Raw genomic sequence first — 57671 nt, 5'->3', positions numbered from 1 at the left:
CCAGAGAAGAGATCATCCCCGTGAGTCCGCTCCGCCCGCAGAGCCTGTCGCCCCGGCCGGGACTGCGCATCAAGAGCCCCAACCAGCTGGTCGCCGAATCCGGCGCCGACCTGGAGGGGCACGGCCTCAAGCGCACCATGGGGCTGTTCCAGCTCGTGTGCTTCGGCATCGGCGCCATCGTGGGAACCGGCATCTTCGTCGGCCTCTCCGACAGCGTCGCCGAGGCCGGTCCCGCCGTCGTCGTCTCCTTCGTCCTCGCCGCGATCACCTGCATCTTCACCGCGTTCTCCTTCGCCGAGCTGGGCGGCGCCATCCCGGTCTCCGGCAGCTCCTACTCCTTCGCCTACGCCACCCTCGGCGAACGCACCGCGTTCCTCGTCGGCTGGTGCCTGCTCCTGGAGTACGGCGTCTCGGTCTCCGCGGTCGCGGTCGGCTGGAGCCAGTACGTCAACGAGCTGCTGAACAGCCTCGTCGGCTGGCACCTGCCCGCCGCCCTGTCCGCCGGGCCCGGCGACGGCGGCGTGATCAACCTCCCCGCCGTCGTGGTGATCATGATGGCCGCCACCCTGCTGGTGCGCGGCGTCCGCGAGAGCGCGGGCGCCACGGCCGCGATGGCCGTCCTCAAGATCGGCATCCTGATCGCCTTCTGCGCCATCGCATTCACCGCGTTCGAGGCGGGCCACCTCTCGCCGTTCGCCACCCACGGTGTGGCCGGGATCACCTCCGGCGCCTCGCTGGCGTTCTTCTCGTACATCGGCTTCGACGCCATCACCACCGCCGGTGAAGAGGTCAAGAACCCCCGCCGGAACATCCCGATCGCGATCATGATCTGCATCGGCGTCGCCACCCTGCTCTACTGCGTGGTCGCCCTGACCGCCATCGGGGCACTCGGCGCGGACGCCGTCTCCAACAAGCCGGCCGCGCTCTCGCTGATCGTCAACCAGGTCACCGACTCGACCGTGGGCGGCGGCATCGTCGCCTTCGGTGCGGTCGTCGCCATCGCGTCCGTCGTGCTCGCGGTGATGTACGGGCAGACCCGCATCCTGATGTCGATGTCCCGCGACGGCCTGGTCCCGCGGGTCTTCGAACGCGTCTCGCCGCGGACCGCGACGCCCGTCGCCAACACCTGGATCGTCGCCGTCGTCTTTGCCGTTCCGGCGGCCTTCGCGTCCCTCGACGCGGTGGTGAACCTGACCACCATCGGCACGCTCGCCACCATGGTGGCGGTCAATGTCGCGGTGATCGCGCTGCGCCGCAGCCACCCCGGGCTGAAGCGTTCCTTCCGGGTGCCGCTCTATCCGGCCAGCCCGATCCTGGGCGTCGGCTTCTGTCTCTATCTGATGTATGGGACGGGCTGGGCGACCTGGGTGCAGTTCGCGGTCTTCCTGCTGGTCGGCGCGGCGGTGTACGCCTGCTACGGGCGACGCCGGTCGCGGCTGGCCGGTGTGGAGCGGGCCTGAGAGCGCCCGCCGGACACCCTGGGGCGTGTTTCAAAGTCCCGCCTGCCAGGCGGGACTTTGAAACACGCCCTAGTGCTGGGGCTGGTGCGACGGCAGGGTGAACCAGACCGCCTTGCCGTGCTCCGTCGTGCGATGGCCGCAGGACGAACTGAGGGTGCGGATCAGCAGCAGGCCCCGGCCGTGCTCCTGCCAGGGGTCCGGTTCGCTGCCCGGACCGGGCCGGGAGAGATCGCCCGGCGGAGCCGGGTCGCGGTCGTGGACCTCCACCTGCCAGCCGGTCTCCAGAATCTCCACCACCACCAGCTCGAGCGGATCGTCGCCGGCGGTGTGTTCCACGGCGTTGGCGACCAGTTCGGCGGTGAGGAGCTCCGCGATGTCGAGGGAGTCGTTGGAGGCGCCGATGTCCGTCAGCGCCGTACGGATCAGGGCGCGGGCGATCGGCACTGCCGCCGTCGAGTGCGGCAGTGGGATACGCCAGGAGGCGGGGATCGGTCCATCGGCGGGCACAGCAGGTTTCCGTTCCGGAGGTCACGACTTTCTGGAGCTCAAGACTTCGCGGTTTCAACCATACGAAGTGCAACGACGCAGACAAGGGGCGAGCGACCGGTACGAATGGGACTTTCGCCACGTCGCCCTCACCTCAGCCTTATTGCGTACTCGTGACGGGAGTCACGGATGAGTGATAAATTCGAGAGCAGGTAGCAGCCCGACGGCTGAAGGGGACCACCGCCCATGAGCCCGTTTCCCAGCTCCGCGCCACGCACGAAGCACTGGCGTCATCTGCGGCTGACGACGGACGACGGCGTCGCGACCGTCACCCTGGCCCGCCCCGAGAAACTCAATGCGCTCACCTTCGGCGCCTATGCCGATCTGCGCGATCTCCTTGCCGAGCTGTCCCGCGAACGCTCCGTGCGCGCCCTGGTGCTGGCCGGCGAGGGGCGGGGCTTCTGCTCCGGCGGCGACGTCGACGAGATCATCGGCGCCACCCTGGCGATGGACACCGCGCAGCTGCTCGACTTCAACCGCATGACCGGACAGGTCGTACGGGCGCTGCGCGAGTGCCCCTTCCCCGTCGTCGCAGCCGTCCACGGGGTCGCCGCGGGCGCCGGTGCCGTTCTCGCGCTGGCCGCCGACTTCCGCGTCGCAGACCCGTCCGCCCGGTTCGCCTTCCTCTTCACCCGGGTCGGACTCTCCGGCGGGGACATGGGGGCGGCGTATCTGCTGCCGCGCGTCGTCGGTCTCGGCCATGCCACCCGGCTGCTGATGCTCGGCGAGCAGGTCCGCGCCCCCGAGGCGGAACGGATCGGGCTGATCAGCGAGCTGACCGAGGAGGGGCAGGCCGACGCGCGCGCCGCGGCGCTCGCACACCGCCTCGCCGAAGGACCCGCCCTCGCCCTCGCCCAGACCAAGGCGCTGCTCACCGCCGAACTCGACATGCCGCTCGCCGCCGCCGTCGAGATGGACGCCGCCACCCAGGCGCTGCTGATGCACGGCGACGACTACGCCGAGTTCCACGCCGCGTTCACGGAGAAGCGGCCGCCGAAATGGCAGGGCAGGTAACGCGATGCGGTGCGACACGAGGCGGATCGCGGTCATCGGCGGCGGCCCCGGCGGACTCTACGCCGCGGCGCTCCTGGGGCGCCTGGACCCGGAGCGCTCCATCACCGTCTGGGAGCGCAACGCCCCGGACGACACGTTCGGTTTCGGTGTCGTCCTCTCCGACGAGACGCTCGGCGGTATCGAGCACGCCGACCCCGTGGTGTACCGGGCGCTCCAGGCCGAGTTCGTGCGGTGGGACGACATCGACATCGTCCACCGCGGCCGGACCCAGACATCCGGCGGCCACGGCTTCGCGGCGCTGGGCCGCCGACGGCTCCTGGAGATCCTGCACGAGCGCTGCCGGTCGCTGGGGGTACGGCTGCGCTTCCGCGAAGAGGCCCCGCCCGCCGCCGAACTCGCCGCGACGCACGATCTGGTGATCGCCGCCGACGGGGTGCACAGCGCCACCCGCGAGGCGTACGCCGACACCTTCCGGCCCACCCTCACCACCCACCGCAACCGCTACATCTGGCTCGCCGCCGACTTCGCCCTCGACGCCTTCCGCTTCGAGATCGCCGAGACCGAACACGGCGTGATGCAGCTGCATGCCTACCCCTTCTCGGCCGGTGCCTCCACCGTCATCGTCGAGATGCGCGAGGAGGTCTGGCGCGCGGCCGGGTTCGACACCATGGACGCCGCTGCCTCGACGGAACGCTGCGCCAAGATCTTCGCCGATGTCCTCGGCGGCCGCCCGCTGCGTTCCAACAACTCCTCCTGGCTCACCTTCCGTACCGTCGTCAACGCCCGCTGGTCGCACGCCAACACGGTCCTCATCGGCGACGCCGCCCACACCGCCCACTTCTCCATCGGCTCCGGCACGAAACTCGCCGTCGAGGACGCCCTCGCGCTCGCCGCCTGCATCGAGGAACAGCCCGACCTGCCCGCCGCCCTCTCCGCGTACGAGACCGAGCGCCGCCCCGTCGTCGAATCGACCCAGCGCGCCGCCGCGGCCAGCCTGCGCTGGTTCGAGGAGCTCGGTACCTACGTCGACCAGGCGCCCCGTCAGTTCGCCTTCAACCTCCTCACCCGCAGCCGCCGCGTCACCCACGACAACCTGCGGCTGCGTGACGCAGGCTTCACCGCGGCCGTCGAGGAGGAGTTCGGCTGCGCCCCGGACACCCCGCCGATGTTCACCCCGCTGCGGCTGCGCGGTCTCGAACTCCGCAACCGTGTCGTCGTCTCGCCGATGGACATGTACTCGGCGGTCGACGGCGTCCCCGGCGACTTCCACCTCGTCCACCTGGGCGCCCGCGCACTCGGCGGCGCCGGGCTCGTCATGACCGAGATGGTGTGCGTCAGCGCCGAAGGCCGCATCACCCCCGGCTGCGCCGGCCTCTACACCCCCGCACAGGCGGCCGCCTGGACCCGGATCACCGACTTCGTCCATACCTCGGCGCCGGGCACAGCGATCGGCATCCAGCTCGGCCACTCCGGCCGCAAGGGGTCCACCAAGCTGATGTGGGACGGCATCGACCAGCCGCTCGACGCGGGCAACTGGCCCCTGTCCGCCGCCTCCCCGATCCCGTACGCGGAAGGAGTCAACCAGGTCCCGCACGCCCTGGACCGGGCCGGACTCGAGGTCATCCGCGCCCAGTTCGCCGCAGCCGCCCGGCACGCCGTCACCTGCGACTTCGACCTGCTCGAACTCCACTGCGCGCACGGCTACCTGCTCTCCGGCTTCCTCTCGCCGCTCACCAACCGACGCACCGACGCCTACGGCGGACCGCTGTCGAACCGACTCCGCTTCCCCCTCGAAGTCTTCGACGCGGTCCGCGCCGAGTGGCCCGACGACCGGCCCATGACCGTCCGGATCTCCGCCACCGACTGGGCCGACGGCGGCACGACGGCCGAGGACGCCGTCGAGATCGCCCGCGCGTTCGTCGCGCACGGCGCCGACGCCATCGACGTCTCCACCGGCCAGGTCGTCCCCGACGAACGCCCCGAGTACGGCCGCTCGTACCAGACCCCGTACGCCGACCGGATCCGCAACACCCTGGTCGTGCCGGTCATCGCGGTCGGCGCGATCTCCTCCTGGGACGACGTCAACTCCCTGCTGCTGGCGGGCCGCGCCGACCTGTGCGCCCTGGCCCGCCCGCACCTCTACGACCCGCACTGGACCCTGCACGCGGCGGCCGACCAGGGCTATGCGGGACCGGGCGCACCCTGGCCGCTCCCGTACCGCGCGGGCAGCCGCACACCCCCGACCGGCCGCACGGACGCACCGAAGCCGCGGCTCACCCTGAGCTGAGCGCGAGATACTCCGACGTGGTGCCCGGCCGCAGTTCCCGACCGCCCTCCCCGTACTGCCGCACGCGCACCACATGCGCGGCGATCAGCCAGAGCGGCCCCCGGACCTCACCGGACTCGGTCATCTCTCCTCCGCGCCGGCGTCCTGCGCACTGATCAGCAGCCGGTCCGAGACGGGCCGGAAGCCGATCCGCTGATACACGCCGTTGCTGGTCGGATTGGCAAGGTCCGTGAACAGCAGGATCTCGGCCGCGCCCGCCTCCCGTGCCGCCCGGCTGACGTCTGCCGTCACAGCTGCCGCATAGCCGTGACCCCGGTACTCCGGCGGTGTGTACACGGTCGTGACCCGTACCGTGCCCGCGACCCGGGGTGAGACGCCCGCCATCGAGACCGGGACATCACCGACCTCCCAGAGTGTCAGCCCGCCGGACGCCGTCCGCTCGTCCACCAGCCGCTCGGCGTGGGTGCCGGGCTCGCCGACTTCTTCGGCGAAGGCGAGATGCCAGGCCAGGAGCAGTTCGCGGTCGGCGGTCGTGGCGGTCCTCGGGGCGCCCTCGGGGGCGGGGGACGGTGGGATCAGCTCGCCGAGCCGGTAGAGCCGTTGTTCCTGCTCGACGCGGTGGCCGGGCCAGCCGGCGGCCAGCGCCTCGGCGGTGGGGCGGTCCGCGTTGACGCTGGTCAGGGGGAGTGCCGCGGTCAGTGGGGCAAGGGCCTCGGGGGCGACCGTGCCCAGCAGTGGGGGGTAGGGCGGAGTCTGCACCAGGGTTCCCGCGACCTCGCCGTCCGGCCCGCGCCACCAGCCCAGCAACGGCGCGGCGTCGCCGTACGCGTGCGGGCCGCTGCGCCGCAGGGTTGCGGTGACGGTCAGTACCAGGGTGTTTTCGGCAGGGCGGGCCGCCAGCGAGGCGCCTGCCACGTCCAGGAATGCTTCGACATCATCCGTAAAGGTCCAGGTCATGGTTCATCCTGCAGGGCGCGGGGCATCGGGAGCACCTGCATTTCGGCGCCCGCGGCAGGTCATGGCCGTACGAACTGTTCTCCCGCGTCCCGCAGCCGGGCGTGCAGGAGCCCGAACACCTCCGCCGACCGCCCCCCGGGCCACTCCTTCGGCAACAACTCCTCCGGCAGGCCCGGATCGGCGTACGGCAGTTGCCGCCACGAGTCCAGGGCCGCCAGATAGTCCCGGTAGGCGGTCTCGGGATCGGGGGCGCCGGTGCGTGACTCCCAGGCCCGCAGCACCGGTTCGTGCTGCTCCAGGAAGTCCACGTGGAGCCGGGCGATCGCGTCGAGGTCCCACCAGCGCGCCACGGACTCCCGCGTCGCGGCGAAGCCGAGGTGTTCCCCGCGGAACAGGTCCACATACGGGGCGAGTTCCAGCCGCTCGAGCGTGTGCCGGGTCTCGTCGTACAGCGCGGCGGGCGCGATCCACACCCCCGGCGCCGCCGTGCCGAAGCCGAGCCGGGCCAGCCGCGAGCGCAGCAGGTGCCGCTTGTGCCGTTCCGCTTCCGGTACGGAGAAGACGGCGAGCACCCAGCCGTCCTGGAGCGGCGGCGACGGGTGGGCGTAGATCCGCCGGTCGCCGTCGTCCAGCAGTTGGCGGGCGTCGGACGACAGCGCGTACCCGGCTGCGCCACTCACCGTCCGCGCAGGGACGAGCAGCCCGCGCCGCTTCAGCCGGGAGACGGAGGAGCGTACGGACGGGGCGTCGACACCGAGGACGGACAGCAGTCGGATCAGTTCGGCCACCGGCAGCGGTGCATTGCCGGGGGCGCGACCGTACGCGCCGTAGAGGGTGACGATCAGGGATCTGGGGGTGTGCTGGTCGGCCACGTGATCACTCTAGGTCCCGTGCGCCGGTCCGGTCCCCGTTGCTTCGCAGCCGGAACCGCTGCAGCTTGCCGGTGGCGGTCCGGGGAAGCGCCGGCACGAATTCGATGACACGCGGGCATTTGTGGGGGGCGAGCTCGTTCTTCATGTGGGTGCGCAACTCGTCGGCCGACGCTCCGCCGCCCTCGCGCAGCACCACGTACGCCACCACGATCTGCCCGCGCAGCTCGTCCGGATGCCCGACCACCGCCACCTCGGCGACCTCCGGATGGCGCAGCAGGGCGTCCTCGACCTCGGGACCCGCGATGTTGTACCCGGAGGAGATGATCATGTCGTCGGCGCGCGCGACGTAGTGGAAGTAGCCGTCGCTGTCACGTGTGTACGTGTCGCCGGTGAGGTTCCAGCCGTGCTGTACGTACTCCGACTGGCGGATGTCGGCGAGATAGCGGCAGCCGACCGGGCCGCGGACGGCGAGCAGTCCCGGCTCCCCGTCGGGCACCGCGCGGCCGTCCCGGTCCTGCACGCGCGCCTCCCAGCCGGGCACGGGAACCCCGGTGGTGCCGGGGCGGATCACGTCGTCGGCGGCGGAGATGAAGATGTGCAGCAGTTCGGTGGCGCCTATGCCGTTGATGATGCGCAGGCCGGTCCGCTCGTACCAGGACTGCCAGGTCGCCAGGGGCAGGTTCTCGCCCGCCGACACGCAGCGCCGCAGCGCGGCGAGATCGTGTGTGTCGAGGTGGTCGAGCATCACACGGTAGGCGGTCGGTGCGGTGAACAGGACCGAGACGCGGTGGGAGGCCAGCGCGGGCAGCAGCTGCCGCGGACCGGCCTGTTCCAGCAGCAGGGCCGACCCTCCGGCCCGCAGCGGGAAGACCACCAGACCGCCGAGCCCGAAGGTGAAGCCGAGCGGTGGACTGCCCGCGAACACGTCGTCGGGACGGGGCTGCAGGACGTGATGGGAGAAGGTGTCGGCGATGGCGAGCACATCGCGGTGGAAGTGCATGCAGCCCTTGGGCCGTCCGGTGGTGCCCGAGGTGAACGCGATCAGCGCGACATCGTCCGCGGCCGTGTCCACGGCGCGATAGGGCCCCGGCCGCCCCTCGGCCAGGTGCAGCAGATCGTCGGGGCCGTCACCTCCGTACACCGTGATCCGCAGCCCTGGTACCCCCGCCTTCACCAGGTCGTCGACCGACCGGACGTCGCACAGCGCATGACCGACCTGGGCCATTGAGCAGATGGTGGCGAGCTCCTGGGCCCGCTGCTGGGCCAGTACGGTCACCGCGATCGCGCCCGCCTTCAGCACGGCCAGCCAGCAGGCGGCGAGGTGGGGCGTGGTGGGGCCGCGGAGCAGAACCCGGTTGCCGGGGACGATCCCCAGATCGGAGGTCAGGACATGGGCGATCCGGTCGACCCGGTCCTGGAGATTCCCGTAGCTCCAGATCTCGCCCTGGGGCGTATGGAAGGCGGGGCGGTCGGGACCGAGGCGGGCGACCGTGCCGTCGAGGAGCTCGGCGGCGCAGTTCAGCCGGTCCGGATAGTTCAGCTCGGGAAGGCCGAAGACCAGTTCCGGCCACTGGTCCGTGGGTGGCAGATGCTCCCGGGCAAAGGTGTCGAGGTGCGCTGAGGTCTTCGGGTCCATAGCGGATCGCCCCCTTGTCGCCCATGGAGCGTATCGTTTGAATGACGGTAGTCAACAGTTCGCGATAGGGGACAGGAGAGGCGCCGGTATGACGGCATTCTCACTCGATCCGGCACAGACCGCCTGGTGCGAAGAGCTGCGCACCCTGGCCGAACAGGAGCTGCGCCCCCTCGCCGAGAAGGGCGAACCGGGGCACGTCAACCGCCCGCTGATCGCCGCCCTGGGCGAACTCGGCCTGCTCGACCGCCTTTTCTCCTCCGGCGCCCTCGACCTCTGCCTGCTGCGGGAGTCCCTCGCCCGCGGCTGCACGGAGGCCGAGACCGCGCTGGCCCTCCAGGGACTCGGCACATACCCGTTGGTCCAGGCGGGTACCCCGGCCCACCGGGCACGCTGGCTTCCCGAGGTGCGGGCCGGCCGTGCCGTCGCCGCCTTCGCACTGAGCGAGCCCGGCGCCGGCTCCGACGCCGCGGCGCTCGCCCTGGCGGCCGAGCACGCCCCGGACGGCTGGCGGCTGACCGGTGAGAAGTGCTGGATCTCCAACGCCCCCGAGGCGGACTTCTACACCGTCTTCGCCCGTACGACACCGGGCGCCGGAGCCCGCGGGGTCACCGCGTTCCTGGTCCCTGCCGACCGCCCGGGACTGACCGGCAGCGCCCTCGACATGCTCTGCCGGCACCCGATCGGGGCCCTCGCCTTCGACGGGGTCCCGGTCACGCCCGACGATGTGCTCGGCGAACCGGACCGCGGCTTCGGGGTTGCCATGAACACCCTCAATCTGTTCCGCCCCAGCGTCGGCGCGTTCGCCGTCGGAATGGCCCGCGCCGCCCTCGATGCGACCCTCCACCACACCGCGCAACGCACCGCGTTCGGTGGCCCGCTGAAGGAACTGCAGGCCGTCTCCCACCAGGTCGCCGAGATGGCCACCCGTACGGAGGCCGCGCGGCTTCTCGTGTACGCGGCCGCGGCGGCGTACGACGCGGGGGAGCCCGGCGTACCGGGCCGGGCGGCAATGGCGAAGCTGTACGCCACCGAGGCGGCGCAGTACGTCGTCGACGCAGCCGTCCAGCTGCACGGCGCCCGCGCGCTGCGCCGGGGGCATCTGCTCGAACATCTCTACCGGGAGGTGCGTGCCCCGCGGATCTACGAGGGCGCCACCGAGGTCCAGCGCACGATCATCGCCAAGGAGCTGTACGCGACGGCGACGGTGACAGCGACGGAGACAGCGACGGGGACCGCGCATCGGACGCCGGCCTCACATCGGACGCCGACCGTGAATCAGGAGCCGCCCGTATGAGCCCGATCCACCGGATCAATCCCGCCGAACTGTCCCCGCCCACGGGTTTCTCGCACGCCGTCGCGGCGACCGGCAGCCGCCTGGTCCTCCTGGCCGGGCAGACCGCCCTCGACCGGGACGGCAAGGTCATCGGCGCCACGCTGCCCGAGCAGTTCGCGACGGCCCTGACCAATCTGCTCACCGCGCTGCGTGCGGCCGGGGGCTCCCCGGCCGACCTGGCGCGGGTGACCGTCTACGCCACGGATGTTGCCGGCTACCGCGCACACGCCCCCGAACTCGGGCGGATCTGGCAACGGCTGGCCGGCCGCGACTACCCGGCGATGGCGGTCATCGGGACGGCCAGGCTCTGGGACGAACAGGCACTCGTCGAGCTCGACGGCATCGCCGTACTGCCGTGAAAACACCGTGCGGGTGTGACGTGGCGCCACGCCAGCACGGCAAGCGCATCCCTGTACCTGCGGCTGAGGGGCACTGTCACCCGCCAGTTGGCGAATCCGGTGTGCTCGGGGGCGTAGCGGTCGCCGTGCAGCCGCGTCCGCAGCGGCGAGCCGATCCCGTCGAAGCCGACCACCAGGTCCCAGCGGCCGGTGGAGGACGCGGCCCGCGCCGGGACCGTGCGCCCCGCACGCCCAGGATCCGGCCGTCAGTAGGGGGAGCGTCGCACCGAGCTGCGGCCGGCGGCGGACAGCAGGGTACCGATCACGATCCCGATGGCGAGACAGATGGCCGCCGCGCCGATCCTGGCGTTGACCGGGACCGATGTGGTGAAGGGCAGCAGCACCATGACGGCAGTGGCGAGGGCGACGATGCAGACGAAGAACGGGCCCGGCTGCCGCGTCGTGAGGATCAGCAGATGCACCAACGCTGTGGCCGCCAGCGCTGCCAGCCCGGCCCCGGTGGCCAGCAGTCCCGTCGAGGCGTCGCCCAGCGCTCCGTCGCTCTCCGGCGCGAAGAGGGGCACGTCCAGGACCCCACGGAAGAGGAGCACCCCGGCGACGGCGGTGAGCGCGGCGACGACGACGGTCATGGCGCCGCCCGCCCACAGCCGCGCCGCGTCGACACGGAGCCGGGGCGGTTTCGGGCGGAGGTATCCGGTCCGCTGCTGCGGCTGCCCGTAGCTGTCCTGCGAGTCCCATGTGTCCACGATCGGTCTTCTCCCCTCGGTACCCGGACCCCGATCGTGGACCGGGCGACCGGAACCGGCGAACGCACACGGTCCGTGCGGGTGACGCACCTGAGGGTCCCGCTGACGACGACGGGGCGCGGACCGGTCGACAGGGGTGTAAGCAGTAGACATGCGCGTCCGGCACAGCGACCACCGCCGCACCCCGTCCTGGCGGCTGAGCCGGGTGCTGTTGGCTGTGCCGTTCGCCCTCATCGCGACCGTCGCGCTGATCGACATCAGCACCCCGGAGTCCATCCACCTCGGCCCGTTCCTCGTCGCCGCGCCCGCGCTCACCGCCTCCTTCGCCGGCCCCGGCCCCACGGCCGCCGTCGGAGCGCTGGCCGTCGCGGCCCAGGTCGTCATCGGCGTCCTGCACGGCGGCGTCGGGACACCGAACCACGAGGCCCAGATCGGCGCCGTCGCGGTGATCTCCGCGTTCCTGGTGGTGTTCCGCTATGCCCTCGACCGGCACGAGCGGCAACTGGACCGGGTGCGCTCGGTGGCTGTGATGGCGCAACAGGTCCTGTTGCACCCATTGCCCCACCAGATCGGCCCATTGAGCATCGCGTCCGTGTACATCGCGGCCGAGGAGGAAGCCCAGATCGGCGGTGACCTGTACGCCGCGGTGCCCGCCCCGGGCGGGACCCGCCTCGTGGTCGGCGACGTCCGCGGCAGCGGCCTGCCCGCCGTCGACGACGCCGCGGTGGTGGTGGGGGCGTTCCGCGGGGCGGCGTACGAGAACCTCTCGCTGCCCGGCGCCGTGGCACACATCGCCAATGCCTCGTACTGGAACATGGCCCAGCTCGCCGAGACGGATCCGGAGTACGACGAATCGTTCGTGACCGCGCTGGTCCTGGACGTCTGCGCGGAGGACCACAGCGTCCGACTGGTGAACTGCGGACATCCCCCTCCGCTGCTGCTGCGCAGCGACGGCCGTGTCGAGGCACTGGAGGTCAGGGAACCCGCGCTCCCGCTGGGGTTCGGCATGGTGTCGGAGAACCAGTACGAGGTCGAGACCTTCGGCTTCCACCCCGGCGATCTGCTGCTCCTCTACACCGACGGAGTCATCGAGGCACGCGACCGCAGAGGCACCTTCTACCCGCTCGCCGACCGGCTCGCCACCTGGAACGGCACCGGCCCCGACGCCCTTGTCGAGCATCTCCACACCGACCTGCTGCGGCACGCCGGCGGGCACCTGGGCGACGACGCCGTCATGATCGCGATCACGAAGGCGTCCGGCGCGGTCAGGGGAGCTTCAGCGAGTAGGTGATCCGCTCCAGGTGGTAGTAGTCGGCGACGCATGTGGCCGGCCAGACCTTCCGCCCGTGATGACGGAACGGTTCCACCATGCCGCTGACCGACAACGGCTTGTACGGGAGAACCCGGTCGCCGTCCGCCGCACGTGCGCGCAACCACTGGTCCTGGCGGTCCCACTTCACCGCCCGTACGCGCATGTCATGTTCGAGCCGGCCCAGCGGGACGGCGAGCGCGAGGCACACGACGGCGCACACTCCCGCACCGGCCGCCTGCACCGCACCGGTGCGGTGCAGGCGCAGACCCAGGGCGATTCCCACCACCGCGCCGGCTCCGACGAGCACCGCGACGTACAGCAGGAGGTAGTCGTTCCAGATCCGTGAGGAGGTCGTCACGCTCTCGCCGAAGGCGGAATACGCGACGACCGTGCAGAGATATCCGGAGACCAGGAACGTGAGGACACCGGCGCAGGACAGCAGCGGCCAGCGCTCCGGCAGGGCCACGCGCCGCCCACCGGGCCCTCTGATGAGCAGCCCCAGCAGGATCCCCGCCGCGACCGCCCCCAGATAGGCCCACGTCGTGAGGAGCGTTCCCAGGATGTGTCCGAAGCCTCGCAGGGATCCGAGGAGCGAGTCGGGTGCGAGGAAGGACACCCCGTCCGTGCCGAATCGCTTCCGCCGGCTACTCGCGCCCGGCGACGTGTAGAGCACGAGAGTCCCGGCCACCGTCCCCGCCATGCCCGCCAGGCACCAGCCCCGCACATGGGCACGGCGCTGCCCGACGAGGAGCAGCAGAACAGCCGACAGGACAACGAGCACGACGACGGACGCCTCCTCCGAAAGCGTCCCCAGGCAGAGACCCGTCACGAGAGCGGTGACCAGCGCGCAGCGCCTGCCCCCGCGCGACCGGGCCCGGAGCAGCGGAACGGCCGCGGCACAGGCGAGCACCGGCGCCATGGTGTGCGAGACGGACGACGCGGGCCAGTAGAACGTCTTGTACGTGTTGGGCGTCGCGAACAGAAAGACGGCCGTCACCATCGACGCCACGAGCAAGGGGACTCCCCGTGGCGCCGTCAGACTGCCCCGGCGCAGCGCCGATACGGTCACGGCCCACACGATCCCCAGTGTGACCACACAGCTGACCAGCCCGAACCACTGTTGCCCCGCGACGCCGAACCTCCCGTACGCCCAGACCAGAACGGCGTTCGCGATCCGCCCGTTGTCCTTGAGATAGAACTTCCCGACCATCCCGGGGAGTCCCTCGTCCCGCACGACGGGCAGAAAGCACCACTCGTCCGCACCGGGCCGGACCCACCGTCCGTACCACGCCGCCGCCCCGAGAAGACCGAGTGGCAGGAGACAGAGCGCAGTCGGCCAGAGCGTCCTCCACGCCGGTAAGGGACGGGCGTTCGCCGTCCTGCCGGGCACCGTCCGCTTCCGTTCGCGCGGCTGCTCCGGAAGGACTGTCCGTGAGGCACCGGGGGCCGCCTCCCGCGCCGGGCCGGGGGCCGTCATCGTGCTTCTCGAACTGTGGTCATCGCCGCTATCTGATACGGGGAGGCGGGCAGCCCGGTCTCCGCACACGCAGGGGCGACCGCAGCTTCATCCGAATGGCGGACGCTGAAATCCGTTGCGGTGCCGGGCCTCTGCCGGCGCACGGACGGCACGCCGCGGTGGGAACGCGGAGTTCTGGGCAACTGTGGCAATGACGTCGTCCCGCTGCGGTGCGAACGGGGTGAACCGAGCGGCGCGCTCGGACCTCGAGTCCCATGGGGGGCTCAGCGGGCGGGGCGGTCGGTGATCCATCGGGCGGCGAGCAGGCCGGAGGCTGCGGTGAGGGCGGCGGCGGCGATGACAGTGGCGTTGAGGCCGAGGGCGTCGGCGAGGACACCGGCGACGAGGGCGCCTGCGGCGTAGCCGATGTCGCGCCAGAAGCGGTAGGTGCCGAGCGCGTTCGCCCGCCAGGTGGGGTGTGCGTGGTCGGAGACGGAGGCGATGAGGGCCGGGTAGACCATGGCGGTGCCCAGACCGAGCGCGACGGCGGAGAGGACGCCGGCGAGCAGGGGCCGGTCGAGCAGGGCCAGGGCGAGGACGAATCCGGCTGCCTGGACGAACATGCCGGTGACGATCAAGGGTTTGCGGCCGATGCGGTCGGCGAGGTGGCCGGTGGGGATCTGGCCGATGCCCCACAGCAGCGGGTAAAGGCCCTTGACCAGGCCGACAGCGGCAAGTCCCAGGCCATGGTCGGTGAACAGCAGAGGGAAGACGCCCCAGGTGAGGCCGTCGTTGAGGTTGTTGACGAGTCCTGCCTGGCTGGCGCCGCGCAAGGAGCGGTTGTGCCAGGAGGTACGAGCGAAGGTCTTTGCCAGCCCGGTGGACTGCTCCGCGCGGGCCGGTCGGGGATGCCGGGCGAGTTCGAGGGCCACGTGGGCCGCGGTGTCCCGGACGGACAGGGACAGAGCGATGCCTGCGGCAACGAAGACGATGCCGATCAGTTCGGGTGCGGGGCGCAGGCCGTATGTGGTGGCCAGGTAACCGGTCAGCAGGGCGGAGGCGCCGACGGCGACGTATCCGGCGGCCTCGTTCAGGCCGGTGGCGAGACCGCGGCGGGCAGGGCCGACGAGGTCGATCTTCATGTTCACGGTCATCGACCAGGTCAGGCCCTGGTTCATGCCGAGCAGGACGTTCGCGGCGACGATCCAGCCCCAGGACGGCGCCCATGCGAGGGCGAACGGGACGGGTATCCCGATGAGCCAGCCCGCCATGAGGAGTTGCTTGCGGCGGAAGCGGGCGGTCAGCTCGCCGGCGGCCAGGTTGGTCAGTGCCTTGGTGACGCCGAAGGCGATGATGAAGGAGAAGACGGCCAGATCGCTGGTCAGCCCGAAGACGTCCGTGCCGATGAGGGGAACGGTCGTGCGTTCCAGTCCGACCAGGGCGCCGACGCAGACGTTGACGATGACGAGCAGGGTGAACTGCGCCCAGTTCTCACGCAGTCCCAGGCGCACTGGGGTGTCGGCGGGTGCGACCGCGGCGGGGCTGGTGCTCACCGACTGCAGCCTTCCGCACTGTCGGCGGGCTGTGCGCCGTGGGCGGTTGTCTGTTCGTTTTCCATGATCACCTTCAGTCGTGTCCACATACCCCCATGGGTATGAAAGCAATGGAGGAAGGCTTTCGTTCTCGGCTCCTCCTTGAGGGCAGAATACCCCCCCGGGTATGTTGTGCCGACGCGGTCCGCTCTGTGGCATCCGCCTCCGGCGGTCGGCCGGCTCCTTCGTTCGCGGACCGCCGCACCTCCTCGAATTTATACCCCCCTGGGTATTTGACATCTGAGTCGGGGCGTGCCTACTGTCGTCATACAAGAAATACCCAGGGGGGTATGTTGAAGCGAGGGAATCGCGGTGCGTGAAGTGGATCTGGATGTGTTCGCGGCAGCGTGGGCCGAGGGGGCGCTCGTCCTGGACGTGCGGGAGCCGGACGAGTACCGGGCCGGTCATGTGCCCGGAGCGCGACTCGCCCCGCTGTCCGTCCTCGCCGCCGCGGCGGGCGAGGTGCCCAGGGGTCGGCCGGTCTACGTGATCTGCGCCAGCGGTAACCGTAGTCAGTGGGCTGCCGAGCGCCTGGCTGCCGTCGGCGCGGGTGCCGTCTCGGTCGCCGGTGGCACCAGTGGCTGGGCCCGCACGGGCCACCCGCTCGTCACCGGGCCGGTGCCCGGAGCCGCGTGAACGAAGCGCCCCGCCGTCCGGGCGGGCGTTCCGGCGGTCTTCTTTTGAGCATACATACCCCTAGGGGTATGTATGCATCCTCACGGAGGGTTCCTGTGTTCTTCACCCAGTACTACCTCGACTGCCTCTCCCAGGCGTCGTACATGATCGCGGACGAGACCAGCGGCCAGGCCGTGGTCGTCGACCCGCGCCGGGACATCTCGGAGTACATGGCCGATGCCGAGACCCGCGGCTTCACTGTCGTCGGCGTCATCAACACCCACTTCCACGCCGACTTCGTCGCAGGACACCTGGAGATGGCGGCCCGCACCGGCGCCTGGATCGGCTACGGCCATCGCGCCGAGACCGAGTACTCCATCCGCAAGTTCACCGAGGGCGAGCGTGTCGGCCTCGGCGACGTCACCCTTGAAATCATGGAGACCCCCGGGCACACCCCGGAGTCGATCAGCGTCCTGGTCTACGAGCACGCCACCGACACCGTCCCGTACGGGGTGCTGACCGGCGACGCGCTGTTCATCGGTGACGTGGGCCGGCCCGACCTGCTCGCCTCGGTGGGGGTGACCGCCGAGGAGCTCGGCGCGATGCTCCACGACAGCGTCCAGAACAAGCTGATGGGCCTGCCGGACGAGGTCCGGGTCTTCCCCGCCCATGGTGCGGGCTCCGCCTGCGGCAAGAATCTCTCCACCGAGAAGCAGTCCACCATCGGCGAGCAGCGTGCCACCAACTACGCCTGTGCGCCCATGAGTCGAGAGGACTTCGTGGCCCTCGTCGCCGCGGGCCAGTCCGCGGCGCCGGGCTACTTCTCCTACGACGCCGAACTCAACCGCAAGGATCGGGAGCTGTACAACCCGGCCGCGGCGCCCCGGCCGCTGACCGTTGAGGAGTTCTCGGCGCTGCGCCGGGCCGGGGCCGTGGTGGTCGACGCCCGCGGCCCGCAGGAGTTCGGTGCCGGGCACCTGCGCGGATCGGTCAACGTGCCGGCCGACGGCCGGTTCGCCGAGCAGGCCGGAACCGTGCTCACCCCCGACGCGCAACTGCTGGTCATCGCGCCGGAGAACCGCGAGGAGGAGGTGGTCACCCGACTCGCCCGGATCGGTTTCGACCGGGTGGCCGGCTATCTGCGCAATCCCGAGGACGCCCTCGCGGCCCTGGCGGACGAGGCCGGCCCCGCCAGCCGGCTGACCGCCGCCCAGCTCCGTACCGCTCTGGAGAGCGGAGAGCCCCCGCTCGTGGTCGACGTTCGCACCTGCGGAGAACGCGCGGCGGGATTCATCGACGGCTCGCTGCACATCTCCCTCGGCGAGCTGCCCCGCCGCCTGGGGGAGATCCCGCGCGACCGTGCGTTGGTCCTGCACTGCGCGGGCGGTCACCGTTCCTCCATCGCCGCAAGCCTGCTGCGCCATCACGGCTTCTCCGACGTCTCCGACATCCTCGGCGGCTACGCCGCCTGGGCGCTGCTGACCGAACCTGCCGACGCCTGACCCCGGTCGTCACGAAGACCACCGGCATGCCCGCGAGGGGCAGCCCATGCCCTGGCGGGCTGCCGGTGTCCACCCCTACTCGCCTGCATACCCCCTGGGTATGTGTCCGCTCACCTATGGAGCCCCCATGACCAGCAACGCCTCCCGCGCCGCCGCAATCGACTCCGCCGCCCTGCAGCGGCTGATCCGGGAAGGCCGTGGACCCCGCCTTCTGGATGTCCGTACTCCCGGCGAGTTCCGCAGCGTCCACATACCCGGTGCCTACAACGTGCCCATGGCCACCCTGCGCGAGCATCGCGCCGAACTCCTCACCCACCTCGACGAAGACGTCGTCCTCGTCTGCCGCTCCGGCACCCGCGCGGCACAGGCGGAAGCCGCCCTCGCCGAGGCCGGACTGCCGAACCTGCGTGTCCTGGACGGCGGCATGATCGCCTGGGAGGCAGCGGGCGGTTCCGTCAACTATGGCTCCGACCGCTGGGACATGGAACGCCAGGTCCGGCTCGTCGCCGGATCCATCGTGCTGACCACCGGGCTCGCCGGCTTGCTGGTGCCCGGCATCCACCTGATCGGCACCGCCGTCGGCGCAGGCCTGACCTACGCGGCCCTCAGCAACAGCTGTGCCATGGGCATGCTGCTGGCCAAGCTGCCCTACAACCGCGGCCCGCGCACCGACATCCGCACCGTCATCGCAGCCCTGCGGGACAAGCCGTGATCGTGGTCTGAAGTCGTTCGCCGGCCTGGCCGGTCATCTCTCGGGCCGGAACAAGGAGGAGCCCGGTGAAAGTGGAAGAAGAAGCCATGGGCGCGGTCCTGAACCGGCTGCGCCGGGCGCAGGGCCAGCTCGCCGGTGTCATCGCCATGATCGAGGCCGGGCGCGACTGCAAGGACGTCGTCACCCAGCTTGCCGCTGTCTCCCGGGCCCTGGACAGGGCCGGCTTCAAGATCGTGGCCGGCGGGATGCGTCAGTGCCTCGCCCGGAGCGAAGCCGACGCCCCGCCCATGACCGAAGAGGAACTCGAGAAGCTGTTCCTCGCGCTCGCCTGACCTCGCCGGCGGCCGGGCCGATGCCCAGTCGCTCGGCCGGCGTGGGGCCTCGGAGTCACGCAGCCGCGCACCTGTGTCGCCACCCGCGCCAGGGGCCGACCGGCCCCGTCGAGAGGGGCCGGTCAGCGCGGCAACGGGTTCCCGCAGGCCCTGCCCCGGGCAGCGATGACAGACAAGCATCGGCAGCGCAGCCGCCCACGGGATCCTCTGTGAGCGGTGTCGCGAACGATGCGGAGGCAGTGATGACCGTGGCAACCCGCGCAGACGTGGATGCTCCCGCCGAGGCCTGGCGCGGTTTCGCCGGACGGGGCTGGCGCGGACTGGTCGACGTGCGTGACTTCATCCAGGCCAACTACACGCCGTACGAAGGCGGTCCCGAGTTCCTGGCCGGCCCGACCGAGCGCACACTCGCCGTCTGGCGGAAGGTCAGCGCCCTGTTCCCCGAGGAGCGGCGCAAGGGCATCCTCGACGTCGATGCCGCGACCCCTTCCACGATCACCTCGCACGCCCCCGGGTACATCGACAAAGGCCGCGAGCTGATCGTCGGGCTGCAGACCGACGCCCCGCTGAAGCGGGCGATCATGCCGGACGGCGGCCTGCGCATGGTGGAGAACGGCCTGAAGGCGTACGGCTACGAGCCCGACCCCTTCGTCACCAAGGTCTTCGGCACCTACCGCAAAACTCACAACGACGGCGTTTTCGACGCTTACACCCCCGCGATGCGGGCCGCGCGCAAGGTCGGCATCATCACCGGGCTGCCCGACGCCTACGGCCGCGGCCGGATCATCGGCGACTACCGGCGCGTCGCCCTGTACGGCACCGACCAGCTGATCCAGGTCAAGCGGGCCGAGCGGGCCCTGCTGGACGACCAGCCCTCCACCCAGGACGTCATCCGTGACCGGGAAGAGCTGGCCGAACAGATCAGGGCGCTGGGTGAACTGACGCGGATGGCCGCGTCGTACGGCTGCGACGTCTCCCGTCCCGCCGCCACCGCACACGAGGCCGTGCAGTGGCTCTACCTCGGCTTCCTGGCCGCCGTGAAGGAGCAGAACGGCGCCGCGATGTCGCTGGGCCGCACGTCGACGTTCCTTGACGTCTACCTCCAGCGCGACCTGGAGAAGGGGACCATCGACGAGCCCCGGGCCCAGGAGCTGATCGACGACTTCGTGATCAAGCTGCGGATCGTGCGGTTCCTGCGCACTCCCGAATACGACGCGCTGTTCTCCGGCGATCCGACCTGGGTGACGGAGTCGATCGGCGGCATCGGCACTGACGGCCGCCCGCTGGTCACCCGCACGTCCTTCCGCTTCCTGCAGACCCTGTACAACCTCGGGCCCGCGCCGGAGCCGAACCTCACGGTGCTGTGGTCGCCGCAACTGCCGGAGGGGTTCAAGCGGTTCTGCGCCCAGGTCTCCATCGACACCAGCTCCATCCAGTACGAGTCCGACGACCTCGTGCGCCCCTGCACGGGGGACGACTCCGCGATCGCCTGCTGCGTGTCCGCCATGGCCGTCGGCAAGCAGATGCAGTTCTTCGGCGCCCGGGTCAACCTCGCCAAGGCCTTGCTGTATGCGATCAACGGCGGCCGGGACGAGATGACCGGCGAGCAGGTCGCCCCCGAGATGCCCGCACTGACCGGCGAGTACCTGGACTACGACGAGCTGTCGGCGGCGTACGACCGGATGCTGGACTGGCTGGCGCAGACGTACGTCGACGCGCTCAACGTCATCCACTACATGCACGACAAGTACGCCTACGAGCGCATCGAGATGGCGCTGCACGACTACCCTGTGCACCGCTTCATGGCGTGCGGGATCGCGGGGCTTTCGGTGGCCGTCGACAGCCTGTCCGCCATCAAGTACGGCCGGGTGAAGGTGATCCGGGACGAGACCGGGCTCGCCGTGGACTACGAGACCGAGGGTGAGTTCCCGGCGTACGGCAACAACGACGACCGCGCCGACGGGTTCGCCGTCGACCTGGTGGAGTCCTTCATGGCCAAGGTGCGCAAGCACCCCGCCTACCGGGGTGCCGAGCACACCCAGTCGGTGCTGACGATCACCTCGAACGTGGTCTACGGCAAGCACACCGGCAACACGCCCGACGGCCGGCGCGCCGGACAGCCCTTCGCGCCCGGCGCCAACCCGATGAACGGTCGGGACCGGCACGGGGTGGTCGCATCGGCGCTGTCGGTGGCGAAGCTGCCGTACGGGGAGGCGCGCGACGGGATCTCGCTGACCACGACCATCACCCCCGAGGGGCTCGGCCACAATCCCACGGAGCGGGCCGGCAACCTGGTCGGCATCCTCGACGGGTACATGACCTTCGGCGGTTTCCACATGAACGTCAACGTCCTGAACCGGGCGACGCTCGAGGACGCCATGGAACACCCGGAGAAGTACCCGGAGCTGACCATCAGGGTCTCCGGGTACGCCGTCAACTTCGTCCGCCTGACCCGCGAGCAGCAACTCGACGTGATCAGCCGCACCTTCCACGGATCGCTGTGAACACCGCGGCGAAGCCGGTGACGAGCCACGCGGACCCGGCGGCGGGGCAGCTCACCGGCCGGGTGCACTCGTGGGACCTGTCCACCGGTGTGGACGGTCCCGGGACCCGGTTCGTGCTGTTCGTCAACGGCTGCCCGCTGCGCTGCCTGTACTGCGCCAACCCCGACACCTGGCATATGCGGGACGGGCGGGAGACCACCGTCGACGAGGTGATGGCGGAGATCGCGAAGTACCGGGCCTTCGTCACCACAGCGGGCGGGGGAGTGACCGTCACGGGTGGCGAGCCGCTGCTCCAGCCCGGCTTCACCGGCGACGTGCTCCGCCGTTGCAAGGAGCTGGGTCTGCACACAGCCCTGGACACCTCCGGCTTCCTGGGAGCCCGTGCCGACGACGGGCTGCTCGCCGACACCGACCTGGTGCTGCTCGACATCAAGTCCTTCGACATCGGCACCTACCGACGGCTGACCGGCGGCGCCCTCGCCCCCACGCTCAGTTTCGCGACTCGCCTGGACCGGCTGGGCATCCCCGTGTACATCCGCTACGTCCTCGTTCCCGGCTGGACCGACGACCCATCCGCCGTGGACGGCCTCGGCGCCTTCCTGGCCGGCCTGGGCAATGTCGACCGGGTGGACGTCCTGCCGTTCCACAAACTCGGCGCCCACAAATACGACGCCCTGGGCATCGGCTTCCCGCTCCGCGACACCCCTGTTCCCGATCCGGAGCTGACGGAACGGGTGCGCGAACAGTTCCGAGAGCACGGTCTACGGGCCTTGTGAGCCGACCGATCGGGGCAGGCGTCAGCGTGTGCAGCTCACACGGCGTGCAACTGTGGTCCGTCGCCCTCGCGGCCGTCCCGGGCAGCCGACGGCCCATCGTCCCCGTGCGAGACGGCCAGCATTCTGAGGACGAACACCGGCCGGGCGCCTTCGGTGACGCGTCCGGGGCCAGTTCGTTCCGTGACGTCGTCCTCGGTATCGACGAGGCATTTCTCCCGGATGTACTTGCGGCGGACTCGGCCATACCGGGCGGTCGAGTTCGGCGAGTTCTGGGAGGAATGCCGACGACCGTGTGGTCGCCGATGCGCTGGCCCGATGCCTACGCGGTGAGGCTCCACACGGCTGATCTCGGCGGCTCGTGGACCGTGATCAGGCGTTCGCGGCGGTGAGTCGGATGCCGGTGATCAAGTCCGGGCGGATACGGACCGCATAGTCCATGGTCTGGTTCACCCAGGGGTTGAGCAGTGCGCGGTAGCGGGCCAGTTCACCCGGCTCGGTCACCAGGTGGGCGTAACCGGTGACCGTCACGCTCCAACCGAGGTGCATGTCCGGGTCGATGGCGTCGGCCTCGTAGGCGACGACCACGCCCTGGCCGTCGGCCTGCCGCGCGCGCGAGGTCAGCGCCGCGCCTTCGTGAGTGCGGATGACGATGTCGCCGTTGTCCAGGACGTGGTTCACCGGGCGGATGGTCGGCAGCGCATGCCGAGTGAAGACGATCCTCCCGAAGGACACGCTGCCCAGCAGCCGCAAGGCTTCGTCACTGTTGAGCTCGACGCTCCGGCGCGGTCCGGCAGGAAGGGGCTGGGCGTGGTCGATGGTCATGGCAGGCTTCCGTACGGTTTCGTTGCTCACTGTGGCTTGTCCTCGGCCGACGCGCGGATGCTGTCGCGTGGCCGGTCGCCGTGGTGACGGCCGGGGCGCGCCGCTACGGCATGTAAGACCGACCGCCTGTCCGTGGCACCCGGGTGAAGTGGGCCCCACGGGCAGGCTCGATCCGGTCATTGGAACCGCACCGGAACTCCTCGTACCAGGGCCGTTCGGCCCTCGTCCGCGTCCGGCCGGCCCTGCCCACCCCAGGAAGTAGGCGGTGTGGACCGGTGCCGCTCACGTCTTCACTCTTGCCCTGCCTTGCCCCCACTCCCAGGTGCCGATGGTCCCTTCCGGGGGCTGACCGGTGTCGCTTCGGACAGGCTGGGGGCGTTCGGACAAGGGGGCAGGGTTCATCGCGGCGTGACCTGCGCCGCTCGGGTGGCGGGTCAGGATGATTCAGTGCGCGGCCGGCTGCGCGGGCGGCAGTCGTCGATGTCAAACCCGAGCCTGCTGACCACACCGACGACGCCTTCCACACGCCAGGTCGACCGAACGGCCAGAGGGACGTCACTACGGTGGTGGAGGCGTCCCTCCAGCATGACCATGCCGTCCCGGACGGAAACGGCGACGGCGCCGGGTGGCAGGCCCAGCGCGCTGACCAGGACCTCCTCCACCACCCGCTGACGGATCTCCTCGTCCGTACGCAAGAAGACCCGCAGCAGGTCGCGGCGGGTGGCGATACCGATGAGGCGGTCCTCCTCATCCACCACGGGCAGACGGTCGACCTTCTGACGTTCCATCAGCCGTGCGGCATCCGAAACACGTTGCTCCGGATGGATGGTGACCGCCGGGGTCGTCATCAGCTCTCCCGCGGTCGTGGCCACAGAGCCGTGCGCGAGATCGGCGCCGGAGACCACCCCGACCACCTTGTCATCGTGGTCGACGACCGGCAGTGCGCGGATACGGTGCCGGTCCAGCAACCGCACCACGTCATCCAACGGAGTCCGCCGGCTTGCGCAGACGACCTCGCTGGTCATGACTTCGCCGACGGTGCGCGTCTTCATGGCGCTTCCCTCCTTCACGGTGCGAGCGGGAGGCGGGCAGGCCTTGCTCCCCGCTGGGTGACAGTGCCTCTACCTCGAGGCACCTACCGGCCGCCTCGCCGCCCCTTCAGCCTCGCAGCCCCCCTGCGCCGCGGCGCAGGGCCCAGACGTACCTGGTGGAGGACCGATCCGCCTCGCACCGGAGGGCCGGGAGACTCTAAGACCGACCGGCACTTGGGGGGCGGCGTCACGGGGCTGGGGCACGCACCTCGCGGCGTTGTCGTCCATCACCATGTTCCCCAAGCTCTCGGCTTCGCTCGAGCAGGGGAGGCCCCATTCGCCATGGCTCAATCCTCCGCCTTGCGATGCACGCACCCCAGCCCCGCTCCTTCACCCACCCCTCAATTGCCGGTCGGTCTAATCCCGCCCGCTGATGGCCTGGCCACCACGCCACGGTGGGGGAGTGGCCGACCTGCGGGCCGCCGCCTCGCGGTGCAGGACCCGAGTCAGCTGGCTGCGGAGGCGGTCCTGCAACCGGTCCGCCAGTTCATGTGCCGTCGCCTCCTGGGCGTGCACGACCACAAGAGTGTTCCCCACGACGAGCTCGGCCCCGGCGGACCAGGGCTCCTCGACGTGGTGCGCCGCTGCCTTCGCGATCCTCACCTTGCCGCTGACGTCTGGAACTCCGGGCCGGTTGAGGGCTGTGTCGACCTTGGCCCGGACGTACGCGAGTGCCTCTTCGTCCACATCGCCGTCCGAGCGCACCTGTACTGCGACGGTGGAGGTGACGTGGGTGCCGGTGTTCTTCGCAGTCATCTGCTCCGCTCCTTCGATCGTTGGGCAGCGGCTTCAGACTTCTGCGCGGACCGGCGTGGGTCCAGGGCTGTCAGACCCCCGGGAACGGGGCCATAGGGCCTCTCCCTACAGGGCCGCCGGACTCGCCCTTCGGCCGTGTGGGTCCGACCGGCTGCCGGAAGCTGCCAGGGGGCGTGGTCCTCGACGTGGACGCGTCCGGCCCGCCACGGCACCACTGCCTCTGGCTGCGGGAGACCCTGTGGAAACAGGGCCGACCGGCCCTGGCCCCTCGGCCCGGATCCGGGAAAGATCCCGGTACGGAGACCGGTACGGTCCAAGTGGACATCGACGAGTAACGCGGAACCAGGGAGCAAATGATGGCGGACAGCAAGCAGCCCGGCCACGAGAGTCCGATCCGGGTCTTCCTGCTGGACGACCACGAGGTGGTACGACGTGGAGTGCGCGACCTGCTGAACGACGAGCCGGACATCGATGTGATCGGCGAGGCCGGCACCGTGGAGCAGGCCCTGGTGCGCGTCCCCGCACTGCGCCCGCAGGTGGCGGTCCTGGACGTCCGGCTGCCCGACGGCGACGGCGTGACCGTGTGCCGGGAGCTGCGCTCGCGCATGCCGGAGCTGGCCTGCCTGATGCTGACCTCCTTCGACGACGAGGAGGCGCTGCTGGACTCGATCATGGCGGGCGCGTCCGGATACGTTCTGAAGCAGATCCAAGGATCAGACCTGGTGTCCGCAGTACGCACCGTGGCCCGCGGCCAGTCCCTGCTGGATCCGAGCGCCACCACCAGGCTGATGGCCCGCCTTCGGGACGGGCAGCAGCAGGAAGAAGAGCCGGACGCCCTGCCCGGTCTGACCGTGCGGGAGCGGGAGATCCTCGCCCTGATCGGCGAGGGTCTCACCAACCGTCAGATCGGCCAGCGGCTGTACCTCGCCGAGAAGACGGTGAAGAACCACATCTCCCGCCTGCTCGCCAAGCTCGGCGTGGAGCGCCGTATCCAGGCCGCGGTCATAGCCACGCAGGTCCAGGGCCGGCAGAGGCAGGAAGGGCGCTGAAGTCCTGGGGCCGGAAGGGCCCGTCATCGCTGCTGCCCGCGCCGCCTGGCATGTCTTCCTCCCCCGGCAGTGAGTCTGATCTCACACCGCCGTCTGCCGCGGGCCGATGGCGTGGCCCCGACGAGGATGACCAGCCGTCGGCAGGACGAGGGGCTTGGCAAGAATCGCCGGCGAGAGGCCCCGAGGGGCCCGGGTCCGGCTGCCGCAGTTGCGGCTGGATGAGCTGCTGGAGGAGCTGCAGGCCCGCCTGGGGGTCGCGCCGGTGCTGGGCTTCGCCCCGAGCGTGCGCATGGAGGGCCTGCTCGACACGGGCGTGCCGAAGGAGATCGCCGACCACGTGGTGGTTGTCCTCTCCGAGTCCCTGACCGACATCGCCCGGCACGCGCGCGCCGATCGGGCCGATGTCGGACTCGAGACCCACGGGCGCGAGGTGCGGCTCACGGTGTCCGGCAACGGCGTGGGCATCCCGCCCGGCGGCCGACGCAGCGGTCTGCGCAACATGGCCGGACGGGCCCAACAGCTGGACGGAACACGGGAGTTGTCCAACCCGGCCGACGGCGGCGGCACCACGCCGGCCTGGCAGGTGCCCGTGGAGGAAGGCGAGCGTGCGTGCCAGACGCCGCCTGGCAGATGGGGCTTTCGAAACACGCCCTGGGGGCGCGCTCCGCGGATCCGCTCTCCGCTTGGGCTGGGCGGGCCTCCAGCTCCGGGACCATCGGGCCGCCAACGGGACGTGTGGCCACTGCCCGTGCCCGGTGCCGACGCAGAAAGATCGTTCACGGATCGACCCACCCGTGTAGCGACCTGCGCAAGGAGTACGACCATGCCCGGAACCCCAAGAGACGGAAAGGGAAAGGCGCCCACAGTGGCGCTCGGCCTTCCCGCCGCCTCCGCGCTCGTGATCGGCAGCATCATCGGCACAGGAGTCTTTGCGCTCCCCTCCGCCCTCGCCCCGTACGGGCCGATCTCCCTCGTCGCGTTCGTCGCCGTGACCCTCGGCGCGCTCGCGCTGGCCCTCACCTTCGGGGCGCTGTCGAAGCGTTTTCCCGCGAGCGGCGGGCCCTACGTCTACGCCCGCGAGGCCTTCGGCGAGTTCGCCGGGTTCCTCAACGCCTGGTCCTACTGGATCACCGCGTGGGCCGGTAACGCCGCGATCGCGGTGGCGTGGGTCGGCTACGTCGAGGTGTTCGTCAACACCGGGCACAGGACCGGGGGCTCGGTGCTGATCGCGCTGATCGGGCTCTGGATTCCCGCCGCGATCAACCTCACCGGTGTCCGGAACATGGGCGCGTTCCAGGTGATCACGACCGTGCTGAAGTTCGTTCCGCTGATCTTCATGGCCACCGTCGGACTGTTGTTCATCGACCCCCACAACTTCGGCGCCTTCAACGCCAGCGGACAGTCGGCGCTGGGTGCGATCTCGGCCGCGGCCGCCATCGCGCTGTTCAGCTACCTCGGTCTGGAGGCCGCCTCGGTGGTCGCCGGCCGAGTGAAGGAGCCCGGGCGGAACGTGCCGCGTGCCACCGTGTACGGCACGCTCATCTGTGCCGTGATCTACATTCTGGGCACCCTCGCGGTCTTCGGCACCGTCTCGCACGGCACGTTGGGTCACTCGACCGCGCCGTTCACCGACGCCGCGAACAACATCTTCGGCGGCACCTGGGCCGGTGACATCGTGGCTGTCGCCGCGATCATCTCCGGCATCGGCGCTCTCAACGGCTGGACCATGCTGTGCGCCGAGATGCCGTACGCCGCAGCTCGCGACGGCCTCTTCCCCCGCGCGTTCGCCAGGCTGCGCGGCGAGAACGACGTCCCTGTCTTCGGTATCGTCGCCTCGACCGTGCTGGCCTCGCTGATCACCGTGTTCAGCTACACGCGCTTCGAGGACGTCTTCACCAAGATCGTGCTGCTGAGCGTGCTCACCGCCGTGATCCCGTACCTGTTCTCCGCCGCCGCCCAGCTGTACTGGCTGCTGGTGCGCGGGCGCGAGAGCCTCACTCCGCGGCGGCTGGCCCGGGACGTCACCGTCGCCGCGCTGGCACTCGCCTTCTCGTACTGGTCGATCCAGGGAAGCGGCTACCAGACCGTCTACTACGGGCTGTTCGTGCTGCTGCTCGGCCTGCCGGTCTACGTGTGGCTGAAGCGGGGCCAGGGCGTGTACGGCGGCACCGAAGCGGTGATCCCCGGCCCCCGGACCGAGGACGAGCAGCGGGCACCCGAGACGTCGGCACCGGCCGAGCGGCCCTCCCGCGGAACGCGCCCCGGCCCCACCGGCGGGCCCCGGCAGCGGAACATCCTCCGCCACCACCACTGACCACACCCCACCACCACTGACCACACCCCACCACCAAGGAAGCCCGCCATGAACACGTTCCACGTCGACTCCGAAGTCGGCCGCCTGCGCCAGGTGATCCTGCACCGCCCCGGCCTTGAACTCTCCCGCCTCACCCCGCGCAATGTCGACTCCCTGCTCTTCGACGACATCCTGTGGGCCAAGCGCGCCCGCGAGGAACACGACGCCTTCGCCCAGGTGCTGCGCGATCACGGAGCCCGCGTGCACTACTTCGCCGACCTGCTGGCCCAGACCCTTGACATCCCCGAGGCCCGCGACTGGCTGCTCGACCGGGTGGCCACTGCGGCCACTGTCGGCCCGGCCCTGCTCGATCCGGTGCGCGAGCTCTGTGCCGGACTCGATGGGGAGACCCTCGCCGGATACCTCATCGGCGGGCTCCTCAAGAGCGACCTGCCGCTCGCCACCTCGCACAGCCTGGTCTGGAACGCGCTCGGCGCGGACGACTTCGCGCTCGCACCGCTGCCCAACCACCTCTTCCCGCGCGACAACTCCTGCTGGATGTACGACCGGTTGTCGGTCAACCCGATGGCCAAGACCGCCCGGCGGCGCGAGAGCCTGCATGCCGAGGCCATTTACCGCTTCCACCCGATGTTCGCCTCAGCCGCGATCGAACCGCTCCTCGCCGGAGAGGTGGGCACCCTGGAGGGCGGCGACGTGCACGTCCTCGGCAACGGTGCCGTCATGGTCGGCATGGGGGAGCGCACTACCGCCCAGGCCGTGGAGAACCTCGCCCGCCGGCTTTTCGCCACCGGCACCGCGAACCGCCTGGTCGCCGTCCAGCTTCCTGCCGCCCGCGCCTTCATGCACCTGGACACGGTGCTGACCATGGTCGACCGCGACGCCTTCACCATCTACCCGGGCCTGGCCGACTCCCTGCGCTCGTGGACCTTGCGTCCCAGCGATACCCGGGAGACCGGCTTCGACGTCGCGGCGAACTCCGACCTGGCGACGGCCCTTGCCGAGGCCCTCGACCTGGACAAGGTCCGCATGCTGTCCGCACCGCAGGACATCCGGGGCGCCGAGCGCGAGCAGTGGGACGACGGCAGCAACTTCCTCGCCCTCGCCCCCGGCGTCGTCGTCGGCTACGAGCGCAACGTCACCACCAACACCTACCTGCGCAAGCAGGGCATCGAGATCGTCACCATCGCCGGCGCCGAACTCGGCCGCGGCCGCGGCGGCCCGCGCTGCATGAGCTGCCCCATCGAACGCGACCCGGCCGCCTGACCCAGCAAGGGGAACCACACCATGACCGTCGACCTGCGAGGCCGCTCCTACCTGAGCGAACTCGACTTCACCCGCACCGAGATCCACCACCTCCTCGACCTCTCCGCCGAGTTGAAGGCAGCCAAGCGCGCCGGCACCGAACGGCCACGGCTGACCGGTCGGAACGTCGCCTTGATCTTCGAGAAGACCTCCACCCGCACCCGTTGCGCCTTCGAGGTCGCTGCCGCCGACCAGGGCGTCGCCACCACCTACCTCGGCCCCGGCGACACCCACATCGGCCAGAAGGAATCCATCGCCGACACCGCCCGTGTCCTCGGCCGGATGTTCGACGCCATCGAGTACCGGGGCTCCGCCCAGTCCCTCGTCACCCAACTCGCCACCCACTCCGGCGTGCCCGTCTACAACGGCCTGACCGACACCGCGCACCCCACCCAGAGTCTGTGCGACGTCCTCACCATGCACGAGCACAGCGCCAAGCCGCTTCAGGACATCGCCTACTGCTACCTGGGCGACGCCCGCAACAACATGGGGAACTCCCTGCTGTCGATGGGCGCCCTGCTCGGCATGGACGTACGCATCGCCGCCCCTGCCGCGCTCTGGCCCGACCCCGCCCTGGTGGCCTCCTGCCGGGCGCTCGCCGAGCGCAGCGGAGCCCGCATCACGCTCACCGAAGACGTCGAGACCGCCGTACGCGGAGCCGACTTCCTGCACACCGACGTCTGGGTCTCCATGGGCGAGCCCGCTGACACCTGGCGCGAACGGATCGAACTGCTGCTCCCGTACCGAGTCAACGACAAGACGCTCGCCCTCACCGGCAACCCGGACGTGAAGTTCATGCACTGCCTGCCGTCCCTGCACGACCGCAGCACCCGGCTGGGCCAAGACCTCTTCGACTCCTACGGCCTGGACGGGCTGGAAGTCACCGACGACGTCTTCACCTCGCCCGCCTCGATCGTCTTCGACCAGGCGGAGAACCGGCTGCACACCATCAAGGCCGTGCTCGTCGCCACACTGGAGGACTGAACCATGCGCATCGTCGTCGCCCTTGGCGGCAACGCCCTGCTGCACCGTGGCGAACGCCCTGACGCCGAGGTCCAGCAGAACAACATCGACCGGGTCGCCACCGCCCTGGCCGCCCTCGCCCACGAGCACGAGCTCGTCATCACCCACGGCAACGGCCCGCAGATCGGCCTGCTCGCCATGGAGAGCGCGGCCGACCCCGCGCTCAGCGCCCCCTACCCGCTCCATCTGCTCGGCGCGCAGACCCAGGGCATGATCGGCTCTCTGCTGGCCTGCACCTTGCACGACGTCCTGCCCGGGCGCCGGATCGCCACCCTCGTCACCCACACCGTGGTGCGGACCGACGACCCCGCCTTCGAACGGCCCACGAAGTTCGTCGGCCAGCTCTACGACCGGGACGTGGCGCAGTCCCTCGCCCTCAAGCGCGGCTGGCACATCGCACAGGACACGGGCGGCTGGCGCCGGGTCGTGCCCTCCCCAGTGCCCGAACACATCGTGGAAACCGACACGATCCGCGACCTGCTGGGCAGCGGCACGCTCGTGGTCTGCGCCGGCGGCGGGGGCGTCCCCGTCACGGCCGACCGCGCCACCGGAGCCCTGACCGGGGTGGAAGCTGTCATCGACAAGGACCTCACCGCGGCCCTGCTCGCCGAGGACCTGAAGGCGGACTTCCTGCTGATCCTGACCGACGTACCCAACGTGTACGAGGGCTACGGGACACCGGACCAGCGGCCCGTCCTCGACGCGACACCCGACGAGCTGCGACGCGGCGGCTTCCCCGACGGCTCCATGGGGCCCAAGGCCGAGGCAGCGGCCCGGTTCGTCGAGCGCACCGGGGGCCTGGCCGCGATCGGTGCTCTGGACGCGGCGTACGAGATCGTCCACGGCAGGTCGGGCACGCTGGTCCGTCCGGACCCCACGGGTGGCTGACCCGCGACCGGAGTCAGCCGGGCCGGGCCTCGAGCCACCGACGGTAGGCGGCAACCGCCGTCGGCAGCGTCGGGAAGATGAGGTCCGTCCCGACCGAGCCCGCGAGACCGTACTTCTTCAGGTCGTCGAGCAGGTCCTGCTTGACCCGGGCGAAGGCGAACACGATGCCGCGGCCGGTCAGTTCGCGACGCAGTTCGTCGACCGCGTCGAGGGCGGTGATGTCGACCTCCACGTTCGCCTCGGTGTTGAGGACGAACCAGTGGACGGGACCGGTCTGTTGGGCGACCGCGGCCAGCGCACGGCGCCGGAAGTCCTCCGCGTTGGCGAAGAACAGCGGCGAGTCGTAGCGGTACACCAGCAGACCGGGGATCGTACGGGCCTCGGGGTAGTCGGCCACGTCGTGCATGCCCGCCACCCCGGGCACCAGCCCCTCCACCGCGTCGTGCGGGCGAGCCACCCGGGTCAGCAACTCGACCACCGACAGGCCCACGGCCACGATCACGCCGTACAGGATGTCCAGGGCGAGCACCCCGGCCAGGCAGCCGAGCGCGAGCTGCAGTTCGCGGCGGCGGAAGGACGCCAGGCGGCGGAAGCCCGCGAGGTCGATCATCCGCACGGCGGCGTAGACGACGAGCGCGCCCAGCACGGCGGAGGGGGTGCGGGTCAGGAGGGGACTCAGGAAGAGCAGGACGGCCAGCACCGCCGCCCCGGAGACCAGGGAGTACGCCTGGCTGCGGGCCCCCGCCGAGGAGGCGAGGGCGGTGCGGCTCGCGCTGCTGCTCACCGGGAAGCCGTGCAGGGCAGCGGCCCCCAGGTTGGCAGCTCCCAGGGCGAGGAACTCCTGGTTGGCGTCGAGCCCGGGCCCCTCTGCCTCGCGGTCGGCGAACGCCCGTGCGGTGAGGATGAAGTCGGTGTACGCGACCAGGAGCACGCCGAGGGCGGGCAGCACCAGGTGCGGCAGCTCGCTCAGGTCGGGCACGGCGAGGTCCGGAAGCCCCGAGGGGACCACGCCGATCACCTTGATGCCATACCGGTCGTCGAGGTCGAAGGCCACCACGGCCGCCGTACCGAGGACCATGGTGAGCAGCGGCCCGGGCAGCGCACGAACGTAACGGGCCACCAGGAAGAGGAAGGCGAGCGCGACGGCCGAGAAGACGACGGTGTTCGGGTGCAGCCCGTCCAGATGGCTGACGAACGACCACAGTTGGGGGAAGAACTCGGAGCCGGTCGTCCTCACCCCGGTGAGTTTGGGCACCTGATCCACCATCATGATCAGGGCCACGCCCGCGAGGTAGCCGATCAGGACGGGCCGGGAGAGCAGGTCCGCGAGGAAGCCCAGCCGCACCGTCCGCGCCACGAGGCACAACAGCCCGACCGTGGCCGCGAGGCCGGCCGCCAGCGAGGCGTAGCGCCCGGCGTTCCCCGCGGCGAGCGGGCCGACCACGGCGGCCGTCATGATGGCGGTCGTCGACTCGGGACCGACCGACAGCAGGCGTGAGGAACCGAACAGCGTGTACAGCGCCAGGGCCGGCAGGATCGCCCATAGCCCGGCGACCGGCGGCAGCCCGGCCACACCCGCGTACGCCATGACCTGTGGCACGAGGTAGGCCGCCACGGTCACTCCGGCCAGCAGGTCGCCCCTCAGCCACGCACGCCGATAGCCGAGAAGCGCGGCGAGGCCGGGCACCAGGCGGTGCCACCCGGGAATGTGCCCGTCCGAGCCATCGGTCATGAGCCGCCCTTCGCCTTCAGGATCCACCGGAGCGCCGCCATCCCTCCAGCTGGGGGGCGCGGTCCACGAGATGCCCACAGGGTCCCACGCGTACCGTGCGCAACGCGTGCGACCCAACAGGCCTCGTGGAAAGGGACCTTCGGTCCCATGGCCGCAGACCTTCGGCACCAGGCGGCGCGCGGCGCCCGCGACAAGAGTGAGGAGTGTCAGGAAAAACGACCAGACATCCCCGAAGGGATCACCGCCATGGCCGTGCACGAGCACCCTCACCGGAGCCCGGGATTCCACCTGTCCTTCCGCAGCAACCGCACCGGCTCCCCGATCGCCGTGTCGACACGCACCGACACCCACTCCGTGGGGGCCTACGCTTTAGCGTCCCTGCGTCTGCTCACCGGTTTCGTCTTCCTGTGGGCGTTCTTGGACAAGACTTTCGGCTTCGGCTACGCGACCGCGTCCGGCAAGGGCTGGATCGACGGCGGGTCGCCGACGAGGGGCTTCCTCGGTTCCGTTGCCGCCGGGCCGATGGAGTCGACGTTCCACTCGTGGGCCGGTGCCGCCTGGGCGGACTGGCTGTTCATGCTGGGCCTGCTCGGCATCGGCCTGGCCGTCACAGCCGGTGTGGCGCTGCGGCCGGCGGCGGTGGCGGGCACGGCGATGATGGCGTTGATGTGGATCGCCGAGTGGCCGCCGGCCACGCACCTGTCGGACGGGTCGCCGAGCATGTCGACGAATCCCTTCGCCGACTATCACGTCATCTACGCGGTGGCGCTGATCGCCGTGGCGACCGCGGGCGCTGGTGCCACCTGGGGCCTGGGCCGGCTGTGGGCGCGGCTCCCGATCGTCCGCGACCACACCTGGCTGCGCTGAAAACCTCACGGCGCGACAGCCCAACGCCTTGGGACCCGTCGCGCCAGGGTCCATCGGTCCCGCTGAAGGACCAGTGGCCCCTGCCCCGAAAGACCCCCTGAACACGACGCTGGAATCGGGTCCCTTCGGGTCCCCGATTCAGGAGGAGGAGATCATGCCCCGCACCATCACCGTAGGTTTCGACGGCTCGCCCGAGAGCCGGGCTGCCGCCGAATGGGCTGCCCGCGAGGCGAAGCTGCGCGGACTGCCGGTGAGGCTCGTCCAGGTCTGGGAACCGGTACCGGAGCCCATGACCCAGGCCCCGCTGCTGGGCGCCGAGACCCACCAGCACTGGACCGAGAGGGTGCCGCGCGAGGCCGCCGAAGGGCTGCGGCTGCGCCACCCCGGCGTCGAGGTGACCACCGAACACGTCACCGGACGGCCCGCCGAGGCCTTGGCCCGCGCGGCGCAGGACGCCGAACTGCTCGTCCTCGGCTCGCGCGGCCTGGGCGGGCTCCGCGGCTTCCTGGTCGGCTCGGTCGGCCGCGCGGTCATGGCGTCCACCGAGCGGCCCGTCGTCCTGGTCCGCGCCGGAGAGCAGGCCACCGACGAGCACGAGATGGACGAGGCCGGCATCCCGTCCACCGCCGCCCCCTTCCGTCCCGTCGTCCTCGGACTGGACGTCAGCAGCCCCGACGAGACGCTGATCGAGTTCGCCTTCGACGCCGCCAGACGCCGGAACGTGCCGCTGCACGTCGTGCACGGCTGGAACCCGCCGCCCTACTACGCCTACGGCATGGCCCTGGAGCCCGCGTTCCAGCGGGAGCTGGCGGAGGTCGAATCCACGGTCCTGACCGAGGAACTGCGTCCCTGGCAGCAGAAGTTCCCCGAGGTCTCGGTCGTCGCGGAGTCCCGCTACGGCAGCCCGTCCAACCTCCTGATCGACGCCTCCCAGGAGGCCTCCCTGGTCGTCGTCGGCCGGCGCATGCGCCGCTCGTCCCTGGGCGCCCACATCGGGACCGTCACCCACGCCGTCCTGCACCACGCCACCGCCCCCGTCGCCGTCGTCGCACACGACTGACGCGCCACAGAAAGAGAGAAGAGACCATGAAGGCAGCAGTCGTACGAGCCTTCGGCGAGCCGCTGGTCATCGAGGAGCGCTCCGACCCCGAGCCCGGTCCCGGCCAGGTCCGCGTCCGCGTCGAGGCCTCCGGGCTGTGCCACACCGACATCCACGCCATGCACGGTGACTGGCCCGTCAAACCCACCCCGCCTTTCGTCCCCGGCCACGAGGGCGTCGGCCTCGTCGAGAAGCTCGGTGAGGGCGTCACGCATCTGAGTGTCGGTCAGCGGGTTGCCGTGCCGTGGTTGGGCCGGGCGTGCGGGCGGTGCGAGCACTGCCTGTCCGGCTGGGAGACGCTGTGCGAGCAGCAGATCAACACCGGGTACGGCTGCGACGGCGGATACGCCGAGAAGATGCTGGCCTGGGGCGACTTCGCGCAGCCCGTGCCCGAGGGCATCACCGCCTTCGAGGCCGCCCCGCTGACCTGCGCCGGCGTCACCACCTACAAGGCCCTGAAGGTCGCCGACGTCAAGCCCGCGCAGCTGGTCGCGATCTCCGGCGTCGGCGGCCTGGGTCACCTCGCCGTGCAGTACGCCAAGATCGCCGGCGCTACGGTCGCCGCGATCGACGTCACCGACGACAAGCTCCAGCTCGCCACCGAGCTCGGCGCCGACATCGTCATCGACGCCCGCAAGCAGGACGTCGGTAAGGAGCTGAAGAAGCACGGCGGTGCCCACGCGGCGATCGCCCTCGCGGTGAACCCGGCCGCGTTCGAGGCCGTCAACTCCGGTCTGCGGCGCGGCGGCAAGCTCGTCATGGTGGCCCTGCCCGCACACGGCACCGTCCAGGTGCCGATCTTCGACACCGTCCTGAACGGCACCTCGGTGATCGGCTCCATCGTGGGTACGCGGCAGGACCTCGCCGAGGTCTTCCAGCTCCACGCGGCGGGACGTACGAAGGTCATCTACGAGACCCGTCCGCTCGCCTCCGTGAACGAGTCGATCGACGCGGTGCTGCGCGGCGAGATCAAGGCCCGGATCGTCTTCGACCTCGGCGCGGGACGGTGAGGACGATGGACCTCCCGATCGTCGTCGGTGTCGACGGCTCGGAGCCCAGCATGCGGGCCGTCGACTGGGCGGTCGACGAGGCCGTCCTGCGCGGGGTGTCACTGCGGCTGGTGTACGCCTCGCTGTGGGAGCGGTACGAGGGCACTTCCCTCGCGCAGGACCTCGGCAAGCCCGAGGAACAGGTGACAGCGCAGGACATCGTCGAGACCGCCGCACGCCGTGCGCACAGCCGTCGGCCCGACGTGAAGGTCACCACCGACGTACTGCCCGAGGAACCGGAGTACGCGCTGGTGCGGGAGAGCCGTACCGCCTCCGTGATGGTCCTGGGCTCGCGTGGCCGCAGCAGTTTGGCCGAGGCGCTTCTCGGGTCGGTCAGCGTCACGGTGGCCGGCCATGCGCACTGCCCGGTGATCGTGCTGCGCGGCAGTCACGACAACCGGGTTCGCACCGGGGCTCGCCGCATCGTCCTGGGCGTCGGCGAGAAGCCTGCGGACGCAGCGGCGGTGCGCTTCGCCGTGGAGGAGGCGCAACGCCGTGGCGTGCCCCTGGAGGCCGTACGAGCCTGGCGCTGCCCCGCGCACGAGACCACCGATCACCCGCTGATGACCGGCGAACCCGCCCGGCTGCACGAGGAACGGGCCGTGGAGGAGCTGGAAGCGGCCCTGCAGGACGTCCCGGCCGACGCCGACGTCCACCGGCGCACCGTCGAGGGCCACGCCCGCCGGGTACTGCTCGACGCCTCGGCCGACGCCGACCTGCTCGTCGTGGGAGCCCGGCGCCGCGAGGGCCACTACGGTCTCCAGCTCGGCCGCGTCGCCCACGCGGTCCTGCACCACTCGGCCTGCCCGGTTGCCGTCGTACCGCAGCGGGAGTGTCGGCCGTGACCGGCTGCGCCAGGCACAGGAGCGCGTTCGCGACGCCGCGTATCCTCCGACCATGAACAGGCGACTGCAAAGGAACGTGGTGCTCGTTGCCGTCGGGGCGGTCGTTGCCGCAGCCGTGGCGAAAGAGCTGCGCAAACCGTCGGAGTCGCGGACCTGGACGGGGCGCATCGTCGGACTGCCCTACGACTTCCGGCGGCCCACACCGGAGAAGATCGTCCGCGAGTTCTGGGATCCGGACAGCGACGCCTTCTTCACGCCGCACGCGTTCGGCGTCGGATACGGGGTGAACCTGGCCCGTGTGGCCCGGGAACTGCGTCGGTCTCCTTGATCGGGTTCCAGTGACGACGGGCGGCTGCCACAGTTCTGGTACGAGTGGAACGCCGCCGACGAACCGCGAGCCCGCACCGACCTGATGGACCTCGCAGACCGGACCCCTCGCGAGGGCTGCAGCTGGTCGCGCAAGGGCGCCCGGGTGTCGGCCGACGACATCGCCCCGGCGGCGACGCGCTGCGGGAGGCCGTGGCGCGCGTCCGGCTCGGTGTCGTGACGAAAGGCACTCGGCTCTCTCAACTTTGCGAGCGGTCCGGTTTCCGTGAACCGGTGTGTCGCGGTGAGCCCTCTGGTGGGCGCCGGTCGGGTGGGGGAGGGTGGAAGGCATGGCGGACCCGCCGGACCGTTCGTTGTGGAAGAAGGGATTCCCCCATGTCCGTCGACACGCAGCAGGCCCCCGCCCGGCTCTCCGACGAAGAGCTGAGGACGCTGGACGCCCACTGGCGCGCCGCGAACTATCTGGCCGTCGGCCAGATCTACCTCATGGCCAACCCCCTGCTGACCGAGCCGCTGCGCCCCGAGCACGTCAAACCGCGGCTGCTCGGCCACTGGGGCACCTCCCCCGGGCTGAACCTGGTGCACACCCACCTCAACCGTGTCATCAAGGCCCGTGACCTGAACGCCCTGTGCATCTGGGGGCCGGGCCACGGCGGGCCTGCCGTGGTCGCCAACTCCTGGCTGGAGGGCTCGTACTCCGAGACCTACCCGGACATCACGCGGGACGCGGCCGGCATGGGACGGCTGTTCAAGCAGTTCTCGTTCCCCGGCGGCGTGCCCAGCCACGTAGCGCCCGAGACACCCGGATCCATCCACGAGGGCGGCGAACTGGGCTACTCGCTGTCGCACGCCTACGGCGCCGCGCTGGACAACCCCGACCTGCTGGTCGCCTGCGTCGTCGGCGACGGCGAGGCGGAGACCGGCCCGCTGGCCGCCTCGTGGCACTCCAACAAGTTCCTGGACCCGGTGCACGACGGCGCCGTCCTGCCGATCCTCCACCTCAACGGCTACAAGATCGCCAACCCGACGGTGCTCGCCCGGCTCCCCGAAACGGAACTCGACGCGCTCCTCCATGGATATGGCCACGACCCGATCCACGTCACCGGCGACGACCCGGCCGCCGTCCACCGCTCCATGGCCGGCGCCATGGACACCGCGCTGCACCGCATCGCCGCGATTCAGCGCGCCGCCCGCGAGGACGGCGCCACCGAGCGCCCCCGCTGGCCCATGATCGTGCTGCGCACCCCGAAAGGCTGGACCGGCCCGGCCGAGGTCGACGGCCTGCCGGTCGAAGGCACCTGGCGCGCCCACCAGGTCCCGCTGGCTGCCGTCCGCGACAACCTCGACCACCTGCGGCAGCTGGAGGCATGGCTGCGCTCCTACCACCCGGAGGAACTGTTCGACGAACACGGCCACCCCCGTCCCCAGGTGCTGGCCTGTATTCCCGAAGGCGACCGTCGGCTCGGCGCCACCCCGCACGCCAACGGCGGACTGCTGCTGCGCGAACTCCCCCTGCCGCCGCTCGAGACGTACGCCGTCGAGGTCGACAAGCCCGGAGCGACCCTCCACGAACCCACCCGCGTCCTGGGCGACCTGCTCGAACACGTCATGCGATCCACCGCCGACCGGCGCGACTTCCGCCTGGTCGGCCCCGATGAGACCGCCTCCAACCGCCTCCAGGCGGTCTACGCGGCCAGCGGCAAGGCGTGGCAGGCCGAGACCCTGCCCGTGGATGAACACCTGGACCGGCACGGCCGGGTGATGGAGATCCTGTCCGAACACACCTGCCAGGGGTGGCTCGAGGGCTACCTGCTGACCGGCCGGCACGGGCTGTTCTCCTGCTACGAGGCGTTCGTGCACATCGTCGACTCCATGGTCAACCAGCACATCAAATGGCTGCGCGTCACCCGACGGCTGCCCTGGCGGGCCCCCGTCGCCTCCCTCAACTACCTGCTCACCTCGCACGTGTGGCGGCAGGACCACAACGGCTTCTCCCACCAGGACCCCGGATTCGTCGACCACGTCCTCAACAAGAGCCCGGAGGTGGTACGGGTCTACCTGCCGCCGGACGCCAACACCTTGCTGTCCGTCGCGGACCACGCGCTGCGCAGCCGCGACTACGTGAACGTGATCGTCGCCGGAAAGCAACCCTGCTTCGACTGGCTGTCGATGGACCAGGCCAAGGTCCACTGCGCGCGCGGCGCCGGCATCTGGGACTGGGCCGGCACCGAGGACGGCACTCGTGAACCTGACGTGGTGCTCGCCTGCGCGGGCGACGTCCCGACCCAGGAGGTGCTGGCCGCCGCCCAGCTGCTGCGCCGGCACCTGCCGGAGCTGGCGGTGCGCGTGGTGAACGTCGTCGACATCGCCCGCCTGCTGCCCAGCGAGGAACACCCGCACGGGATGGGCGACTTCGAGTACGACGGCCTGTTCACCGCTGACAAGCCGGTGATTTTCGCCTACCACGGCTACCCGTGGCTGATCCACCGGCTCGCCTACCGGCGCGCCGGGCACCGGCACCTGCACGTGCGCGGCTACAAGGAGATCGGCACCACAACCACCCCGTTCGACATGGTGGTGCGCAACGACCTGGACCGCTACCGGCTGGTCATGGACGTCATCGACCGAGTCCCGGGGCTCGCCGTTCGTGCCGCCGTCGTGCGCCAGCGGATGGAGGACGCCCGGCTGCGCCACCACGACTGGATCCGGGAGCACGGCACCGACCTGCCCGAGGTCGCCGACTGGACCTGGGACGGCTGACCGGATTGGTTGGACCATGGCGCTTGCGGGACCGCACTTCGCGAGGAGGCCGTCACGCCCCGTCGTGCTGCCGCCGCGGGCCTGGGCGTCTGATGCGCGGTGCTTCGCTGCGGCCCGCTGGATGTCTGTGGTGTTCCGCACGCCCTGCGCCACGCCACGGTGTCCGGCGCGCTCAACGCCGTCCCGGCGGGCAGCGCCATGGTGCTGATCGCGCCGCACGACCCGCTGCTCTGCTCGCGCATCGGGGGACTGTCGGCCCACAGGGAAGGGCTGATCGGCCGCCGCGCTGGTCCGCCCCGACTCTGCATGCTGATCAGTGACCGATCCGGAGGTGTTCCGTGTACTACTGCAACCAGCCCCCGTGCGGCTGTCTCCACCGCCGTCCCCCGTCACGGGTGCTGTGCACGGTCCGGGCCGGTCACCGTCCGGCCGCCCGCCTCGTCTGCCCTGCCTCCACGCCGAAGCCGGGGTCATGGGAATGGTGGAGGTGAGCGGCTGATGGACACCGTCGGCCCGTGGCCCCTGGTGCGGTTCGTGCACGTGGCCGGCGCCACCCTGTGGGTCGGCGGCCAACTGGCCCTGTCCCTGGTGGTCCTGCCGCTGGCCCGCCACCTGCTCGCACCTCAGGTCAAGGACCGCTTCACTGCCGCGGCGGGCCGCCGGTTCGGGATGCTGACCGGGACGGTGTTCCTGCCCGCGCAGCTGGCCACCGGCTGGGTCCTGTCCTGGCACAAGGGCGTCACCTGGGCCTCGCTCGCCGAACCCGGCTACGGCCGTACCCTCGCGGCCAAACTCGCCCTCTTCGCGGTGGTGATGGCCGCCGCGGGCGGCCACGGCATCGCCCATGCCAAGGGCCACGCCGAACTTGCCCGGATACTGGCGGTCGTCTCCCTCGTCGGCTCGCTCGGCATCGTCCTGCTGGCCACCGCCCTGCCCGCCACCTGACCCGCAGCCACGACGAAAAGAAAGAGGAGGCATCATGCGTACCCGAACTCGGCTGGACGCGGCCATCGTGGAGTCGCTCCTGGCGGCGGCCGTGGCAGCCCCGTCGATCCACAACACACAGCCCTGGCGCTTCCGCCTGGACCCCGACAGCGAGGTACTGGAGGTCCATTCGGCGCCGGAGCGAACACTGCCGCTGACCGACCCGATGCACCGCGCCCAGTATCTGTCCGTGGGCGCCGCGGTCTTCAACCTCCGCCTCGCCGCCGTCCACCAGGGCCGGCGGCCGGAGGTGAGACTGCTGCCGGATCCACACGAACCAGGGCTGCTGGCCACCGTACGACTGACCGGTTCACTCGACGCGGACGACCAGCCGTCCGACCCTGGCCTCTATGAGGCCATCGCGCGGCGGCACACCAGCCGGATGCCGTTCACCGGCCGACCGGTGCCCGAACCGATCGTGGCGGAGATGGCGTCGGCCGCGCACGCCGCCGGCGCACGCCTGCACGTGCCGGACATCGCCGGAACACGACGGCTGCTGCGCCTGACCGCCGCAGCCGAGGCACGCAACCACGCCCACCCGGAGCGCACCGCCGAAACCCGCACCTGGATCACCGCCCCGGGAGCAGACACCCCCTACGGCATCCCGGTCACAGCCCTCGGCCCGCCCGACGCGGCCGCGCGGATGCCGATGCGGGACTTCACCTTCGCGCTGCCAGCCCTCCGCCGGCCCGCCCTGTGGTTCGAACGCCACGTCCAGGTGGCCCTGCTGTCAACGTCCCACGACCGGCGGGAGGACTGGCTGCGGGCGGGCCAGGCCCTGCAGTACGTCCTGCTCACGGCGACCGCCCACGGGCTGCGCACGTCACTCCTGCACCAGGCCATGGAATGGCCCGACCTGCGGGCGGCGACCGGCCTCCCGGGACACAAGCGGTGTCATCCGCACGTGCTGATCAGGTTCGGCTACGGACCGGACGGCGGCCGCATCCCGCGAACGCCCAGGCACTGCCCTGTTCGTCCCGCAGCAACGCCTGCCACCGATACCGAAACGAGCTGACGTGGTGTCTTCCGGTGCCGTCCAAGGAAAGCGGCGGACAGGCCGCACCCGTCCGCCGCAAGGACGGCCTGCCAGCCGGCGCCGCAGGCACCCCCGAGCTCACGCTCGGTGACGACTTCCGCATGACCGTGCCGGCCCATCCTCCACCCTGTGGCGCGGAGTGTCGGGCTGGCTGCGAGTGGCTTGCCCGCCTGGACGCCGAAGCCCAGTCCTCGACCGGAGCTGCCACCGAGTTCCGTGTCCGGCCGTGCCTCACTGCGTGCTGAGGGCTCCCCTGAGCTCCCGACCGGTGACCAGCTCGGACTCGATCCGTACGAACACCGTGTCCCGTAGGGGCATCCAGGAGGTGGGGCCGGTCTGCGACAGCCGCTCGTGCTCGGCGGGATCGGTCACCACGGTGGCTCGTCCGGTGACGACCACGCTCCAGCCGGACCGGGTTGCCGCGTCGAAATCGTCCGCCTCGAAGGCGACCACGACGCCGTTGATGGCGTGTACGAGGTCGGAGGCCGGCGATGTGCGCAGCAGGACGGAGGCATCCGTGTCCAGGGAGAAGTTGATGGGGAGGACTGCGGGCAGCGCCTGCCGGGTGTAGACCACACGGCCGACCGGCACCTTGGTCAGAAGACGCAGGCACTCCTGCCGGTCGAGGGCGCGAAAGACGTCGTTCGGGGACATTAGGTCATCGTCCCTGTGGGCGCCGCGAAGGGGGTAGGGCCGGTCGGCCCTCTTGTGGATTCTCTTCAAGCTCCACGCCCTCAGTGCAATGCTGCTCTTCGCGGCCTGGCCCTTCACCCGGCTCGTCCACATGCTCACCGCGCCCGTGGGGTTACCCGACCCGCCCCTTTAGCATTTACCACAGCCGGGACGTCCAACTCGGCGCCCGTGCCCCGCGGATGGGAGCGCATCCGATGGCCTCCGGTGCGGTTGTGCCGTGGTGCAGCCGAAAACCGGACCCGGTATCTCTGAATCGGGCGCGCCGACAGGCCCCCTGAGGACGGTGACAGGCCTCGCGCCGGATCGGCCCGACAGGCCCTGCCCTCAGGGAAATTCGGCCCTGTTCGAGATCACGGCGCCACCGGCACGATCGGTGTGCCGGTCGGATCCGCGTGGCGGACCCCGGCTGTGACGGTGAGCGCCGTCCCCTTACATGCCCGCATTGTAAAGGAGAGCCATGCTTTCGCCCGAGTCGGACGCTGTCATTCGCGCCACCCTGCCCGCCGTCGGAGGGGCGCTGGACGAGATCACGGCGCGTTTCTACAGCAGCATGTTCGCCGAGCAGCCCGAGCTGCTGGACGGGCTGTTCAACCGCGGCAACCAGGCCAGCGGCGAGCAGCGTCGCGCCCTGGCCGGGTCCATCGCGTCCTTCGCCCAGGCGCTACTGGCCGACCCCGACACCCGCCCGGACGCGCTGCTTGCCCGGATCGCCCACAAGCATGCGGCGCTCGGCGTCACCGAGGACCAATACACGATCGTCCACAGGTACCTCTTCCGTGCCATCGGCGACGTGCTCGGCGAGGCCGTCACTCCGGAGGTGGCGGCCGCATGGGACGAGGTGTACTGGCTGATGGCCGGCGCCCTCATAGCCCAGGAGGCTCGCCTCTACCAGGAAGCGCAGGTCGACCCGCGCAAGCCGTGGCGGCAATGGACCGTCGTGGACCGGCGTGAGGAGGCCCCGGACGTGGCATCGTTCCTGCTGCGCCCGGCCGACGACGGCCCCGTGCCCCCGGCCCGCGCCGGCCAGTACGTCAGCGTCAAGGTCCTCATGCCTGACGGCATCCACCAGACCCGCCAGTACAGCCTGTCCAACGCACCTGGCGACCGGCTGCGGCGTATCACCGTCAAGCGGGTGGTGAGCGTTGCCGAGGCTCCCGAGGGTGAGGTGTCCAACCAACTGCACCGCACCGTAAGGACCGGCGACGAGCTCACCCTGTCGGCCCCGTTCGGTGATGTGGTCCTCGACGACGCCGACAGCCCGCTGGTGCTGGTGTCCGCCGGCATCGGCTGCACCCCCATGGTGGCCATGCTCGAACACCTCGCTGCCACCGGCTCGACGCGCCCGGTCCATTTCCTGCACGCCGACCGGACCCCGGCCGACCACGCCCTGCGTGCCGACACCCGCCGCCTCGTGGAGCAACTGCCCGATGCACGGGCAGAGTTCTGGTACGAACAGGACGCAACCGAGGAACCCGGTTCTCGTACGGGCCTGATGGACCTCGAAGGCCTGGACCTGCCCGCCGACGCCGACGTGTACCTGTGCGGCTCACTCCCCTTCATGCGCGCCGTCCGTACCCAACTCCTCCAGGCCGGTGTCCCCGCGCGCCGCATCCGCTACGAGGTCTTCGGCCCCGACCTGTGGCTGGCCCACGCCGAGGGCTGAAACGTCCGACCGCCGAGGCAGCGGGAAGGTCACACAGCCGACGGGACGACCCACTCGACAACGGTGCCACTCGGCTGGTTCGAGGACAGGCCGAACCTGCCGCCCATCTCCTCCGCGCGCCTGCGGAGGTTGGCCAGACCGCTGCGGCGGGTGACCACCGGGTCGATCCCGCGGCCGTTGTCGGCCACGCGCAGCTGCAGGGCGGCGTCGGTGACCTCGACGCTGACGTCGACGGTGGTGGCGTGCGCGTGCCGGGCGGCGTTGGACAGGGTTTCGCCGAGCACGGCCAGCAACTGCTCGGTCTGTTCGGCGGACACGGCCGTGTCCAGCAACCCGGTCATGCGCAGCGCCGGGGCGAAGCCAAGCGATTCGGTGGCCCGTTCGGTGGCCGCCACCAGTTGGGCGCGCAGCCCGCTGCCGCGACGGGTCCGATCGTGCTCGCGCAGGCCGTAGATGGTGGATCGGATGATCTTGATGGTGTCGTCCAGGTCGTTCACAACCCGCTGGATCCGCTCGCCGACCTGCGGCCGGTCGGCCACCCGGCCCAGCGTGGACTGCAGCGACAGCGCGCCGGCGAACAGCCGCTGGATGACCAGGTCATGCAGGTCCCGAGCAATCCTGTCGCGGTCATTGAGCACGAGCATGCGCTCCGTGTCCCGCCGGTGCTCAGCGACGTCCAAGGCCAGCGCGGCCTGGTTGCCGAAACCGGTGACCATGTCGACCACGGCGTTGGTGAAGAAAGAGCTGCCCGGTACGTTGGCCACCTGCAGCACCCCGCGGACGTGCTCCCGGGTGCCGAGCGGTACGAAGAACGCCGGCCCCAGCTTCACCACCGAGGCGCTGCCGCCCTCGGCACGCGGGTCGGCACTCACGGCATCACTGGTGATCGTCTCCCCGGATGTGAAGACCTTCGCGGCCAGCGCCGCGGCGGGCAGCACCAGCCCGCGCACCTCCTCGGCCGACGTTCCCGAGGCGGCCTCGATGACCAGCTCGCCGCGGTCACCGACGGGCACCCCCAAGGTGACCAGGTCCGCACCGGCCATCTCCCGCACGGTGGCCGTGACGGACTCCAGCACTGCGGCGGGCTCCGCACCGGACAGCAGGCTACGGGTGAGCTCGTTGCTGGCCGCCAGCCACCGCTGTCGACGGTGCGCGTCCTCGTACAGCCTGGCGTTGTCGATCGCCACACCGGCCGCCGCGGCCAGGGTCCGCAGCACTGCCTCGTCGTCGGCGTCGAACTCCGCGCCGCCCTGCTTGTTGGTCAGGTACAGGTTGCCGAACACCTGCCCGCGGACCCGGATGGGGGCGCCCAGGAAACTGGTCATCGGCGGGTGCCCGGACGGGAAGCCCACGGACGCGGAATGCTCGGCCAGGTTCGCCAGGCGCAGCGGCTCCGGGTGACGTATGAGCAGCCCGAGGATCCCCGCGCCGCGCGGGTAGTGTCCGATCCGGGCGACGGTCTCCTCGTCGATACCGACCGTGAGGAACTGCTTGATCGTGCCTTCCTCACCCAGCACGCCGAGCGCCCCGTACTGGGCGTCGACCAGCGAGACCGCCGACTCCACGATCCGGCGCAGCACCACTTCCAGGTCCAGGTCGGAGCCGACCGCCAATACGGCGTCCAGCAGTGTGTGCACCCGGTCCCGGGCCCCCCGCACCTGCGTCACCTGCTGCTGCAGGTCCTCCAGCAGTGCATCCAGCCGCAGCTGGGGAGACATCCCCGATGTCTCCACCTCACGCGAATCCTGCACGCGCTCGTCCACCACAGCTCCTCTTTACCGTCTCGCCGGCTCACTCCCAGGATGCCCGACGGGCCGAGCCCGTTCGGCGGCACCCTGGAGAGCAGCGAGGGCAGGGCTCAGAAAGGGTGGACAGATGGGGGATCGTCCCGCGGCCGGGCCCGGTGGCTCGGCTATGACGTGGATCAGAGCTGTCGTTCAGGGCGCCTGGGCGGGCATCGTACAAGGGAAAGCCGGGTGACATCCACTAGGCACCCGATAAGCGGGCTTGATCAAATGTCCCGGAAGATCTCGATCTGCGCGCCCACCGAGTTGAGCCGTTCCGCCAGCTCCTCGTAACCGCGGTTGATCACATACACGTTGCGCAGTACGGAGGTCCCCTCGGCCGCCATCATCGCGAGCAGGACGACCACGGCGGGCCGCAGTGCCGGCGGGCACATCATCTCGGCCGCGCGCCATCGGGTGGGGCCCTCCACCAGGACCCGGTGCGGGTCCAGGAGTTGGAGGCGGCCGCCCAGCCGGTTGAGGTCCGTCAGGTAGATCGCGCGGTTGTCGTAGACCCAGTCGTGGATGAGTGTCTTGCCCTGCGCCGCGGCGGCGATGGCCGCGAAGAACGGCACGTTGTCGATATTGAGACCGGGAAACGGCATCGGGTGGATCTTGTCGATCGGTGCCTCCAGCTTGGAGGGCCGGACCGTCAGATCGACCAGGCGGGTACGGCCGTTGTCCGCCGGGTACTCCGCCGTGCGGTCGCAGTCGACGCCCATCTCCTCCAGCACCGCGAGCTCGATCTCCAGGAACTCGACCGGTACCCGGCGGATCGTCAGCTCGGACTCGGTCACCACGGCGGCGGCGAGCAGGCTCATCGCCTCGACCGGGTCCTCGGAGGGGGAGTAGTCGACATCCACATCTATGTGCGGGACACCGTGCACGGTCAGCGTCGTCGTACCGACGCCGTCGACCCGTACACCCAGTGCCTCCAGGAAGAAGCACAGGTCCTGGACCATGTAGTTGGACGAGGCGTTGCGGATGACGGTCGTCCCGTCGTGGCGGGCCGCGGCCAGCAGCGCGTTCTCCGTCACCGTGTCGCCGCGCTCGGTCAGCACGATGGGCCGGTCCGGGGTCACCGAGTGGTCTATCTGGGCGTGGTAGAGACCCTCGGTCGCGGCTATCTCCAGGCCGAACCGGCGCAGCGCGATCATGTGCGGCTCGATGGTCCGGGTGCCGAGGTCGCAGCCGCCCGCGTACGGCAGTGTGAACTTGTCCATGCGGTGCAGCAGCGGGCCGAGGAACATGATGATGGAGCGGGTCCGCCGGGCGGCGTCCGCGTCGATGGCGGCCATGTCGAGCCGGGCCGGCGGGACGATCTCCAGATCGGTCCCGTCGTTGATCCATCGGGTGCGCACGCCGATGGAGTTCAGCACTTCGAGGAGGCGGTAGACCTCTTCGATCCGGGCGACCCGGCGCAGTACCGTACGCCCCTTGTTGAGCAGCGAGCCGCAGAGCAGGGCCACGCAGGCGTTCTTGCTGGTTTTGACATCGATCGAGCCGGAGAGCCGGCGCCCGCCGACGACCCGCAGATGCATCGGCCCGGCGTAGCCGAGCGACACGATCTCACTGTCGAGTGCTTCACCGATGCGGGCAATCATCTCAAGACTGATGTTCTGATTGCCCCGCTCGATGCGGTTCACGGCGCTCTGGCTGGTGGCGAGCGCCTCGGCGAGCTGACTCTGTGTCCAGCCACGGTGCTGACGGGCGTCACGTATGAGCCTGCCGATGCGTACGAGGTAGTCGTCTGACATGGCGCCAGGTTATCTCAGATATGAGATGAAGATCGTACGGGGGTGTGGCATTCGGGTGATGGGTGCGATGGGAGCAGGTGAGAACGGGAAGTGTGGGGGATGGTGGGGGAGGTGGGCGGTGGCCCTGGCCGCGGCGGACCGTCTCCGATTCCGGGTACGTGTCGGCTGTTCTCATCGTCCGCCCGGTGCGGCGGTCCGGCACGCGGCGCGCGTCCGCGTGGGTGACACGGAGCGCGCCGCGCACATCCGGCCCGGTGTCACGCCGCGGACAGCATGATCCTGCCGGGGTGCGGCGGGTCTCCCCGAGCCGGTGCGCCCCGGCGGCATTCCCTCGCGGGGCGCGCCGACCGTGTCTGAATCAAAAACAAAGACCGCCACCGCGTCCTCGAATCAGCGGTGCGCGGCACGCTCGTCTCCATATTCAAAGAAGTAATAAATACCTGCGGACACGCAGCGCCATCGAGTAACGGGATGCCTGACGCCCGCAACACTGTGATGTCCACTCATCCGCGACGTGGAAGGCACTCGCTCCGGGAGAGCGAGGCGCCGATCGGCCGACCAGGAGTGATTGACCTTGGAAAAGTCTGAATTCCTTACCGACCTGAACACCGGCGCCGGTCGTTCTGTGATGAAGAAGCTGCCGGAGGTCACCCTGGCCTTCTGGATCATGAAGATCGCCGCGACGACGCTCGGCGAGACGGCCGGCGACCTGTTCGCCCAGACCCTCGGGCTCGGCTACTTCCTCACCACGGTCGCGCTGTTCCTGCTCTTCGTCGTCACGCTGGTCGTGCAGCTGAGGTCCACCCACTACAACCCGTATTTTTACTGGACCGTCATCCTGTCCACCAGCATGGCCGGCACCACGATGTCCGACTTCATGAACCGTGACGCCAGCTCTCGATACCTGTCCGGCGGGACCACTTCGCTGGGCTGGGGGCCGCAAGGCCTGGGGCTGGGATACCCCACGGGAGCCGCGATCCTGATCTCGCTCCTGATTGCCATCTTCGTCATCTGGAAGTTCACCGGGCTGACGTTCTCCATCCGCGACATCGTCACCTTTCGCGGGGAGGCTCTCTTCTGGTCGGCGATTCTCGTCTCGAACACGCTCGGCACTTCCATGGGTGATTTCCTGTCCGACAGCTCCGGACTCGGTTATGCGGGTGGCGCGCTTCTCGTCACCGGGCTGCTCGCGGTGCTTCTCGCGCTCATGCGGGTGCCTGTGGTGCCGAACGTTCTGCTGTTCTGGATCGCGTTCGTGCTCACGCGCCCTCTCGGGGCCACCGTCGGCGACTTCCTCACCAAGCCTGTCGCCAAGGGCGGTCTCGACCTCGGGACGGCGGGCTCGTCGGCCGCACTCCTCGCGCTTCTCCTCGGTCTCGTGGCCCATGCCCACGTGCGGGAGCGGAGGAGCGTCGTGCCGCGCAGCGAGGTCCTGGCCGAGAACTCCTGAGCGCGTCGGGCGCCGACTCGGGCGGCTGCCGTGCGTTGCCGGGCGGACGACTGCCGCGCCGCGGCGCCGTGCCGCGCAGGCCGGTGCGAGATGGGCGGCATCGTACGGGCGGCCGGGCATGACCGTTCCGCGGTGATGTACTAGAGTTATCTCGACATCGAGATATCTGCCGAAGGTGCACCGCGCCGCCGAATGGTAAGGGTTACCTAACTAAGCCTTACCTTAGCGGATGGTCGAGGAGCCGTAGGCGGCACCACGCGGCGCCCGCCGTAATGAGGCGCGGCGCGGTAGTACGCGCACATTGATGAAGGAGACTGTCGTGTCGGCGAACAGCTTCGACGCCCGCAGCACGCTGCGCGTGGGCGACGAGTCGTACGAGATCTTCAAGCTGGACAAGGTCGAGGGCTCCGCGCGCCTCCCTTACAGCCTGAAGGTGCTGCTGGAGAACCTGCTCCGCACCGAGGACGGCGCGAACATCACCGCCGACCACATCCGGGCGCTGGGTGGCTGGGACTCCCAGGCCCAGCCCAGCCAGGAGATCCAGTTCACGCCGGCCCGCGTGATCATGCAGGACTTCACCGGCGTTCCGTGTGTCGTGGACCTCGCCACCATGCGTGAGGCCGTGAAGGAGCTCGGCGGCGACCCGGCGAAGATCAACCCCCTCGCGCCGGCCGAGCTGGTCATCGACCACTCCGTCATCGCGGACAAGTTCGGCACCAACGACGCGTTCGCGCAGAACGTCGAGCTGGAGTACGGCCGCAACAAGGAGCGCTACCAGTTCCTGCGCTGGGGCCAGACCGCCTTCGACGAGTTCAAGGTCGTCCCCCCGGGTACCGGCATCGTCCACCAGGTCAACATCGAGCACCTGGCCCGTACGGTCATGGTCCGTAACGGCCAGGCGTACCCCGATACCCTCGTCGGCACCGACTCGCACACCACCATGGTCAACGGCCTCGGCGTGCTGGGCTGGGGCGTCGGCGGCATCGAGGCCGAGGCCGCGATGCTCGGCCAGCCGGTCTCCATGCTCATCCCGCGCGTCGTCGGCTTCAAGCTGACCGGCGAGCTGAAGCCCGGCACCACCGCCACCGACCTGGTGCTGACCATCACCGAGATGCTCCGCAAGCACGGCGTCGTCGGCAAGTTCGTCGAGTTCTACGGTGAGGGCGTCGCCGCCACCTCCCTCGCGAACCGCGCCACCATCGGCAACATGTCGCCGGAGTTCGGCTCCACCGCCGCGATCTTCCCGATCGACGACGAGACGCTGAAGTACCTGCGCCTGACCGGCCGCGACGAGCAGCAGGTCGCGCTCGTCGAGGCGTACGCCAAGGAGCAGGGCCTCTGGCTCGACCCGGCCGCCGAGCCGGACTTCTCCGAGAAGCTGGAGCTCGACCTCGCCACGGTCGTCCCCTCCATCGCCGGCCCGAAGCGCCCGCAGGACCGCATCGTCCTCGCCAACGCCTCGCAGCAGTTCGCGCAGGACGTCCGCAACTACGTCTCCGAGGACGAGGAGGCCGGCAAGGAGTCCTTCCCGGCGTCCGACGCCCCGGCGTCCTCCAACGGTGTGCCGTCGCGTCCGACCACGGTCACGGCCCCCGACGGGACGACGTACGAGATCGACCACGGCGCCGTCACCGTCGCCGCGATCACGTCCTGCACCAACACCTCGAACCCGTACGTCATGGTCGCCGCGGCGCTCGTGGCCAAGAAGGCGGTCGAGAAGGGGCTGACCCGCAAGCCGTGGGTCAAGACCACGCTCGCCCCGGGTTCCAAGGTCGTCACCGACTACTTCGACAAGGCGGGCCTGACCCCGTACCTCGACAAGGTCGGCTTCAACCTCGTCGGCTACGGCTGCACCACCTGCATCGGCAACTCCGGCCCGCTGCCGGAGGAGGTCTCCAAGGCGGTCAACGAGCACGACCTGGCCGTGACCTCGGTGCTCTCCGGCAACCGTAACTTCGAGGGCCGGATCAACCCCGACGTCAAGATGAACTACCTGGCGTCCCCGCCGCTGGTCGTCGCGTACGCCATCGCCGGTTCGATGAAGGTCGACATCACCAAGGACGCCCTGGGCATCGACCAGGACGGCAAGCCGGTCTACCTCGCGGACATCTGGCCCACCGAGGCCGAGGTCAACGACGTCGTCGCCAACTCCATCGGCGAGGACATGTTCAACAAGTCCTACCAGGACGTCTTCGCGGGCGACGCCCAGTGGCAGGCGCTGCCGATCCCGACCGGCAACACCTTCGAGTGGGACCCGCAGTCCACCTACGTGCGCAAGCCCCCCTACTTCGAGGGCATGACGATGGAGACCACCCCGGTCTCCGACATCACCGGCGCCCGCGTTCTGGCGAAGCTGGGCGACTCGGTCACCACCGACCACATCTCCCCGGCCGGTGCGATCAAGGCCGACACTCCGGCCGGCACGTACCTGACGGAGCACGGCGTCGAGCGCCGCGACTTCAACTCGTACGGCTCGCGCCGCGGTAACCACGAGGTCATGATTCGCGGCACGTTCGCGAACATCCGCCTGCGCAACCAGATCGCCCCGGGCACCGAGGGTGGCTACACCCGCGACTTCACCCAGGCCGATGCCCCCGTGTCGTTCATCTACGACGCCTCGCAGAACTACCAGGCCGCCGGCATCCCGCTGGTCATCCTGGCGGGCAAGGAGTACGGCTCCGGCTCGTCCCGCGACTGGGCCGCCAAGGGCACCGCGCTCCTCGGCGTCAAGGCCGTCATCGCCGAGTCGTACGAGCGCATCCACCGCTCGAACCTCATCGGCATGGGCGTCCTCCCGCTCCAGTTCCCGGAGGGCGCGACCGCCGAGGCCCTTGGCCTCACCGGCGAGGAGACCTTCTCCTTCACCGGCGTGACCGAGCTGAACAACGGCACCACGCCGCGCACGGTGAAGGTGTCCACCGACACCGGTGTGGAGTTCGACGCGGTCGTCCGCATCGACACCCCCGGTGAGGCGGACTACTACCGCAACGGCGGCATCATGCAGTACGTGCTCCGCAGCCTGATCCGCAAGTAAGGTCCGGCAGCGGCAGGAAGGGCCGCATCCCGGCGACGGGGTGCGGCCCTTCGGCGTCACGCGGCGGTGGTGAGCGTGTGAATGCCGTGCAACTGCGTCATGACGTCCCGCAGCGAGCGGCGTTTGCGCGGCCCCGCACCCGGCACGGGCCGCGTCGCGCCGTGACCGTCCTCCAGTGCGCCGGCCGGCCCCGTACGGCCGTGCCCCGCGCGCGACGGCATCGGGCTTCTTCCGCAGGGCGATGCAGTGGCGGGCGGGGCCGTCGATCGGTCGGCCGGTGACGGCGGTTCATGCGTGGACTCCTTCTCGCGCGACGGGTGCGGCCTTCGTCCTCCCGGCGGTCCGGGGCAGCAGCTGTACGAGACCGGCGAGCGCCAGCGCCGCCAGAACCAGGTAGATCAGCCCGTGCCGGAAGGCGGTCGGCACACCGTCGGCGAGGCTGCCGTAGTAGACGATGCCGACGACGCCGACCCCGAGCGCCCCGCCCACCTGCTGCGCCGTGGTGAGCGCCCCGGCGGCGGCTCCGGCGTGCTGCGGGGCGACCCGGGACAGCACGGTGGTCATGATCGGGGCGAGTGCCAGGCCCATGCCGATGCCGTCGAGGACGAGCACCGGAACCAGCCATCCGATCGCCACGTCCTGCGCCACGAGGACGAACAGCACGCCCAGCCCCAGCGCTCTGGTCAGCCCGCCGAGGGCGATCGTCTGCCGGCCGATCCGCGCCACCAGTCGCGGCGCGAGCAGCGAAGCGCCCAGATAGCCCGCGCCGATCGGCACGAAGACCAGCCCGGCCCCCAGCGCGTCGAGACCCCGTTCCTGCTGGGCGTAGAGAGCGAAGATCAGGAAGTAGGCGGCCATGCCCATGGTGTAGGCAAGTGCGGTGAACAGCCCTGTGCTGAAGGCTCGTTGACGGAACAGGGCCGGGTCGATCAGCGGAGCGTCGTGCCGCCGCCTGCCGTACGCCACGAAGAGCCCTGCCGCGCCGGCGAACGACGCCCAGGTCCACAGCGGCCAGCCCTGCTCGCGCCCCTCGATCAGCGGCAGCAGCGTGGCGACCAGGGCCGCAGTGACGAGTGCGGCGCCACCGAGGTCGAGCCGGACAGCCTCCGGAACCCGGCTTTCCGGAATCACCCGCCGAGCGACCGCCAGCACCGCGATCCCGATCGGCACATTGATCAGGAAGCAGGCCCGCCAGCCCAGCCCGAACAGATCCGCATGGATGAGCACACCGCCGATGAGCTGCCCGAACACTGCTGCCAGCCCCATGGTCAACGCATAGGCGTTGGTGGCCCTGAGCTGGGCGGGTCCGGTGTACGCGGTGCGGACGATCGCCAGCACCTGCGGTGAGAGGAGTGCGGCCGCGGCGCCCTGCACGACGCGGGCGGCGACCAGCGCCGCGGCGCCGGGCGCCAGACCGCAGGCGATCGAGGCGAGCGTGAAGAGTCCCATCCCGAGCATGAACATGCGGCGGCGCCCATGGATGTCGCCGAGCCGTCCGCCGAGGATCAGTCCGGAGCCGTACGCCAGGGCGTATCCGGCGACCACCCACTCGATGGCAGCGGAACCGGCATGCAGATCGCGCTGGGTGGCCGGAATGGCCACATTCACGATGAAGAAGTCGAGGACCGTGATGAAGACACCGGTCAGTACCGCCGGCAGGGTGCCCGCACGTGGCATGGCTGTGCTCCCAGGAGGTCGAAGGAGTGGATAGAACGATCGGTCTATGTCGAGTGGCGCCTCATAGTAGATAGACCGGTTGTTCTACCGTCAACCCTGTGCCAGAATCGGTGACGTGACGACGACGAGACCGGGCCCCCGCGAACGGCTGCTGGAAGCGGCCCGTGACCTCACGTACACCCATGGCGTGCACGTGGGGGTGGACGCGATCCTCAAACAGGCCGAGGTCGCCCGCCGCTCGCTCTACCAGCACTTCGGCGGCAAGGACGGTCTGATCGCCGAACTCCTGCGCAGCTACCCGGGCGACGCCCGCTACCGCCAGGTGATGGACGACGCCGGTGACGACCCGCGGCAGCGGATCCTCGCGGTCTTCGACGAGCTGGAGAAGGTCACCCAGCGCCCGACGTTCCACGGCTGCCGCTACACGTCGGCGGACCTGGCCCTCACCGACCCGGAGCACCCCGCACACGCGGAGGTCCGCGCCTTCAAGGACGGCCTGCACGAGCTGTTCACCAGCGAACTGACCCGCTACGGCCACCCGGCCCCGGACTTCGGCGCCGATCAGCTCCTGGTGCTGATCGACGGCACCCTGGCCCATGCGGTGACCCGCCCGGACGCCCATCCGGCCCTGGCGGCGCGGGCAATGGCGGAGCTGCTGCTCGACGCGAGCGCCTGACTCGCGCGGGGGGTGGGTGACCTCGGCCGGAAGTCCGGCGGTCAGTGGCGTACGGATCCGGGCGGCGATGGCCCGTGTGATCGACGCCCGGCGGCACCAGCCCCGCTGCTGCTGCGCCGTCGGCCAGTGCTGCCGCAAGCTGCTCTCCCCGCTGACGCGGACCTACATCCAATCCGTCCTCAAGTCCGCTCTTGAGCACGCCGTACGCGAGGAGGAGAACCCGCGCAACGTCGCCCGCAACGTTCGCACCGGCACCCCACGCCCCCGACGCTTCGAACCCCTTACCGCCGACGATGCCCGCCAACTCCTCGCCACCGCACAAGGACACCGGCTGCACGCCCTGTTCGAACTCGCCCTCCACACCGGACTCCGCACGGGCGAACACCTCGGCCTGCACTGGGAAGATCTCGACCTGGCAGGCGGCACCGCCAGCGTCCGCCGCACCCTCCAGCGCACCAACAGCAGCGGCCTGACCGCCCTGCCCACCAAGGCGCAGAGATCGGAACGTCGCATCGCCCTGCCCACCGAGTGCCTGCGCTCACTGCGGGACCATCGCCACCGCCAGGACCGGGGTCGCGGAGCATGACGCGGTCCGAGCGCAGGCGCCCGACCAGCACGACCGGCAGGTCTGCCAGGGCGTGGGAGAGGTAGGCGACGTCGTAGCCGGAGTCCATGACGATCCAGATCTCCGGATCCCCGGTCTGCCACTGCCCGGCCTGCGTCAACCGATCGACGACGTCGCGTAGCTGGGCGGCGGTGACGGCGGTCGCATCGTCCGCCGGCCCGAGGCGCACGGCGTCCAGCAGAGCAACCCAGGAGGTCCGGCCGGTCTCCAGGGCGGCGACGAAGGAGTACGGCCAGCCGGGAACGAGCTGGTCCGTCTTGCGGTCTCCGCGTCCGTAGACGTGGCAGAAGAGCCGCTCGTCGCTGGTGGGGGCGTCGGGGCGGAGCCAGTTGGACACATCGGCCGCCAGGACGATCCGCCCGTCGGCTGCCTTCGGGAGCGGCAGGCCGGCCAGTGTGCGGCGCAGCCGCCCAGGCTCCAGCCAACCGCGGTCCAACGCGGCGTACGGGGCCCCGTGCCCGCGCCGGTGCTCGACCGCCAGGCAGAGCTCGACCAGGGTCTTCACCGGCCCGTCTGTGCACAAGATCGCTTCGGTGAGCTCGAAGAGCGCGTCGGCGCGGCTGTACAGGCAGTCGTAGAACTCAACCCGAAAGCGGGACAACACGCTCAAAGCCTCGCCTGCGGACGCGTCGACGGGGAGACTCACAGGCAGCGGCCTTTCTCTCGTGCTTCGTTACTCAACATCTCGAAGCGTGGAGAACGGCCGCCTCCCGTGCCGCAGGATTCCGGGGATCTCAGCAGGTCGAGTGACCTTCGAGGTTAAACGCCAAGCGTACGTCCAGCAGTCCGGACGTCTTCCCAGCTCAGAAGGGATGTGAACGATGTAACCGGACGTCAAGCTCAGGGTAGCCAGCCGGTGGAAGTCCGGTCCGGGGAGACGCCAGGGTCCTCGGTAGCTGACTCCCGGCGTCACTCGAAATGGTGGCGTCGAAGTGGAGTGACAAGCGCCCTTCGGGGGCGTGCAACCGGCCAGTCCGCAACATGAAGTGAAGCCTGCAGCGTCGATATTTAACCCCCGCCCGTGGGCGGGCCAAGGAGGAGCCGAGCCTGTGCTTGAAGGGCGAAGGCCAAGGAAGGCGATCTTGGACCTGGAGCGGTCGCCGAGGAACCTCCCGGCGTAAGGGGCGTGGAATGGCCGGACGGTTGCCCTGGGAACTGGAGAGGGCCTCCCTCGGCCCCGGGATTGCGGCCCGGGAAGCGTGGCCTGCCTATAACCGGCAGAACCGGGAAATGGCGGGCTGTCGAGAGGCAGTCGGAGGGGGTCGTAGTAGTGCCGATCGGCGGGACAACACAACCCGTTGGGAGCGAAGGGCCCCTGCTTCATCGATGCGATTTGCGAACAGGGAGGGACCCGGATGAGTGCCGTATCGGCTAGATCCATCCGCCGGGAGGAAGGAGCCGCAGGACCGGGCCGCCGTCCTCTGGACAAGGTCCGAGCCTTGCAGCGGACGCTCTACCGCTGTGCCAAGCAAGAACCCGAACGCCGGTTTCATGCTCTGTATAGCCATGTCCACCGCATGGACGTTCTTCGGCGGGCGTGGACCGGTGTGTGTACGAACCGAGGAGCCCCTGGCGTGGACGGCCTGACCGTCGACGTGGTGGCGGCCTCGGGGGTGGATGCATTCCTCCAGGACCTGGCGGAGAAGCTGCGGACGTATACGTATCGTCCGTCAGTGTTGCGGCGGGTTCAGATTCCCAAGCCGGGGCGGCCGGGGGAGTTCCGGCCGCTCTCGATTCCCACCGTGGCGGACCGAGTAATGATGACGGCCGCGAAACTGGTCCTGGAACCAGTCTTCGAGGCCCAGTTCACCGAGGCGAGCTACGGATTCCGGCCCAAACGGTCCGCGATCGACGCGTGCGAAGCCGTGCGCGTCGCCGCGAACCAGCGGCGGGAGTGGGTCTTCGAGGCCGACATCCGGGACTGCTTCGGCACGATCGATCACGACGCGCTGATGGTCCAGGTGGCCCGGCACGTGGTGGACCGGCCGATGCTGAAACTGATCCGGGCCTGGCTGCGAATGGGGTTCTTGGAGGGCGGGGTGACTTCCCCGAGCGGGGCGGGAACCCCGCAGGGCTCACCGATCTCCCCATTGCTGGCGAACATCGCGCTGCATGTCCTCGACGAGGCGTGGCGGGTCGAAGGCCGCCGGCTGGGAGTGCTGGCCCTGGGTATTCAGCGGAATTGGGTGATCTGACGTCCCGGTAGCAGAAAGGTGCCGCTGGCCTGCAAGGATGCGAGTGTCGACGTCGTATCCGCTGCGAGAGTCAGGGCACCAATCTGGTGAGCGAGCCTACAGGGTGGGACCGGCGGTTGTCCGTGGTCGCCGACGGGAAGGGGCTGATCGGGCATGCCGGGG

The 57671-nt window shown here is 70.2% G+C and carries 47 protein-coding genes and 5 pseudogenes; 33 read left to right on the top strand and 19 right to left on the bottom strand.

Annotated features, from left to right (window positions below):
• Positions 1-20: 20 nt before the first annotated feature.
• Entirely contained in the window at positions 21-1460 is a 1440-nt protein-coding gene (locus AB0N06_RS22565; protein ID WP_366136471.1) for an amino acid permease, read from the top strand.
• A gap of 69 nt (positions 1461-1529) precedes the next feature.
• Here AB0N06_RS22565 and AB0N06_RS22560 read toward each other — a convergent pair whose 3' ends face one another.
• Entirely contained in the window at positions 1530-1967 is a 438-nt protein-coding gene (locus tag AB0N06_RS22560; RefSeq protein ID WP_366136470.1) for an ATP-binding protein, read from the bottom strand.
• Between the two features lie 225 nt (positions 1968-2192).
• Here AB0N06_RS22560 and AB0N06_RS22555 point away from each other — a divergent pair, with 225 nt between their 5' ends.
• Positions 2193-3020: an enoyl-CoA hydratase family protein gene (locus AB0N06_RS22555; protein ID WP_366136469.1), complete on the top strand. Its 828-nt coding sequence runs from the start codon at positions 2193-2195 to the stop codon at positions 3018-3020.
• A gap of 4 nt (positions 3021-3024) precedes the next feature.
• Positions 3025-5307 carry a bifunctional salicylyl-CoA 5-hydroxylase/oxidoreductase gene (locus AB0N06_RS22550; RefSeq protein ID WP_366136468.1) on the top strand — a complete coding sequence of 761 codons (2283 nt, stop codon included), beginning with the start codon at positions 3025-3027 and terminating at the stop codon, positions 5305-5307.
• Here AB0N06_RS22550 and AB0N06_RS22545 read toward each other — a convergent pair.
• The 4 genes from AB0N06_RS22545 to AB0N06_RS22530 are packed head-to-tail and all read right to left on the bottom strand — an operon-like array spanning position 5294 to position 8772.
• The gene (locus AB0N06_RS22545) at positions 5294-5431 is read right to left on the bottom strand and encodes a hypothetical protein (RefSeq protein WP_366136467.1); all 138 of its coding nucleotides are present in this window, start codon (positions 5429-5431) and stop codon (positions 5294-5296) included. The two genes, AB0N06_RS22550 and AB0N06_RS22545, sit on opposite strands and share 14 nt — an antisense overlap.
• Positions 5428-6264, bottom strand: a complete 837-nt coding sequence (locus AB0N06_RS22540) for a GNAT family N-acetyltransferase (RefSeq protein WP_366136466.1) — start codon at positions 6262-6264, stop codon at positions 5428-5430. The genes AB0N06_RS22545 and AB0N06_RS22540 overlap by 4 nt, the downstream gene beginning before the upstream one ends.
• A gap of 59 nt (positions 6265-6323) precedes the next feature.
• The gene (locus AB0N06_RS22535; protein ID WP_366136465.1) at positions 6324-7136 is read right to left on the bottom strand and encodes a PaaX family transcriptional regulator C-terminal domain-containing protein; all 813 of its coding nucleotides are present in this window, start codon (positions 7134-7136) and stop codon (positions 6324-6326) included.
• A gap of 4 nt (positions 7137-7140) precedes the next feature.
• Positions 7141-8772, bottom strand: a complete 1632-nt coding sequence (locus AB0N06_RS22530) for an AMP-binding protein (protein ID WP_366136464.1) — start codon at positions 8770-8772, stop codon at positions 7141-7143.
• Positions 8773-8860: 88 nt separating this feature from the next.
• Between AB0N06_RS22530 and AB0N06_RS22525 the strand changes: the two genes are divergently transcribed.
• Together AB0N06_RS22525 and AB0N06_RS22520 are read left to right on the top strand one after the other, a co-directional pair.
• Positions 8861-10066: an acyl-CoA dehydrogenase family protein gene (locus AB0N06_RS22525; RefSeq protein WP_366136463.1), complete on the top strand. Its 1206-nt coding sequence runs from the start codon at positions 8861-8863 to the stop codon at positions 10064-10066.
• Complete coding sequence (locus AB0N06_RS22520; RefSeq protein WP_366136462.1) at positions 10063-10464, top strand: RidA family protein; 402 nt, start codon at positions 10063-10065, stop codon at positions 10462-10464. The genes AB0N06_RS22525 and AB0N06_RS22520 overlap by 4 nt, the downstream gene beginning before the upstream one ends.
• Before the next feature lie 68 nt (positions 10465-10532).
• On the opposite strand, the pseudogene AB0N06_RS22515 reads toward AB0N06_RS22520, so the two are convergent.
• Positions 10533-10655: pseudogene (locus tag AB0N06_RS22515) on the bottom strand (FAD-dependent oxidoreductase); the annotation flags it as partial.
• Between the two features lie 54 nt (positions 10656-10709).
• Positions 10710-11210: a DUF6069 family protein gene (locus AB0N06_RS22510; protein WP_366136461.1), complete on the bottom strand. Its 501-nt coding sequence runs from the start codon at positions 11208-11210 to the stop codon at positions 10710-10712.
• Positions 11211-11361: 151 nt separating this feature from the next.
• Here AB0N06_RS22510 and AB0N06_RS22505 point away from each other — a divergent pair, with 151 nt between their 5' ends.
• Complete coding sequence (locus AB0N06_RS22505) at positions 11362-12501, top strand: PP2C family protein-serine/threonine phosphatase (protein WP_366136460.1); 1140 nt, start codon at positions 11362-11364, stop codon at positions 12499-12501.
• Here AB0N06_RS22505 and AB0N06_RS22500 read toward each other — a convergent pair.
• Together AB0N06_RS22500 and AB0N06_RS22495 are read right to left on the bottom strand one after the other, a co-directional pair.
• A complete protein-coding gene (locus AB0N06_RS22500) occupies positions 12476-13756 on the bottom strand; it encodes a DUF6056 family protein (protein ID WP_366136459.1) in 1281 nt (426 codons plus the stop codon). The genes AB0N06_RS22505 and AB0N06_RS22500 overlap by 26 nt on opposite strands.
• Before the next feature lie 506 nt (positions 13757-14262).
• Positions 14263-15531, bottom strand: coding sequence for an MFS transporter (locus AB0N06_RS22495; protein WP_366136458.1), 1269 nt, complete (start codon positions 15529-15531; stop codon positions 14263-14265).
• A gap of 351 nt (positions 15532-15882) precedes the next feature.
• On the opposite strand from AB0N06_RS22495, the gene AB0N06_RS22490 reads away from it, so the two are divergent.
• The 6 genes from AB0N06_RS22490 to pflA all read left to right on the top strand — a co-directional run bounded on the left by AB0N06_RS22490 (position 15883) and on the right by pflA (position 22011).
• A complete protein-coding gene (locus AB0N06_RS22490; protein ID WP_366136457.1) occupies positions 15883-16206 on the top strand; it encodes a rhodanese-like domain-containing protein in 324 nt (107 codons plus the stop codon).
• 95 nt (positions 16207-16301) lie between these two features.
• Entirely contained in the window at positions 16302-17687 is a 1386-nt protein-coding gene (locus tag AB0N06_RS22485; protein ID WP_366136456.1) for an MBL fold metallo-hydrolase, read from the top strand.
• A 127-nt stretch (positions 17688-17814) separates the two neighbouring features.
• The gene (locus AB0N06_RS22480) at positions 17815-18399 is read left to right on the top strand and encodes a rhodanese-like domain-containing protein (protein ID WP_366136455.1); all 585 of its coding nucleotides are present in this window, start codon (positions 17815-17817) and stop codon (positions 18397-18399) included.
• A 65-nt stretch (positions 18400-18464) separates the two neighbouring features.
• Positions 18465-18731, top strand: a complete 267-nt coding sequence (locus AB0N06_RS22475) for a metal-sensitive transcriptional regulator (protein ID WP_366136453.1) — start codon at positions 18465-18467, stop codon at positions 18729-18731.
• A 242-nt stretch (positions 18732-18973) separates the two neighbouring features.
• Entirely contained in the window at positions 18974-21235 is a 2262-nt protein-coding gene (pflB, locus tag AB0N06_RS22470; RefSeq protein ID WP_366136452.1) for a formate C-acetyltransferase, read from the top strand.
• Positions 21232-22011 (top strand): pyruvate formate-lyase-activating protein, encoded by a 780-nt coding sequence (pflA, locus tag AB0N06_RS22465; RefSeq protein WP_366136451.1) that lies wholly within the window; start codon positions 21232-21234, stop codon positions 22009-22011. Before pflB ends, pflA begins: the two co-directional genes overlap by 4 nt.
• A gap of 369 nt (positions 22012-22380) precedes the next feature.
• Here the strand turns inward: pflA and AB0N06_RS22460 are convergent, their stop codons facing one another.
• The 3 genes from AB0N06_RS22460 to AB0N06_RS22450 all read right to left on the bottom strand — a co-directional run bounded on the left by AB0N06_RS22460 (position 22381) and on the right by AB0N06_RS22450 (position 24680).
• The gene (locus AB0N06_RS22460) at positions 22381-22833 is read right to left on the bottom strand and encodes a pyridoxamine 5'-phosphate oxidase family protein (RefSeq protein ID WP_366136492.1); all 453 of its coding nucleotides are present in this window, start codon (positions 22831-22833) and stop codon (positions 22381-22383) included.
• Between the two features lie 434 nt (positions 22834-23267).
• Positions 23268-23885 carry a CBS domain-containing protein gene (locus AB0N06_RS22455; RefSeq protein ID WP_366136450.1) on the bottom strand — a complete coding sequence of 206 codons (618 nt, stop codon included), beginning with the start codon at positions 23883-23885 and terminating at the stop codon, positions 23268-23270.
• 396 nt (positions 23886-24281) lie between these two features.
• Complete coding sequence (locus tag AB0N06_RS22450; protein WP_366136449.1) at positions 24282-24680, bottom strand: hypothetical protein; 399 nt, start codon at positions 24678-24680, stop codon at positions 24282-24284.
• Between the two features lie 356 nt (positions 24681-25036).
• Here AB0N06_RS22450 and AB0N06_RS22445 point away from each other — a divergent pair, with 356 nt between their 5' ends.
• The 5 genes from AB0N06_RS22445 (at position 25037) to AB0N06_RS22425 (ending at position 31256) form a co-directional block, all read left to right on the top strand.
• Positions 25037-25729 carry a response regulator transcription factor gene (locus tag AB0N06_RS22445; RefSeq protein WP_366136448.1) on the top strand — a complete coding sequence of 231 codons (693 nt, stop codon included), beginning with the start codon at positions 25037-25039 and terminating at the stop codon, positions 25727-25729.
• 823 nt (positions 25730-26552) lie between these two features.
• Positions 26553-28043, top strand: coding sequence for an amino acid permease (locus AB0N06_RS22440; RefSeq protein WP_366136491.1), 1491 nt, complete (start codon positions 26553-26555; stop codon positions 28041-28043).
• Between the two features lie 48 nt (positions 28044-28091).
• A complete protein-coding gene (locus tag AB0N06_RS22435; protein WP_366136447.1) occupies positions 28092-29306 on the top strand; it encodes an arginine deiminase in 1215 nt (404 codons plus the stop codon).
• Between the two features lie 21 nt (positions 29307-29327).
• The gene (gene argF, locus AB0N06_RS22430; protein ID WP_366136446.1) at positions 29328-30329 is read left to right on the top strand and encodes an ornithine carbamoyltransferase; all 1002 of its coding nucleotides are present in this window, start codon (positions 29328-29330) and stop codon (positions 30327-30329) included.
• A gap of 3 nt (positions 30330-30332) precedes the next feature.
• On the top strand, positions 30333-31256 hold the full coding sequence (locus tag AB0N06_RS22425) for a carbamate kinase (RefSeq protein ID WP_366136445.1): 924 nt from the start codon (positions 30333-30335) through the stop codon (positions 31254-31256).
• A gap of 13 nt (positions 31257-31269) precedes the next feature.
• On the opposite strand, the gene sulP is transcribed toward AB0N06_RS22425, so the two are convergent.
• Positions 31270-32988 (bottom strand): sulfate permease, encoded by a 1719-nt coding sequence (gene sulP, locus AB0N06_RS22420; RefSeq protein ID WP_366136443.1) that lies wholly within the window; start codon positions 32986-32988, stop codon positions 31270-31272.
• A 246-nt stretch (positions 32989-33234) separates the two neighbouring features.
• Between sulP and AB0N06_RS22415 the strand changes: the two genes are divergently transcribed.
• The 9 genes and pseudogenes from AB0N06_RS22415 (at position 33235) to AB0N06_RS22375 (ending at position 41934) form a co-directional block, all read left to right on the top strand.
• Complete coding sequence (locus tag AB0N06_RS22415) at positions 33235-33855, top strand: hypothetical protein (protein ID WP_366136490.1); 621 nt, start codon at positions 33235-33237, stop codon at positions 33853-33855.
• Between the two features lie 154 nt (positions 33856-34009).
• Complete coding sequence (locus AB0N06_RS22410; protein WP_366136442.1) at positions 34010-34915, top strand: universal stress protein; 906 nt, start codon at positions 34010-34012, stop codon at positions 34913-34915.
• A 26-nt stretch (positions 34916-34941) separates the two neighbouring features.
• Positions 34942-35964: a zinc-dependent alcohol dehydrogenase gene (locus AB0N06_RS22405; protein WP_366136441.1), complete on the top strand. Its 1023-nt coding sequence runs from the start codon at positions 34942-34944 to the stop codon at positions 35962-35964.
• Between the two features lie 5 nt (positions 35965-35969).
• A complete protein-coding gene (locus tag AB0N06_RS22400; protein ID WP_366136440.1) occupies positions 35970-36848 on the top strand; it encodes a universal stress protein in 879 nt (292 codons plus the stop codon).
• 52 nt (positions 36849-36900) lie between these two features.
• Positions 36901-37176, top strand: coding sequence for a DUF5808 domain-containing protein (locus tag AB0N06_RS22395; protein WP_366136439.1), 276 nt, complete (start codon positions 36901-36903; stop codon positions 37174-37176).
• Between the two features lie 374 nt (positions 37177-37550).
• Entirely contained in the window at positions 37551-39935 is a 2385-nt protein-coding gene (locus tag AB0N06_RS22390) for a phosphoketolase family protein (RefSeq protein WP_366136438.1), read from the top strand.
• 99 nt (positions 39936-40034) lie between these two features.
• Positions 40035-40151: pseudogene (locus AB0N06_RS22385) on the top strand (DUF2249 domain-containing protein); the annotation flags it as partial.
• A 282-nt stretch (positions 40152-40433) separates the two neighbouring features.
• On the top strand, positions 40434-40880 hold the full coding sequence (locus AB0N06_RS22380) for a hypothetical protein (RefSeq protein ID WP_366136489.1): 447 nt from the start codon (positions 40434-40436) through the stop codon (positions 40878-40880).
• Between the two features lie 34 nt (positions 40881-40914).
• A complete protein-coding gene (locus AB0N06_RS22375; protein WP_366136437.1) occupies positions 40915-41934 on the top strand; it encodes a nitroreductase family protein in 1020 nt (339 codons plus the stop codon).
• Positions 41935-42186: 252 nt separating this feature from the next.
• On the opposite strand, the gene AB0N06_RS22370 is transcribed toward AB0N06_RS22375, so the two are convergent.
• Positions 42187-42609, bottom strand: a complete 423-nt coding sequence (locus tag AB0N06_RS22370) for a pyridoxamine 5'-phosphate oxidase family protein (protein WP_366136436.1) — start codon at positions 42607-42609, stop codon at positions 42187-42189.
• A gap of 58 nt (positions 42610-42667) precedes the next feature.
• On the opposite strand from AB0N06_RS22370, the pseudogene AB0N06_RS22365 reads away from it, so the two are divergent.
• Both AB0N06_RS22365 and AB0N06_RS22360 read left to right on the top strand, forming a co-directional pair.
• Positions 42668-42926 (top strand): annotated as a pseudogene (locus AB0N06_RS22365) (respiratory nitrate reductase subunit gamma); the annotation flags it as partial.
• A 179-nt stretch (positions 42927-43105) separates the two neighbouring features.
• Positions 43106-44311, top strand: coding sequence for a globin domain-containing protein (locus AB0N06_RS22360; RefSeq protein ID WP_366136435.1), 1206 nt, complete (start codon positions 43106-43108; stop codon positions 44309-44311).
• 29 nt (positions 44312-44340) lie between these two features.
• On the opposite strand, the gene AB0N06_RS22355 is transcribed toward AB0N06_RS22360, so the two are convergent.
• A complete protein-coding gene (locus AB0N06_RS22355) occupies positions 44341-46029 on the bottom strand; it encodes a GAF domain-containing protein (protein ID WP_366136488.1) in 1689 nt (562 codons plus the stop codon).
• Between the two features lie 293 nt (positions 46030-46322).
• Entirely contained in the window at positions 46323-47852 is a 1530-nt protein-coding gene (locus AB0N06_RS22350) for a UDP-N-acetylglucosamine 1-carboxyvinyltransferase (RefSeq protein WP_366136434.1), read from the bottom strand.
• A 574-nt stretch (positions 47853-48426) separates the two neighbouring features.
• On the opposite strand from AB0N06_RS22350, the gene AB0N06_RS22345 reads away from it, so the two are divergent.
• Positions 48427-49302, top strand: coding sequence for a hypothetical protein (locus AB0N06_RS22345; protein ID WP_366136433.1), 876 nt, complete (start codon positions 48427-48429; stop codon positions 49300-49302).
• 319 nt (positions 49303-49621) lie between these two features.
• Positions 49622-52336 carry an aconitate hydratase AcnA gene (gene acnA, locus AB0N06_RS22340; protein ID WP_366136432.1) on the top strand — a complete coding sequence of 905 codons (2715 nt, stop codon included), beginning with the start codon at positions 49622-49624 and terminating at the stop codon, positions 52334-52336.
• A 56-nt stretch (positions 52337-52392) separates the two neighbouring features.
• Here the strand turns inward: acnA and AB0N06_RS22335 are convergent, their stop codons facing one another.
• On the bottom strand, positions 52393-52557 hold the full coding sequence (locus tag AB0N06_RS22335; protein WP_366136431.1) for a hypothetical protein: 165 nt from the start codon (positions 52555-52557) through the stop codon (positions 52393-52395).
• 67 nt (positions 52558-52624) lie between these two features.
• On the bottom strand, positions 52625-54013 hold the full coding sequence (locus AB0N06_RS22330) for an MFS transporter (protein WP_366136430.1): 1389 nt from the start codon (positions 54011-54013) through the stop codon (positions 52625-52627).
• Between the two features lie 115 nt (positions 54014-54128).
• Here AB0N06_RS22330 and AB0N06_RS22325 point away from each other — a divergent pair, with 115 nt between their 5' ends.
• Positions 54129-54689, top strand: a complete 561-nt coding sequence (locus AB0N06_RS22325; protein ID WP_366136429.1) for a TetR/AcrR family transcriptional regulator — start codon at positions 54129-54131, stop codon at positions 54687-54689.
• Positions 54690-54762: 73 nt separating this feature from the next.
• Positions 54763-55257 (top strand): annotated as a pseudogene (locus AB0N06_RS22320) (tyrosine-type recombinase/integrase); the annotation flags it as partial.
• A gap of 7 nt (positions 55258-55264) precedes the next feature.
• On the opposite strand, the pseudogene AB0N06_RS22315 reads toward AB0N06_RS22320, so the two are convergent.
• Positions 55265-55924, bottom strand: a pseudogene (locus AB0N06_RS22315) (transposase); the annotation flags it as partial.
• Between the two features lie 964 nt (positions 55925-56888).
• Here AB0N06_RS22315 and AB0N06_RS22310 point away from each other — a divergent pair.
• Positions 56889-57509, top strand: coding sequence for a reverse transcriptase domain-containing protein (locus tag AB0N06_RS22310; protein WP_366136428.1), 621 nt, complete (start codon positions 56889-56891; stop codon positions 57507-57509).
• Positions 57510-57671: the final 162 nt, after the last annotated feature.

The organism is Streptomyces sp. NPDC051020, from assembly GCF_040683105.1.
In the GTDB taxonomy this organism is placed as follows: domain Bacteria; phylum Actinomycetota; class Actinomycetes; order Streptomycetales; family Streptomycetaceae; genus Streptomyces.
This window is presented reverse-complemented; position numbering and strand designations above follow the sequence as displayed.

Coding starts and splice junctions, on each gene's coding strand:
- AB0N06_RS22555 (WP_366136469.1), top strand. CDS start 2,193: ATGAGCCCGTTTCCCAGCTCCGCGCCACGCACGAAGCACTGGCGTCAT.
- AB0N06_RS22550 (WP_366136468.1), top strand. CDS start 3,025: ATGCGGTGCGACACGAGGCGGATCGCGGTCATCGGCGGCGGCCCCGGC.
- AB0N06_RS22545 (WP_366136467.1), bottom strand. CDS start 5,431: ATGACCGAGTCCGGTGAGGTCCGGGGGCCGCTCTGGCTGATCGCCGCG.
- AB0N06_RS22540 (WP_366136466.1), bottom strand. CDS start 6,264: ATGACCTGGACCTTTACGGATGATGTCGAAGCATTCCTGGACGTGGCA.
- AB0N06_RS22530 (WP_366136464.1), bottom strand. CDS start 8,772: ATGGACCCGAAGACCTCAGCGCACCTCGACACCTTTGCCCGGGAGCAT.
- AB0N06_RS22525 (WP_366136463.1), top strand. CDS start 8,861: ATGACGGCATTCTCACTCGATCCGGCACAGACCGCCTGGTGCGAAGAG.
- AB0N06_RS22520 (WP_366136462.1), top strand. CDS start 10,063: ATGAGCCCGATCCACCGGATCAATCCCGCCGAACTGTCCCCGCCCACG.
- AB0N06_RS22505 (WP_366136460.1), top strand. CDS start 11,362: ATGCGCGTCCGGCACAGCGACCACCGCCGCACCCCGTCCTGGCGGCTG.
- AB0N06_RS22480 (WP_366136455.1), top strand. CDS start 17,815: ATGACCAGCAACGCCTCCCGCGCCGCCGCAATCGACTCCGCCGCCCTG.
- pflB (WP_366136452.1), top strand. CDS start 18,974: ATGACCGTGGCAACCCGCGCAGACGTGGATGCTCCCGCCGAGGCCTGG.
- AB0N06_RS22460 (WP_366136492.1), bottom strand. CDS start 22,833: ATGACCATCGACCACGCCCAGCCCCTTCCTGCCGGACCGCGCCGGAGC.
- AB0N06_RS22455 (WP_366136450.1), bottom strand. CDS start 23,885: ATGAAGACGCGCACCGTCGGCGAAGTCATGACCAGCGAGGTCGTCTGC.
- AB0N06_RS22450 (WP_366136449.1), bottom strand. CDS start 24,680: ATGACTGCGAAGAACACCGGCACCCACGTCACCTCCACCGTCGCAGTA.
- AB0N06_RS22445 (WP_366136448.1), top strand. CDS start 25,037: ATGGCGGACAGCAAGCAGCCCGGCCACGAGAGTCCGATCCGGGTCTTC.
- AB0N06_RS22440 (WP_366136491.1), top strand. CDS start 26,553: ATGCCCGGAACCCCAAGAGACGGAAAGGGAAAGGCGCCCACAGTGGCG.
- AB0N06_RS22435 (WP_366136447.1), top strand. CDS start 28,092: ATGAACACGTTCCACGTCGACTCCGAAGTCGGCCGCCTGCGCCAGGTG.
- argF (WP_366136446.1), top strand. CDS start 29,328: ATGACCGTCGACCTGCGAGGCCGCTCCTACCTGAGCGAACTCGACTTC.
- AB0N06_RS22425 (WP_366136445.1), top strand. CDS start 30,333: ATGCGCATCGTCGTCGCCCTTGGCGGCAACGCCCTGCTGCACCGTGGC.
- sulP (WP_366136443.1), bottom strand. CDS start 32,988: ATGACCGATGGCTCGGACGGGCACATTCCCGGGTGGCACCGCCTGGTG.
- AB0N06_RS22415 (WP_366136490.1), top strand. CDS start 33,235: ATGGCCGTGCACGAGCACCCTCACCGGAGCCCGGGATTCCACCTGTCC.
- AB0N06_RS22410 (WP_366136442.1), top strand. CDS start 34,010: ATGCCCCGCACCATCACCGTAGGTTTCGACGGCTCGCCCGAGAGCCGG.
- AB0N06_RS22405 (WP_366136441.1), top strand. CDS start 34,942: ATGAAGGCAGCAGTCGTACGAGCCTTCGGCGAGCCGCTGGTCATCGAG.
- AB0N06_RS22400 (WP_366136440.1), top strand. CDS start 35,970: ATGGACCTCCCGATCGTCGTCGGTGTCGACGGCTCGGAGCCCAGCATG.
- AB0N06_RS22395 (WP_366136439.1), top strand. CDS start 36,901: ATGAACAGGCGACTGCAAAGGAACGTGGTGCTCGTTGCCGTCGGGGCG.
- AB0N06_RS22390 (WP_366136438.1), top strand. CDS start 37,551: ATGTCCGTCGACACGCAGCAGGCCCCCGCCCGGCTCTCCGACGAAGAG.
- AB0N06_RS22380 (WP_366136489.1), top strand. CDS start 40,434: ATGGACACCGTCGGCCCGTGGCCCCTGGTGCGGTTCGTGCACGTGGCC.
- AB0N06_RS22375 (WP_366136437.1), top strand. CDS start 40,915: ATGCGTACCCGAACTCGGCTGGACGCGGCCATCGTGGAGTCGCTCCTG.
- AB0N06_RS22370 (WP_366136436.1), bottom strand. CDS start 42,609: ATGTCCCCGAACGACGTCTTTCGCGCCCTCGACCGGCAGGAGTGCCTG.
- AB0N06_RS22360 (WP_366136435.1), top strand. CDS start 43,106: ATGCTTTCGCCCGAGTCGGACGCTGTCATTCGCGCCACCCTGCCCGCC.
- AB0N06_RS22355 (WP_366136488.1), bottom strand. CDS start 46,029: ATGTCTCCCCAGCTGCGGCTGGATGCACTGCTGGAGGACCTGCAGCAG.
- AB0N06_RS22350 (WP_366136434.1), bottom strand. CDS start 47,852: ATGTCAGACGACTACCTCGTACGCATCGGCAGGCTCATACGTGACGCC.
- AB0N06_RS22335 (WP_366136431.1), bottom strand. CDS start 52,557: ATGCCGTCGCGCGCGGGGCACGGCCGTACGGGGCCGGCCGGCGCACTG.
- AB0N06_RS22330 (WP_366136430.1), bottom strand. CDS start 54,013: ATGCCACGTGCGGGCACCCTGCCGGCGGTACTGACCGGTGTCTTCATC.